The 43,111-nt window shown below is 68.5% G+C and carries 39 protein-coding genes and 1 pseudogene (1 of these 40 running past the window's edge); 26 read left to right on the top strand and 14 right to left on the bottom strand.

Going from position 1 to position 43,111, the window contains the following annotated elements; genetic code table 11:
* Window positions 1-693, bottom strand: a 693-nt coding sequence (locus tag ON19_RS39150; protein WP_174377726.1) for a DUF6542 domain-containing protein, incomplete at its 3' end; no start/stop codon positions are given.
* A 58-nt stretch (window positions 694-751) separates the two neighbouring features.
* Window positions 752-1,896: pseudogene (locus tag ON19_RS24510) on the bottom strand (DNA recombination protein RmuC).
* Between the two features lie 315 nt (window positions 1,897-2,211).
* On the opposite strand from ON19_RS24510, the gene ON19_RS24505 reads away from it, so the two are divergent.
* Window positions 2,212-3,387, top strand: coding sequence for an exonuclease SbcCD subunit D (locus ON19_RS24505; RefSeq protein WP_043697517.1), 1,176 nt, complete (start codon window positions 2,212-2,214; stop codon window positions 3,385-3,387).
* 34 nt (window positions 3,388-3,421) lie between these two features.
* Window positions 3,422-6,610: an AAA family ATPase gene (locus ON19_RS24500; RefSeq protein ID WP_043697514.1), complete on the top strand. Its 3,189-nt coding sequence runs from the start codon at window positions 3,422-3,424 to the stop codon at window positions 6,608-6,610.
* Between the two features lie 525 nt (window positions 6,611-7,135).
* Here ON19_RS24500 and ON19_RS24495 read toward each other — a convergent pair.
* From ON19_RS24495 to ON19_RS24480, 4 genes are all read right to left on the bottom strand, one after another.
* A complete protein-coding gene (locus ON19_RS24495; RefSeq protein WP_043697511.1) occupies window positions 7,136-7,678 on the bottom strand; it encodes a methylated-DNA--[protein]-cysteine S-methyltransferase in 543 nt (180 codons plus the stop codon).
* Window positions 7,675-9,306: a DNA-3-methyladenine glycosylase 2 family protein gene (locus ON19_RS24490; RefSeq protein ID WP_051169257.1), complete on the bottom strand. Its 1,632-nt coding sequence runs from the start codon at window positions 9,304-9,306 to the stop codon at window positions 7,675-7,677. The genes ON19_RS24495 and ON19_RS24490 overlap by 4 nt, the downstream gene beginning before the upstream one ends.
* Before the next feature lie 161 nt (window positions 9,307-9,467).
* Window positions 9,468-9,671, bottom strand: coding sequence for a YbdD/YjiX family protein (locus ON19_RS24485; RefSeq protein ID WP_051169264.1), 204 nt, complete (start codon window positions 9,669-9,671; stop codon window positions 9,468-9,470).
* 53 nt (window positions 9,672-9,724) lie between these two features.
* Window positions 9,725-11,983 carry a carbon starvation CstA family protein gene (locus ON19_RS24480; protein ID WP_043697504.1) on the bottom strand — a complete coding sequence of 753 codons (2,259 nt, stop codon included), beginning with the start codon at window positions 11,981-11,983 and terminating at the stop codon, window positions 9,725-9,727.
* 204 nt (window positions 11,984-12,187) lie between these two features.
* Here ON19_RS24480 and ON19_RS24475 point away from each other — a divergent pair, with 204 nt between their 5' ends.
* The 3 genes from ON19_RS24475 (at window position 12,188) to ON19_RS24465 (ending at window position 15,338) form a co-directional block, all read left to right on the top strand.
* A complete protein-coding gene (locus ON19_RS24475) occupies window positions 12,188-13,501 on the top strand; it encodes an ABC transporter substrate-binding protein (protein WP_043697502.1) in 1,314 nt (437 codons plus the stop codon).
* A gap of 56 nt (window positions 13,502-13,557) precedes the next feature.
* The gene (locus ON19_RS24470; protein WP_043697596.1) at window positions 13,558-14,433 is read left to right on the top strand and encodes a carbohydrate ABC transporter permease; all 876 of its coding nucleotides are present in this window, start codon (window positions 13,558-13,560) and stop codon (window positions 14,431-14,433) included.
* A 110-nt stretch (window positions 14,434-14,543) separates the two neighbouring features.
* Complete coding sequence (locus ON19_RS24465) at window positions 14,544-15,338, top strand: carbohydrate ABC transporter permease (protein WP_051169263.1); 795 nt, start codon at window positions 14,544-14,546, stop codon at window positions 15,336-15,338.
* On the opposite strand, the gene ON19_RS24460 is transcribed toward ON19_RS24465, so the two are convergent.
* Together ON19_RS24460 and ON19_RS24455 are read right to left on the bottom strand one after the other, a co-directional pair.
* A complete protein-coding gene (locus tag ON19_RS24460) occupies window positions 15,335-15,757 on the bottom strand; it encodes a VOC family protein (protein ID WP_043697498.1) in 423 nt (140 codons plus the stop codon). The genes ON19_RS24465 and ON19_RS24460 overlap by 4 nt on opposite strands.
* A gap of 10 nt (window positions 15,758-15,767) precedes the next feature.
* On the bottom strand, window positions 15,768-16,604 hold the full coding sequence (locus ON19_RS24455; RefSeq protein ID WP_043697494.1) for an AraC family transcriptional regulator: 837 nt from the start codon (window positions 16,602-16,604) through the stop codon (window positions 15,768-15,770).
* A 402-nt stretch (window positions 16,605-17,006) separates the two neighbouring features.
* Here ON19_RS24455 and ON19_RS24450 point away from each other — a divergent pair, with 402 nt between their 5' ends.
* Together ON19_RS24450 and ychF are read left to right on the top strand one after the other, a co-directional pair.
* A complete protein-coding gene (locus ON19_RS24450; protein ID WP_043697491.1) occupies window positions 17,007-17,930 on the top strand; it encodes a quinone oxidoreductase family protein in 924 nt (307 codons plus the stop codon).
* 108 nt (window positions 17,931-18,038) lie between these two features.
* Window positions 18,039-19,139: a redox-regulated ATPase YchF gene (ychF, locus tag ON19_RS24445; protein WP_043697488.1), complete on the top strand. Its 1,101-nt coding sequence runs from the start codon at window positions 18,039-18,041 to the stop codon at window positions 19,137-19,139.
* Window positions 19,140-19,197: 58 nt separating this feature from the next.
* Here the strand turns inward: ychF and ON19_RS24440 are convergent, their stop codons facing one another.
* The gene (locus tag ON19_RS24440) at window positions 19,198-20,103 is read right to left on the bottom strand and encodes a sterol desaturase family protein (protein WP_227954625.1); all 906 of its coding nucleotides are present in this window, start codon (window positions 20,101-20,103) and stop codon (window positions 19,198-19,200) included.
* Between the two features lie 617 nt (window positions 20,104-20,720).
* On the opposite strand from ON19_RS24440, the gene ON19_RS44750 reads away from it, so the two are divergent.
* Both ON19_RS44750 and ON19_RS24435 read left to right on the top strand, forming a co-directional pair.
* A complete protein-coding gene (locus ON19_RS44750) occupies window positions 20,721-20,933 on the top strand; it encodes an HNH endonuclease (protein WP_083899604.1) in 213 nt (70 codons plus the stop codon).
* 55 nt (window positions 20,934-20,988) lie between these two features.
* Entirely contained in the window at window positions 20,989-21,645 is a 657-nt protein-coding gene (locus ON19_RS24435) for an HAD family hydrolase (RefSeq protein ID WP_043697485.1), read from the top strand.
* Here ON19_RS24435 and ON19_RS24430 read toward each other — a convergent pair.
* Entirely contained in the window at window positions 21,642-22,913 is a 1,272-nt protein-coding gene (locus ON19_RS24430; protein ID WP_043697482.1) for an NsdA family TPR-like regulatory protein, read from the bottom strand. The two genes, ON19_RS24435 and ON19_RS24430, sit on opposite strands and share 4 nt — an antisense overlap.
* A 278-nt stretch (window positions 22,914-23,191) precedes the next feature.
* On the opposite strand from ON19_RS24430, the gene ON19_RS24425 reads away from it, so the two are divergent.
* Window positions 23,192-23,359, top strand: coding sequence for a hypothetical protein (locus ON19_RS24425; protein WP_157229827.1), 168 nt, complete (start codon window positions 23,192-23,194; stop codon window positions 23,357-23,359).
* Window positions 23,360-23,439: 80 nt separating this feature from the next.
* Entirely contained in the window at window positions 23,440-23,694 is a 255-nt protein-coding gene (locus ON19_RS24420; RefSeq protein ID WP_169334216.1) for a hypothetical protein, read from the top strand.
* A gap of 150 nt (window positions 23,695-23,844) precedes the next feature.
* Here ON19_RS24420 and ON19_RS24415 read toward each other — a convergent pair whose 3' ends face one another.
* Window positions 23,845-24,999, bottom strand: a complete 1,155-nt coding sequence (locus ON19_RS24415) for a transcription termination factor Rho, short form (RefSeq protein ID WP_051169255.1) — start codon at window positions 24,997-24,999, stop codon at window positions 23,845-23,847.
* Between the two features lie 452 nt (window positions 25,000-25,451).
* Between ON19_RS24415 and ON19_RS24410 the strand changes: the two genes are divergently transcribed.
* From ON19_RS24410 to ON19_RS24355, 12 genes are all read left to right on the top strand, one after another.
* The gene (locus ON19_RS24410; RefSeq protein ID WP_043697476.1) at window positions 25,452-26,978 is read left to right on the top strand and encodes an FAD-dependent monooxygenase; all 1,527 of its coding nucleotides are present in this window, start codon (window positions 25,452-25,454) and stop codon (window positions 26,976-26,978) included.
* A gap of 273 nt (window positions 26,979-27,251) precedes the next feature.
* Complete coding sequence (locus ON19_RS43950) at window positions 27,252-28,280, top strand: transglycosylase SLT domain-containing protein (protein ID WP_086006704.1); 1,029 nt, start codon at window positions 27,252-27,254, stop codon at window positions 28,278-28,280.
* Between the two features lie 244 nt (window positions 28,281-28,524).
* Window positions 28,525-30,168, top strand: a complete 1,644-nt coding sequence (locus ON19_RS43145) for a hypothetical protein (RefSeq protein WP_051169253.1) — start codon at window positions 28,525-28,527, stop codon at window positions 30,166-30,168.
* Between the two features lie 156 nt (window positions 30,169-30,324).
* On the top strand, window positions 30,325-31,719 hold the full coding sequence (locus ON19_RS24395) for a sigma 54-interacting transcriptional regulator (RefSeq protein ID WP_043697473.1): 1,395 nt from the start codon (window positions 30,325-30,327) through the stop codon (window positions 31,717-31,719).
* A gap of 25 nt (window positions 31,720-31,744) precedes the next feature.
* Window positions 31,745-33,694, top strand: coding sequence for a VWA domain-containing protein (locus ON19_RS24390; RefSeq protein ID WP_043697470.1), 1,950 nt, complete (start codon window positions 31,745-31,747; stop codon window positions 33,692-33,694).
* Window positions 33,695-33,795: 101 nt separating this feature from the next.
* The gene (locus ON19_RS24385; protein WP_043697573.1) at window positions 33,796-34,137 is read left to right on the top strand and encodes a hypothetical protein; all 342 of its coding nucleotides are present in this window, start codon (window positions 33,796-33,798) and stop codon (window positions 34,135-34,137) included.
* 468 nt (window positions 34,138-34,605) lie between these two features.
* Complete coding sequence (locus tag ON19_RS24380) at window positions 34,606-34,959, top strand: roadblock/LC7 domain-containing protein (protein ID WP_220135733.1); 354 nt, start codon at window positions 34,606-34,608, stop codon at window positions 34,957-34,959.
* A complete protein-coding gene (locus ON19_RS24375) occupies window positions 34,949-35,779 on the top strand; it encodes a hypothetical protein (RefSeq protein WP_043697463.1) in 831 nt (276 codons plus the stop codon). Before ON19_RS24380 ends, ON19_RS24375 begins: the two co-directional genes overlap by 11 nt.
* A complete protein-coding gene (locus ON19_RS24370; protein WP_227954626.1) occupies window positions 35,776-36,252 on the top strand; it encodes a roadblock/LC7 domain-containing protein in 477 nt (158 codons plus the stop codon). The genes ON19_RS24375 and ON19_RS24370 overlap by 4 nt, the downstream gene beginning before the upstream one ends.
* An 11-nt stretch (window positions 36,253-36,263) precedes the next feature.
* Window positions 36,264-36,635 carry a hypothetical protein gene (locus ON19_RS24365; RefSeq protein WP_043697460.1) on the top strand — a complete coding sequence of 124 codons (372 nt, stop codon included), beginning with the start codon at window positions 36,264-36,266 and terminating at the stop codon, window positions 36,633-36,635.
* Between the two features lie 84 nt (window positions 36,636-36,719).
* Window positions 36,720-37,304: an NADPH-dependent FMN reductase gene (locus ON19_RS24360; protein WP_043697457.1), complete on the top strand. Its 585-nt coding sequence runs from the start codon at window positions 36,720-36,722 to the stop codon at window positions 37,302-37,304.
* Window positions 37,305-37,567: 263 nt separating this feature from the next.
* The gene (locus ON19_RS24355) at window positions 37,568-37,789 is read left to right on the top strand and encodes a hypothetical protein (protein WP_043697454.1); all 222 of its coding nucleotides are present in this window, start codon (window positions 37,568-37,570) and stop codon (window positions 37,787-37,789) included.
* 118 nt (window positions 37,790-37,907) lie between these two features.
* Here the strand turns inward: ON19_RS24355 and ON19_RS24350 are convergent, their stop codons facing one another.
* A complete protein-coding gene (locus ON19_RS24350) occupies window positions 37,908-38,843 on the bottom strand; it encodes a DMT family transporter (RefSeq protein ID WP_157229826.1) in 936 nt (311 codons plus the stop codon).
* A 66-nt stretch (window positions 38,844-38,909) separates the two neighbouring features.
* Between ON19_RS24350 and ON19_RS24345 the strand changes: the two genes are divergently transcribed.
* Entirely contained in the window at window positions 38,910-39,725 is an 816-nt protein-coding gene (locus ON19_RS24345; RefSeq protein WP_043697451.1) for an AraC family transcriptional regulator, read from the top strand.
* Window positions 39,726-39,740: 15 nt separating this feature from the next.
* On the opposite strand, the gene ON19_RS24340 is transcribed toward ON19_RS24345, so the two are convergent.
* On the bottom strand, window positions 39,741-40,223 hold the full coding sequence (locus ON19_RS24340) for a MarR family winged helix-turn-helix transcriptional regulator (RefSeq protein ID WP_043697448.1): 483 nt from the start codon (window positions 40,221-40,223) through the stop codon (window positions 39,741-39,743).
* A gap of 71 nt (window positions 40,224-40,294) precedes the next feature.
* On the opposite strand from ON19_RS24340, the gene ON19_RS24335 reads away from it, so the two are divergent.
* Window positions 40,295-41,752 carry an MFS transporter gene (locus ON19_RS24335; protein WP_227954627.1) on the top strand — a complete coding sequence of 486 codons (1,458 nt, stop codon included), beginning with the start codon at window positions 40,295-40,297 and terminating at the stop codon, window positions 41,750-41,752.
* Window positions 41,753-41,766: 14 nt separating this feature from the next.
* Here ON19_RS24335 and ON19_RS24330 read toward each other — a convergent pair whose 3' ends face one another.
* Window positions 41,767-42,738, bottom strand: coding sequence for a helix-turn-helix transcriptional regulator (locus ON19_RS24330; RefSeq protein WP_043697445.1), 972 nt, complete (start codon window positions 42,736-42,738; stop codon window positions 41,767-41,769).
* 89 nt (window positions 42,739-42,827) lie between these two features.
* Between ON19_RS24330 and ON19_RS24325 the strand changes: the two genes are divergently transcribed.
* Window positions 42,828-43,111: the start of a TIGR03086 family metal-binding protein gene (locus tag ON19_RS24325; RefSeq protein ID WP_043697442.1), read on the top strand. Its footprint extends 355 nt past the window's final position; 284 of the gene's 639 nt are visible here — the first part of the coding sequence; its start codon is at window positions 42,828-42,830; its stop codon lies beyond the right edge, outside the window.

The following is a 43,111-nucleotide window of genomic DNA, read 5'->3' as shown; positions in this document are numbered from 1 at the left end:
TTCGCGCGGACGAGACGGTGCGACACGGGGCGCGGCGTCGGCGACCTGCGCCGCCGGTCGGCGGGCCGGCCGAGGCGCGGGCTCGTCCGCCTCCTCCAGCGTGGGCTCGTCGGGCTGCTTCTTCGGGCGGCGGGCTTTGCGGCGCGCCGAGTCCGCGAGGCCGCCGGACGAACGGGCGGGCCCGCCCTTCTTCGCCTGGGACCGCTTGCCCCAGCTCTCGCCCCGGCGAGACGAGGGCGGCCGGGCCGACTCCTCTTCGCGGCGGTGCAGGTAGATCCGGGCGCCGCCGATCAGCAGGACGGCGACCGTGGCGAGCATCATCGTCGGGAACCGGTTCACCAGCGGGATCGCCAGGTTCAGCAGGATGTCCTTCAGCGAGGTCGAGCCACGGCCGGTGAGCTGCTGATAGGCCAGCGGCACGGCGATGAAGAGCAGCAGGGGCGGCAGCACCATCGTGCTGAACAAGCCGCGGTAGCGCACGGCGGCGACGGCCGCCACGCACCCGAGGACATACAGCGCGGCGAACGTGCCGGTCAGTTCGGCGCTGCCGCCGCTGGCATCGATCAGAAACCCCAGAAACGTGCACGCAACCGCCATCAGGATCGCCGCGCCGACCGGGATCCCCGGCACCGACGGCAGGATCGAGCGTTGCGGCGCGGGCACCCGGGATCGCGCACGTTCGGAAGCAGCCACGATATGCACACTAGTTGCCGCCGCGCTCGGCGGCGTGGCGGCACGGCCATCGGGCTGGTTACTCACCCGCGTCGGCGAAGCCCACCGCGCGGGGCAGGGAATCCACCCGCCCGATCGTAGGCACGTCCTGCTCGGCTATTTCCAGGTCGTGCAGTTTGCGCGCGGTGACCATCACCCGCGACTCCACGGAGGCCACGGTGTAGTTGAATGCCTCCACGGCTTTACCGAGTTGCGCGCCGAGCCGGTCCAGATGCTTGCCGGTGTGCCGAGCCGGTGATACAGCTCACGCCCGAGACGCTGCACCGTCGCCATGTCCTTGGACAGCGCCTCCTGCCGCCAGCCGAAGGCGATGGTGCGCAGCAACGCGATGAGAGTCGTCGGCGTAGCGAGGATCACGTTGCGGCCGAACGCGTACTCCAGCAGCTCCGAATCGGTGGTCAGGGCCGCGTCCAGGAACGGATCGCCGGGCACGAACAGCACCACGAATTCCGGCGCGGGCTCGAAGGCGGCCCAGTACGCCTTGTCCGACAGCTGGTCGACGTGCGCGCGCAGATGTTTGGCATGCCTGGTGAGCAGCTCGGCGCGCACATCGGGGTCGTCGGTGCCGCAGGCGTCCAGGTAGGCGGCGAACGGCACCTTCGCGTCCACCACGATGTGCCGATCGCCCGCGAGCCGCACCACCAGGTCCGGCCGCACCGTCCGGTCGTCCTCGCCGCGACCCGTTCGGTGCACCTGCGTCCGGAAGTCACAGTGCCTGGTCATCCCGGCGAGCTCGACCACCCGCTCCAGCTGGATCTCGCCCCACCGCCCCCGTACCTGGGGCGCGCGCAGTGCCGCGACCAGCTGGCCGGTCTGCCCGGTGAGCTGATGGGAGGTGCGCTGCATGCTCGCGACCTGTTCTCGCAGACTCGAATACGCGCTGATCCGCTGCCGCTCGACCTGCTGGATGTGCTCGTTCAGCGCGCCGACCGCCGCGCGCAGCGGCTCCACCATCGCGCCGACGGCGTGCGAATGCCTGCGCGCGGCATCCTCGTTGGCGGCGCTGAGCGACTGGCGTAGTAATCGCTCGTTGTCCGCCGCGACCGCGAGTCGTGCCTCGGCCGCCGTGGCGCGGTGACCGGCGCGCGCGGCATGGCCCAACCAGCCGAGGCCGAGACCGGCGGCGAACACCAGCAGCAGTGCGACGAGCATCGGTGCGGTCATAGCGCCGATAGTGCCGTACGTCACCGACAAGAAGCCGACAGCGGGCAATTGTTCGGCATCGCGTCGGCCACCGGCGCTGCCAGCGCGTTCCGTAACATCCGCACACCATTCGAGATTCCGGCATCCGGAATCGCCTGCGTAGCGCGGGACTGGAGGCAAAGGGATATGCGGTGATTCGCATGTCGGCGAATCCAGCCCGACGACCCGGACACGTTCGCTCGTTCCGGTGGACACGCCGTAGCCCGGCTGGGCAGATCCGACACAGCGGGTGGGGCGATTGAACTCTGTCGGTGGGTTGCCCTACGGTTTCGCGGCATGCGGATGCTGCACACCTCGGACTGGCACATCGGGCGCACGTTCCACGGGGTCGATCTGCTTGCCGACCAGACTCGTTCACTGACCGCGATCGCGGAGCTGGTGGCCGAGGAGTCGGTCGACGTGGTGGTGCTGCCCGGAGACGTGTACGACCGGTCGATTCCGAGCGCCGACGCGATCGCGGTGTGCAACCGGGGATTCGAGGCCATTCGTGCCGCGGGCGCCGAGATCGTGGCCACCTCCGGCAACCACGATTCGCCTGCCCGGTTGGGCGCGGGTGCGAGCTTCGCCGCGGCGGGCGGGTTGCATCTGCGCACCACTGTCGCCGACGCCGATCGCCCTATCCTGCTGGAGGACGAGCACGGGCCGGTGGCGTTCTACGGAATCCCGTACTTGGAGCCGGAGATCACCCGCGCCGAACTCGAAGTGCCGCAGGCACGCTCGCACGCCGAGATCCTGGACGCGGCCATGGCGCGCGTGCGTGCCGACATCGCACGGCGGCCGGGTGCGCGGACGGTCGTACTCGCCCACGCCTTCGTCGTCGGCGGGGAGGCCACCGGATCGGAGCGCTCGATCTCGGTCGGCGGCGTGGAGACGGTTCCGCTGTCCGCCTTCGACGGCATCGACTACGTGGCCCTCGGCCACCTGCACTCGCCGCAGACGCTGGCCGAGCCGGTGCGCTACTCCGGCTCGCCGCTGCCGTACTCGTTCGGCGAGAACGCGCATCGCAAAGCGGTCTGGATCGTCGACCTGGACGCCTCCGGCCTGAGCGCGGTGCGACGCCGCGACCTGCCGACCGTCCGCGGGCTGAGCAAGCTCACCGGCACCCTGGACGAGCTGCTCAGCGGCACCGAGCACACCGCGGCCGAACAGCACTACGTGTCCGCCGTGCTCACCGATGTCGCCCGCCCGGTCGACGCGATGCGCAAGCTGCGCGAACGGTTCCCCTACGCCGTGCACGTCGAATGGGCGCGGCCCGAGGGTAACCCGGAACTGCGCTACCGTGAGCGGGTGCACGGCCGCCGCGACATCGAAGTAGCCCGGAGCTTCCTCACCGACGTCCGCGGCCTACCCAGCGCGAGCGAGATGACCTGGCTGGAGCGGGCGCTTGCCGCCGCCGTCGCCGAGCCCGAACAGGTGGCCACGGTGGGCGCCACCGAGGAACTGACCGCATGAGCGCACTGCCGAGGCCGGGCGTAGGCGCGGTGGCATGAGGCTGCACAAGCTGGAGATGATCGCGTTCGGCCCGTTCGCCGAGCCCACGGTCGTCGACTTCGACGCGCTCGGCGCCGACGGGTTGTTCCTGCTGCACGGCCAGACCGGCGCCGGCAAGACCACGGTGCTGGACGCGATCGCGTTCGCGCTCTACGGCAGGGTCCCCGGCGCACGCGGGGAGAGCAAGCGGCTGCATTCCGATCACGCACCGGAGCAAACGCCACCGCAGGTGACGCTGGAGGCGACGCTGGGTGGACGGCGGCTGCGTCTCACGCGCAGCCCTGAGTTCCAGCGTCTCAAACGAGACGGCACCGGCCTGCGCACCATCAACCCCAAGGCCACGCTGACCTGGCTGGACGGCCGCGGGGAGAACCTCTCCCGGATCCCCGATATCGGCGAGGAGGTGCTGCGTCTGCTCGGCATGAGCGCCGACCAGTTCTTCCAGGTGGTGCTGCTACCGCAAGGCGATTTCGCCCGATTCCTGCGGGCTGACAACGAAGACCGGGAGAAGCTGCTCGAAAAGCTCTTCGACACCGGACGTTTCGGCACCGCCGAGCACTGGCTCGCCGAGCACCGCCGCGCCGCCGAAGCGGAGTTGGACGCTCGTACGGACGGCATCAAGCGGCTGATCACCCAGGTGGGTATGGCGGCGGGGGTGGCGGATTCGGCCGGTCTGGCGGAGTGCGTGGGTTGGTCGCAGGATCTGCTGTCCGGCGCCCGGGCCGACCTGGCTACCGCCGTCGCGGAACTCGAACGCTGCCAGCGGGACTCCGCCCGAGCCCGCGAGCAGGCCGAACAGCAGCGCCGGCTGCGCGAGCTGCGCCGCCGCATGGCCGCCGCGCGCGCCCAACTGGACGACTACGCCGCCGGCGCCGAGCTTCGGGCCGCTCGACAGGCCGAACTCGACCTCGCGCGCCGGGCCGAGCCGGTGGCCGCCGCCATCGATGAAGCGCGTTCGGCGGTGCGCACCCAGCGACAGCGCGACGGCGAAGAGCGCGGCGCGGCACAGCGACTGGCGGCCCGGCTCCTGGAACCGGCGAGTGTGGAACTCGGCGGCACCGAGCTGATCGATCCCGACGGCGCGCAGGTGCGCGACGACGCCGACATCGACGCGGCGATCCAGCGCTGGAGCGGGCAGATCGGCGCACTGGACGAAGTGCTGGCCGTCGCCGCCGGGGCCACCCGGCTCGACGGTGAACTCGGCGCGCTGCGCGCCGAGGACGCGACGCTCGCCCGGCGCGTCACCGAACTCGCCGCGCGGCGCGACGAGCTGCCCGCCGCGCTCATCGCGGCCGAGGCCAGGCTGCGCGAAGCCACCGAAGCGGTCGCGGCGTTGCCCGGCATCACCAGCGAAACCGAGCGGTTGCAGGCCGCCGCGACGGCCGCCGTCGAATTGGCCGCCCGCCGTACCGACCTCGACCACGCCCGAATCGAGTTCGACGCCGCCCGCGGGGCACACCTCGACGCCAAAGAACTCGTGCTGGAGCTGCGCGAGCGCAGGCTGTCCGGCATGGCCGCCGAACTGGCCGGTGGACTGGTCGACGGAAGTCCGTGCGCGGTCTGCGGTTCCGCGGAGCATCCGGCGCCCGCCCGGCCCACCGACACCGCGGTGTCCAAGGACGAGGAGGAGGCCGCCGTGGCGGCCGAGCGCGCGGCGGAGGACACCCGCGACCGCGCGCTGGCCCGCATCACCGGGCTGGAGCGGGAGATCGAGGCGCTCCTCGCCCGCGGCGGCGACACCGACCGCGTCGAACTCGCCGCAGCCCTGCGCGCCGCGACCGACCGCTACGAGGACACCTCCGAACTGGCCGCCGGCGCCGAGGGTCTGCGAACCGAACTGACCCGTTTGCGCGATGACGAGGCGCGCCTGCACGACGAGCTGCGCGCCTGCGAAGCGCGTCGCAGCGCGGTCGCCGCCACCATCGTGTCCGCGCAGTCGCGCCTTACCGAGCTCACCGAACGGCTGCGCGCCGCGGCGGGCGCCGACGAGACCGTCGACCGACGCCGCGCCCGGCTCACTGCCCTCGTCGCCGAGGCGGCCGCCCTGCGCGATGCCCGCGCGGAAGCGGCGGCGGCGCGGGAACAGGTGTCGCTGATCGCGGATCGGGTCGAAAACTTGGCTCGCGCCGCGGGTTTCGTGCTGGAAGGGGAGTTCGGTGCGGCGCTGCCCGCGGGCCCCTCGTCGGCGGACCTCCCCGGTGCAGGGTCGGCCGTGCCCGAGGAATCCGGCGTGGTCGACCCTGCTTCGGGCTCCGCTGGTGCGGACGAACCGGTGCACCGCGACGCCGACGGCGGCGCCCGTGACAATGTCGCACTCCTGACCGCCTACGCGAAGGTCGTCGCCGTCGCGGCTCGCGGCCCGCAGCGGCAAGCGGAGATCGAAGCGGAACTCGTGGCGGCCGACCGCGCCCGTGCCGCGGCGGAAGCCGTCCTGGCGGAACCGGAGATCCGTGCGGCGTCGGAGCAGGAGCCCGGCGACCTGGCCGAACTCGACGCGCTCGTGGCGGCCGCGCAGAACCAACTCAACGCCGCGGTGGCCGCGCACGCCGAGGCGAGCAGGCGGGCGAGCCAGCTCGAGGACCTCGGCGGTCAGCTCTGGGCCGCCGTGGACCGGATCGCCCCGGCCCGGCAGGCGTTCGAGGAACTGGACGGCCTCGCCGACGTGGTCGCCGGGCGCGGTGCGAACAACCGCCGCATGTCGCTGCACTCCTACGTTCTGGCCGCTCGTTTGGAAGAGGTCGCCCAGGCCGGGTCACTTCGGTTGCGCAGGATGTCCGGAGGTCGCTACGAATTCGTCCACTCCGACAAGGCCGGTCCGCGCGGTCGCCGAGGCGGGCTCGGCCTCGACATCCGTGACGACTACACCGGAGCCGTCCGCCCCGCCAAGACTCTCTCCGGCGGTGAGACCTTCATGGCCTCACTGTCGCTGGCGCTGGGCCTGGCCGACACCGTCGCCGCCGAATCGGGCGGCCTGGTGCTGGACACCCTGTTCATCGACGAGGGCTTCGGCGGCTTGGACGCCGACACCTTGGACGCCGTGATGGGCGTGCTCGACGAACTCCGCGCGGGCGGCCGGGTGGTCGGCGTCGTCAGCCACGTGGACGAGATGCGCCAGCGCATCCCCAGCCGTCTGCACGTCCTCCGCGGCCGCGCGGGCTCCCATTTGCAAGCGACCCTCGCCTGACAGCCTCGCGGCGGCGCCGCACCCGCTTCGCCGGATTGTCATGCCGCCGTTCGCCCAACAGCGGGATCGGCTGTATGTGCGCCGACCAGGTCACCTCCACTTGCACCGGGCCGCGCCGAGACGCCCGAACCACCTCGTGATTCGGCTCCAACGCCGCGACGACCGCCGAGCCGATGGTGCCACTCGCTCCGATGACTATCACCTTCAACGCGATCTCCTCGAGCCATCACGGGCGGGCCGACACGACCTCCAGCCAACGCACGGTCACGATGATTCCCCAGGAGAACGATGCGCTGGACTCCGCGCACGTCGGCAATGCGGCCGAACCGCGACGGCGGGCCCTGACAGTCCGTCTCGGCCCAGTCGATTACCTATCCAATCGCTCAGGTCACCGCCAGATGCACCCGCCGCTAATGGCGACTTTGCCCCGGACCCAGCGGCGCTTGCTGGGCTCCGAGCGCACACCTTTTGCGCCAGGCAAGGCTGGAGGGGGGCAAGCCTATGCGCCGAATCGCTTCCGGCGGCTCACCCTTCGTGGTCGAGCAGCCACCGCTTGATCGGCAATCCCCAGCGGAAGCCGCCGAGCGCACCGCCGATGCGCAGGATTCGGTGGCAGGGCACGAAGAGCGCGGCTGCGTTGCGGGCGCACGCGTTGGCCGCGGCGCGGGTGGCGTCGGGGCGGCCGGAGCGGGCGGCGAATTCGGTGTAGGTGAGCGGGCTGCCCGCGGGGACCGCGCGAAGCACTTCCCACGCGTGCAGCAGGAACTCACCGGACTGCTGGCGAACGGGGATCGGGTCGATCGCCGTGAGGTCGCCTTGGTGGTAGGCGGCGACGGCGCTGGTCACCTCGCCCAGCGCATCTCGCTGCCGCAGCCCGGCAGGGCGGAGGCTGGGGTGGATCAGGCCGCGCAGGTTTTCCGCGTCGGATGTCCAACCGGAAGCCAGGACCGCGCCGTCGGAGTCGACGAGGGTGGTGAACGGTCCGAGCGGGGTATCCGTGACGGCGAAATCCGCTGTGGTGGTGGGGACGCCGCGGACCGGGGTGCGGACGGCGATGCTGGCGTTCATGATTCGACACGGCCTTTCGTGGTGGCGAGCGCGGGAACTTCGGCAGGCGTGGCGCGGCTGGTCAGCGCCGCTTTCCACAAGTGCATCGACAGGTACGACCGCCACGGCGCCCAGCGCGCGGTGTCCGTCAGATCGATGCCGAGGAGGGTCGCGCCACGGCGGACGACCAGATCGGTGCCGAGCAGGACATCCGGGTCGGCGAGCAGCCGCATGGTTACGTAGTCGGCCGTCCACGGTCCGACACCGTCGAGTGCGAGCAGGTCGCGGCGCAGATCGGCAGCGGTGCGCCCCTGGTGTAGCAGCAGCTCACCGGAGGCGAGTGCCGCGGCGGCCCCGACGATGGAACGGATCCGCCGCGCCGGTCCGGTCAAGACCTCGGCGCCCCGTTCGGCGATCGTCTCCGGCGCCGGGAACAGCAGCGGGATCGGCCCGTCCACCCGCTCGCCGAGCGCCTCGACCAGCCGGGCGGTGTGCGTGGCCGCGGCGGACACCGAGATCTGCTGCCCGATCATGGTGCGCAGCAAGAGTTCGGCTCCGTCCAGGGACCCCGGGACGCGTATACCCGGCGTGAACGACGGGCGCCCCGCGTCGAGCGTGTTCACGTCGGTGAGCGCCTCGCTCTCGGGCGGAGAGCCCGCCCCCGCGTCCGGCAGGCCTTCGGCGGCGCGGTCCGGCAATCGTTCCCCGGGACCTCCGCGCGCAGCGGCTCCCACACCGAGCGCTTCATCGATCCCGACTGGATCGGCGTCCAGATCCAGCAGGTGCCGCAGTCGCGTCACCGTCGGCGCGAGATCGCGCATGTCGTGCAGAGACAATTCCGCCCGCACGTGATCGCGCTGGAAGCTCAGCCGCGTGGTGGCGTGCCCATGGGGCGTGCGCAGGTTCCTTGTGTAGGTGCGGTTCTCCCAAAGCTCCATACCCGGCACGACGTGCGCGGACAGGAACCACTCCAGCCAGGCCCGGTCGAGCGGCTCTCGATAGGGCAGGCGCAGTGTGAGCGATCCGCTGCCGGCGGGCGCCGGGCGCGCAGGGGCCGCGGTCTTCGCGCGCTGCGCCTCGAGCCGCATGGTGGTGGGGCTGACCGCGAACACCTCGCGCACCGTGTCGTTGAACTGGCGGATGGAGGCGAATCCCGCCGCGAACGCGATATCGGACATGGGCATCGCGGTGGTCTGGATCAGCAGCCGCGCGGTGTGGGCCCGGTGCGCCCTGGCCAGCGCCAGCGGCCCTGCACCCAGTTCGGTGGTCAGCACCCGGGTGAGCTGGCGCTGGGAATAGCCGAGCGTGGCGGCCAGCCCGGGCACCCCGGCCCGTTCGACCACGCCGTCACCGATCAGCCGCATCGCGCGGGCGGCCAGGTCCGCCCTCGTGTTCCACAGCGGCGAGCCGGGCGCCGCGTCGGGCAGGCAGCGGCGGCAGGCCCGGTAGCCCGCCTGCTGTGCCGCGGCGGCGGTCGGCAGGAACGACACGTTGGCCCGCTTCGGAGTGATCGCCGGACACGAAGGGCGGCAATAGATTCCGGTGGTGCGCACCGCGGTGAAGAATTGCCCGTCGAATCGCGAGTCCCGGGTCGACACCGCGCGGTAGCAACGTTCGAAATCCAATGCCGTGATCGTCACGCACACCACAATGGCAGCTGCGGCGAACCCGTGCTAGCGGGAATCGGCCACGATCGCGGGCGGTGGTCACCACCTCGCACAACTGCCATGACATCGCACAACTGCCGCCCCACCACAGGTGTGGAAACTGCCAAAACGACGTGTGGCGGCGCGCGCCGAAATCGTCCCGCTCAGCAGCAGCGGTTGGCCGGATTGCGATCCGCCTCGGCATGCCGCTGCCGCCAGTACTCCCGCTCGGTCGGAACGGCGCGGTCCGGATGCCTGCGGCGCAGGTGTTCGATGTAGCGCTGGTAGTCCTGCCCGCCGAGGATGGAGTTGAACCACCAGACGCCCGCGCGAAAGCCGTCGCGGCAGACGCGGGCGGCCGTGCGCAGCCGGGCGCCGACCGGTCGCGCGGACCGGTCGGCACCCTGGGTCGCGGAATCGCTCATTGCGCGTGAACGTGTGCCGCGCCCGGAGCGCGCACCTTTCCGGTCGCGATCAACTCGTCCCACTGCTTCTGGACTTCCTTCTCCGCGGCCGTGGCGACGAATCCGCTGGGCGCGAAGATCTTCGACGGCTCCTCCGGCGTCTCGGTGGTCGTCGTCTCCCCGGAGCGCCAGGCCCGGTAGGCCACCACCGCGCCGACGACCGCCACGATCAGCACCAGCACCGCGAACACGATCGACAACGTGCCCTGGATGAAGGTGTTGCGCACGATCGCGTCCATGTCGTCCTGGGTCTTCGCCGTCAGGCAGAGCTTCCCGGCGTCCTGCGCGGTCTGGCAGATGCTGTGCTGCTTCCAGTATCCGAGCTTCGGGTCGGCGGAGAAGATCTTCTGCCACGACGCCGTCATGGTCACCACGAGGTCCCAGGCCAGCGGAATGCCCGGAATCCAGGCCCATTTCGCGAGGCCCTTCTTCACCACGATCACCAGCACCACGGTCAGCGCGATGGCCGCGAGCAACTGGTTGGCGATGCCGAACAGCGGGAACAGCGTGTTGATGCCGCCCAGCGGATCGGTGACGCCCATCAGCAGGATCGAACCCCAGGCGGCGACCACGATGGCGGAGCACAGCCAGGCGCCCACCCGCCAGGACGGATCACGGAACTTCTTCGCGGGCCCGCCGAAGTTGCCCAGCGCGTCGGAGAGCATGAACCGCGCCACGCGGGTGCCCGCGTCGATCGTGGTGAGGATGAACAGCGCCTCGAACATGATCGCGAAGTGGTACCAGAACGACTTCATGCTCGCGCCGCCGAGGAACTGGTGGAACACCTCTGAGATGCCGACCGCCAGCGTCGGCGCGCCGCCCGTGCGGGAGATGATCGTCGACTCGCCGACATCGCTCGCCGCCTGGCTCAGCTCCGCCGGCGTCACCGCGGGCCCGCTGAGTCCGAGGCTGTTGGTGTAGGCAGCGGCCTTCTCCGCGGTACCGCCGGTGAGACCGACCGGCGCGTTCATCGCGAAGTACAGGTGCTGGTCGATGATCGAAGCGGTGATGATGGCCATGACCGCGACGAACGACTCCATCAGCATGCCGCCGTAGCCGATCATCCTGGCGTGCGATTCCTTCTCCAGCAGCTTCGGCGTGGTGCCGGAGGAGACCAGCGCGTGGAAACCGCTCAGCGCGCCGCAGGCGATGGTGATGAACAGGAACGGGAACAGCGAGCCCGCGAAGGCGGGCCCGGTGCCGCTGGACGCGAACGACGAGACCGCGGGCGCCTGCAGCACCGGCAGCGTGACCAGGATGCCGACCGCGAGCAGCACGATGGTGCCGACCTTCATGAACGTCGACAGGTAGTCGCGCGGCGCCAGCAGCAGCCACACCGGAAGCACCGAGGCGAAGAAGCCGTAGGCGATCAGCAGCCAGGAGATGGTCACCGGCGAGAGCGTGAACCAGTCCGCGCCCCAGTCGGTTTCCGACACCCAGCCGCCGCTCACGATGGCAAGCAGCAGCAGGGCGAACCCGATGGCGGAGACCTCCCCGACCTTGCCCGGCCGCAGGAACCGCAGGTACACACCCATGAACAGCGCGATCGGAATGGTCATGCCGATCGAGAAGACGCCCCACGGGCTGTGCGCGAGCGCGTTGACGACCACCAGGGCGAGCACCGCCAGGAGGATCATCATGATCACCAGGACGCCGACGATGGCCGACCAGCCGCCGATCACGCCCAGCTCGTCGCGGGCCATCTGCCCGAGGCTGCGACCGCGCCGCTTCATCGAAACCCACAGCACCAGGTAGTCCTGCACGGCGCCGGCCGCGACCACGCCGACCACGATCCAGATGGTCCCCGGCAGGTAGCCCATCTGCGCGGCCAGCACCGGTCCGACCAGCGGACCCGCGCCCGCGATGGCGGCGAAATGGTGCCCGTAGAGCACCCGCCGGTCCATCGGCATGTAGTCCTTGCCGTTCTCCAGGATCTCGGCGGGCGTGGCCAGGTCGTCGCGCGGTTTGGTGATCTTGCGTTCGATGAACCTGGCGTAGAACCGATACGCGATGACGTAGGTGCACACCGCCGCGATCACGATCCACACCGCGTTCACCGATTCGCCGCGCGAGATGGCGAGCACCGCCCAAGCTATGGCGCCGAGCGCGCCGATCCCGGCGAAGATCAATTTCTTGGCCGGAGTGATCGGGGACTTGTCGACCACGCCGACGGGCGGCAGATCGGGATCGGTCCGCAGATATTCGATTGTCGCCATCGGCCTACTCTCCTGTGAAACGCGCAGGATCTTGCTGAAACACGTGACAACGTATCCGATCGGAGTTCGCCGTCGTGCCGATTCCGGACGCCAGGCGGGCACCGTGAAATATTGTTCATGTGTCGGCCGTCACCATGTGATTGCCGAACGTATGCTGCCATGCGGTTCGAGAAGCTCCACATCCGCCCTGGGAGGAGGGCTGCGTTGCGTGCGAATCCCGTCGCCCGGGTCCGTCGCCGGACGCTGCTCGGGTCGGCGCTGGCCGCCGGGCTGCTGGCCGGCGGCGGATGCGGGTCCGATGACGACGCGTTGACCTTCTTCTTCCAGGCCAGACCGGAAGAGGCGCGGGTCCGGCTGAAGATCATCGATGAGTTCCGGAAACGGCACCCGGACATCAGGATTCGCACCATCATGTCGGGGCCGGACCCACTACAGCAGATGCTCACCTACTGCGCGGGCGGCAAGTGCCCGGACGTGCTGATGGCCTGGGAGCTGCTGTATTCCGGGCTGGCCGAGCGCGGTGTACTGCTGGACCTGAACACGCTGCTGCGTCGCGATCCGCAATACGCGGCCCAGCTCCGCGCCGACAGCTATCCGGCGCTGTACGACACCTTCGGCTACGCGGGCGGGCAGTACGCGTTGCCCGAACAGTGGTCCGGGATATTCCTGTACTACAACCGGAAACTGTTCGAAGAGGCTGGGATCATCCCGCCCGTGCGCTGGCGCGATGCCTGGTCGTTCGATGAGTTCCTGGCTGCCGCTACCGCGTTGACCAGGCACGACTCGTCCGGCCGGACCCGGTGGGGCTTCGCCGACGCCTGGGTGCCGTACTTCTCGGCGGCCTGCTTCGGCATGAACAACGGGGCCGAGTGGTTCTCGCCGTCGGTGAATCCGACCAGGACCAACCTCGGCGATCCGCGGTTCGCCGAAGGGTTCCAGTTCTACGCCGACCTCGCCGTACGTCATCGCGTGGCGCCGAAAGCCGCCGACACGCTCTCGGTTTCGGCGCCCGATCTGTTCCGGCGGGGCCGGGCGGCGATGGCACTGGGCGGGCACTGGCTGTATTCCGAATTCGCCGGACACGACGATCTCCCCATCGACGTCACGGTGCTGCCGGTCGGCCCGCGCGGTGGTCCCGGCGCCGTCACCGACGTCGGCAGTACCGGGCTGGCCATCGCCGCGGACAGTCCGCGCATCGAACAGGCATGGAAGTTCGTGAAGTTCGCGACCGGGCCGGTAGGGCAGGCGATCATCGCCGCGTCCGGGCTGTTCGTTCCGGTGCTGAAATCGGCCATGAGTTCGCCGGGTTTCGCCGCCGCCCACCGTGAGGTCCGCAATCTCGATGTGTTCACCGACGGCCCGGCCAGTTCCCGGCCGCTGCCGGTGACCCCGGCGTGGGGCAAAGTGTCGGCCTTGCTCGAGCGCGGCTCCAACCGAGTGCTGCGCGGCGCCGCCACCGCCGCGTCCTTGGACGGGCGTTTCGCCGCCGACGTCGACGCGCTGCTGGACACGCCATGAGCCGGGCACGGCCGTCGCAAACCGCGGGCAAAGACCTCGGCGGCGTTTCGTCTCGTCTGGCCCGGCGTCGGGAGAGTGCCGGTTGGGCATTCGTCGCGCCCAACGTGGCGGCCGTGGCGATTTTCTTGTTGTTTCCGCTGGGCTTTTCGCTCTATCTGAGTTTTCATTCGTGGGACTTGTTCAGCCCCATGCGTTTTGTCGGTCTGGACAACTATCGGCGGCTATTCGGATCCGATCCGTTGTTTCTCATCGCCGTGCGAAACACGGCCGTTTTCACGGTGCTGACCTTGGTGCCCACCGTGACGATCGGACTCGCCGTCGCCGCCGCGCTGAATCGAAAGCTGGCCGGTATCGGGATCTTTCGGACGATCGCGTTCCTGCCGCTGGTCGCGTCGGCGGTCGCGATGGCGGTGGTGTGGCGGTTCCTGTTCACCGACGACGGGTTGCTGAACGTCGCGCTCGGCTGGATCGGCATCGACGCGGTGCCCTGGCTGACCGACCCCGATTGGGCGCTGGTCTCGCTCAGCATCGTCACCGTGTGGAAGAGCGTGCCCTTCGCGACGGTCATCCTGCTCGCCGCGATGCAGGGGGTGCCGGAAACGCTCTACGAGGCCGCGAAGATCGACGGGGCAGGGGCGCTGCGGCGGTTCTTCGCGATCACCGTGCCGTTGATCCGGGGACCGTTGTCCTTCGTCTTCATCATCACGGTCATCAACTCGGTGCAGGCATTCGACCAGGCCTACGCGCTGACCGGCGGCAACGGCGGGCCGGAGACCGGCACCTATCTGCTGGGGATCATGTTGTTCCAGAACGCGTTCGGCTTCTACGAGGTGGGCTACGCCTCCGCGCTGGCCTGGGTGATCTTCGCGATGCTGTTCGTGCTGACGCTGGTGCAACTGCGGATGGCCCGGCGGTCGGAGGTGGAACAGTGAACACCTACGAGGTGGTGCGACGCGCGCTGCCGGTCCGGCGTGATCGCGCGATCGTCGCGTCCAGCCGGGCCGACCGTGCGATCGTGCGGCGGGTGGTGCGCGGGACCGCGATGTACGCCGTGCTGGCCGGCATCGCGTGGTGCGCGCTGCTGCCGATCCTGTGGGCGGTGTCCGGCTCGCTGAAGCGGGACGGGGAGATCGCCGACGCCGCGTTTCTCCCGCAGCGGCCGCAGTGGTCGAACTACGGCAAGGTCTTCGATCTGCTGCCGATGGGGCGGATGCTGCTCAACACCACGGTCTACGCGGTGTGCGTCACGGCGGGCCAGGTCTTCTTCTGCTCACTGGCCGGTTACGCGTTCGCGCGCTTGCGTTTTCGCGGGCGCGACATGTTGTTCCTCGCCTATCTCGCGACGCTGATGGTGCCGCTGACCGTCACGGTGATCCCGCAGTTCCTGCTGATGCGGGCGTTCGGCTGGGTGGACACGCCGTGGGCGATGATCGTGCCCGGACTGTTCGGCAGCGCGTTCGGCACGTACCTGATGCGGCAATTCTTCCGCACGCTGCCCGAGGAACTGGAGGAGGCCGCCATCCTCGACGGCTGCTCCACCTGGCAGGTCTACTGGCGGGTGCTGCTGCCGCACACCCGTCCGGCGTTGATGGTGCTCGCCGTGCTCACCTGGATCACGGTGTGGAACGACTTCCTCTGGCCCTTGGTGATGATCCAGCGGGAGGGCGTCGCCACCGCGACACTGGGTCTGGTCCGGCTGCAAGGCCAGTACCACACCCAGTGGCCGATCCTCATGGCCGCCGCGGTCGTCATCCTGCTTCCGCTGCTGGTGATCTACGCGATCGCCCAGCGCGCGTTCATCCGCGGCATCGCGATGTCGGGGCTGGGCGGTCGTTAGTCGGTCGAACCCCAGTAGGTGCCGAAGCTCCACAGGTTGCCCTCGGGGTCGCGGACGGTGAAGCCGCGCGAGCCGTAGTCCTCGTCGCGCAGGTCACGAACCACTTCCGCACCGGCGGCGGTCGCTCGGTCGAACAAGGCGTCCGGCTCCTCGCAGACCAGGTAGACCGAGTCGGTGCCGGTCGGGCGGGTGCCGAACGGTCCGTCGTCCTTGCCCGCCGAGCCGAACATGATGCCGCCGCCCAGCGGCCAGCGCAGTTCCGCGTGCTCGACGATCGACGGATCGTCCTCGCGGGCGTAGAGCGCGGCCTCCCGGAAGCCGAACGCCTCGACGAGGAAGGTGGCCATGGCGCGGGCATCGCGGAAGGTCAGGGTGGGCCAGACGGCGGTGCGGGTGCTGATTTCTGTCGGATTCGTCATGCGTCGATCGTCATCCGGCGAACTCGTCGGCGGCTTGGACGGATGGAACCTCCTCGGCCAGCCAGCCGGTCGGGCTGGTTCCGGCGAGGTCGGCGAAGTCGCGATCCAGATGGGCTTGGTCGTAGTACCCGCACGCGGCGGCCACCTGGGCGATCGTGATGTACGAAGGCGTCTGCGCGAGCATGCGGCGCGCCCGCTCGAAACGGGTGATCCGGGCGGCGAGCTTCGGGCTCAGACCGAACTCACGACTGAATCGGCGCGTCAGATGCTGCCTGCTCCACCCGATCTCCTCGGCCAGCGGGCCGATCGAGAGGCCGCCGCCCGAACCGACCACGCTGCGCCAAGCCCAGGTGAGTTCGGGACCGACCGAGCGATCCGGCTGGGCGAGCGCCGAAAGCACCCGATCACAGGTGGCGAAACGGTCCGGCCAGGTCGGCGCGGACTGCAACCGCTCCCACAACTCCCGGCCTGCGGGGCCGACGACATCGGAGAATTCGACCGACGTGTCCCACAGCGCCGCCGCGGGGATGCCGAACAAGGTGCGGCAACCGAGTGGCGTCAGCGCCACGGCCACGCCCTCTTGGCGACCGTCGTGCGCGATCAGCGCCGTGCTCGCTTGCAGGCCGCTCAGCACGCACCGGTAGTTCTGCGGAGCCTGTCGCGGATCGGTCTGCTCCACGACGTCGATCGTGGGGCCGATCGCGACGATGAACGTCATGTGCCGCGAGGGCAGCCCGCGATGGATCCCCGCCGCGAACCCGTACATGCGATACCCGATGTAGCGGTCGATGAACGCCGCGAGCGCGGGTGCCGGACGCGCCGTCACCACCTCCGTGGTCGGCTCCATACGCGTCACGCTACGCCGGGAGACCGACATGTGGCCCGCCGCCAGGTCGATCAGTTCGCCACGTTGACGTGCTTGTGAATCGCGATTCGTCGGTGGCCAGGTCGAGCAGGCAGCCGGCCAGGTCGTCGGCCGTGATGCGGATGCCGAACAGTACGTGCGGTGCGGCCGCACCGGCACCGGATGAATCCGCTCGCGGATCGGCACGGATCCCGGTTCGTAGTCTCGGGCAGTGCGCGGATGGTGCTTCGAGCGGACGATCGGTCGTGACGGCGAACGCTTGCCGAGGAATCTCTCCACCGGTGCCAGGAGACGGTGAGTTGTACCACTACAGCGTGTAGTTGACTGGGGTCGCCGGCCTGGATCCGGTTACCGTTGCGCCTCCTAACGATTTCTGGAGGTGTGATGCGGCGGGTGCAGTACGAGCGCGGCGGTGGTCCCGAGGTGCTCGAGCTCGTCTCGGTCGAGGTCCCGACGCCCGGGCCGGGTGAACTCCTGGTCCGCGTCGAGGCGGTCGGGGTGACCCTGCCGGTGGTGCGGAAGGTGCGTGAGCAGCGCGAACCGATCGCTTTGGGCGGGGAGGTCGCCGGCGAGGTGGTCGCGGTAGGCGAGGGCGTGGACCGGTACGCGCCGGGCTACCGCGTGACCGGCCTGGTGTTCGGCCACGGCTACGCCGACTACGCCCTGCTCTCGGCGGCGATGGCCTCGCCGATCCCCGACGGAGCGTCGGCGGTCGACGCCGTCGCGCTGGTGCGCAGCGGCTTGGTGGCGCTCGGGGCGCTCGACGCCGCGTCTCCCGCGGAGGGCGAGTCCGCCCTGATCACCGCCGCCGCGAGCGGCGTGGGCCACCTCGCGCTCCAGCTGGCGCGGGTGCGCGGCGCCGCACGGGTGGTCGGCGCGGTGTCGGATCTCGCCAAGGCCGAGTTCGTACAAAAACTCGGAGCCGACGAGGTGGTCGAATACGGTCGGCAGTCGTGGGGCGCTCCCGCCGACTACGTGCTCGACGCGGTGGGCGGCGACCTGCTCTCTCCCGCGCTCGCGGCCCTCGCCCCCGGCGGCAGGCTGGTCGCCTACAGCTCCGGCGGGGGCACCATCCAGGCATACGACCTGCTCGTCGGCGCGAAATCGGTGATCGGCTTCCAGATGGCCCGCATCGCCCAAGGACAACCCGACCTCTACGAGCACTGGCGCCAAGAGCTGTGGCAATACTTCGCCTCCGGCCAGCTCCGCCCCGCCGTACACGCCGAATTCCCGCTCGACGAAGCCGCCGCCGCCCACACCGTCATCGAAGCCCGCGCCAATCTCGGCAAAGTAGTCCTCATCCCCTGATGGGGTACCGCGAGTGGCACATGGTCGCGGCAAAGTCCGAGAAGACCCCTCAACCATGTGCCACTCGCGGGACAGGTGAGTCGGTACGCCGCGTAGACTCTGTTCCTCGTGAGTCTCACCCTCGGAATCGTCGGCCTGCCCAACGTCGGAAAGTCGACGCTGTTCAACGCGTTGACCAAGAACGACGTGCTCGCCGCGAACTACCCGTTCGCGACCATCGAGCCCAACGTCGGCGTGGTTCCGCTGCCCGACCCGCGGCTGAACAAGCTGGCCGAGATCTTCTCCTCCGAGCGGATCGTGCCCGCCACCGTGTCGTTCGTCGACATCGCGGGCATCGTGAAGGGCGCTTCCGAGGGCGCGGGCCTGGGCAACAAGTTCCTCGCCAACATTCGCGAGGCCGATGCCATCTGCCAGGTGGTGCGGGTGTTCGCCGATGACGACGTGGTGCACGTCGACGGTCGCGTCGACCCCAGCGCCGACATCGAGGTGATCGAGACCGAACTCATCCTCGCCGACCTGCAGACCCTGGAGAAGGCGGTCGTGCGGTTGGAGAAGGAAGCCAAGGTCAAGAAGGACCGCAAGCCGGTCGCCGACGCCGCCAAGGCCGCGCAGGAGATCCTCGACAGCGGCACCACCCTGTTCGCCGCGGCCGACAAGGTCGACACCGAGCTGCTCAAAGAACTTTCGCTGCTCACCACCAAGCCCTTCCTCTACGTCTTCAACGCCGACGAGTCGGTGCTCACCGACGAAGCGAAGGTCGCCGAGCTGAAAGCGTCCGTCGCTCCAGCCGATGCGGTCTTCCTCGACGCCAAGGTGGAAGCCGAACTCCTCGAACTCGACGAGGAATCCGCCATGGAACTCCTCGAATCCATCGGCCAAACCGAACCCGGCCTGCACGCCCTCGCCCGCGCCGGCTTCCACACCCTGGGCCTGCAGACCTACCTCACCGCAGGCCCGAAAGAGGCCCGCGCCTGGACCATCCACCAGGGCGACACCGCCCCCAAGGCCGCAGGCGTCATCCACACCGACTTCGAACGCGGCTTCATCAAGGCCGAAGTCGTCGCCTATAAAGACCTGCTCGAAGCAGGCTCCATGGCCGCCGCCAAAGCCGCGGGCAAGGTCCGCATGGAAGGCAAGGACTACGTCATGGCCGACGGCGACGTCGTCGAGTTCCGTAGCGGAGTAGCGTCTCCGTCGAAGAACAAGTAGCGCCTGCTCGGGGCGCATTTCAGCAGCTCGAGGCGTGGCGACGCGCCGAGCCGCCGGCTTAGCTGATCGCTTGGGTCGGCTGTGGCTGCCAACCGGGACCCCGGAACAGGATGCCGAGCTTGTCCGAGAATTTCGCCGCGTTCTTGACGTCCTGCCAGATCGCGACTATCTCGCGGGCGTTGATCTTTGCGATGTTGTAGGTGTCGACGTTCTTGGTGAGGCCGTAGATCGCCCGCTCGCCCTCCGGCTCGAAGGAGCCGAAGATGCGGTCCCAGATGATGAGCACGCCACCGTAGTTGCGGTCGAGGTATTCGGTGTTGGAGCCGTGGTGCACGCGGTGGTGGCTCGGCGTGTTGAACACGAATTCGATAGGCGCCCAGAGCTTGACGATGACCTCGGTGTGGATGCCGAACTGGTACAGCAGGTTGATCGCGTAGGAGGCGGCGATGATCTTGCCATCGATTCCCGTCAGTGCCAGTGGTACAAGGAACGGCAGGGACGTGACAACCAGCCAAGGCGTACGCAGTGCCGTGGTGAGGTTGAAGCTCTCGCTCGAGTGGTGCACGAAGTGGACCGACCAGAACACCCGGATTTCGTGGTGCGCGCGGTGAAACCAGTAGTAGGCAAAGTCGACCCCGACAAGTGCGACGGCCCACGCACCCCAACCCTCGAGGTGCCACGGCACCAGCGAAGAAACAGACGCGAAGATCGCGAGTTCCGCCAGCGCCCATGGAAGGTTGAGGAGTTGGTACCCCAGGCCGGCGGCGATGGAGGTAGCCGAGTCACGGTAGTCGTACGGCTTGTCGTGACGCCTGAGGTACACGAACTCCGCCGCAACGGCGACGATGAAGACCGGAATTGCCAGCCAGATCAGCATGGTCGAGACATCCATGCCGGACATCGCATACGCAAGTCGGGGAATGACGATGGCTACGGCAGCCGTGCTCAGTCCCGCGAGGAGCACTCCGTAAGCCAAGATGATCGTGGTCCGGCCGCGGGTCCGGAACTTCTCCCGCCACGCCTGGGTGGTCGATTGCATGCCACTCATATGTAAACCATCGTCCGGAGCGGAGCTGCACACCAGGGACCCAAGGTGTAACTAATCGCTACCTTGTCGCCAGCCGGACCGAATCAGCGGGGTCTGGTCACGCCGTCGCCTGCTGCCGCTCAGTTTTCTCGAGGAAACTTGGAGAAGGAGGAGGAACAACATGCCGTCCTTTCGGCAAGTGGATCCGCTATTCGAGGTTGATTCGGGCCGTCTCGAGATCGGAGGGCTTCGCTCGCGCAGTGCAGGTAACAGACGCACCTCGCAGAGCATGTCGATGACTGCGCGCCGCGAGGCCAGATCGGCCTCCCTCGAATGCCGCGGTCGGTGACTCGGGAGCGATCGGATCCCTCCGAAGCGGGGACCTGACCGCCTGCGTCCAGCCGCAGAAGGTTGGAACCGAGGGCTGCCTCGCCGATGCCTGGCCTTGCCCCGGATCACCGATACCACCGCCATCCAGTGGGGCCACCAATGCGCGCCAACTGGCGGCCCCACCGCGTCGGCACACGACCGACTCTCGACCGGGTTAGTGGTGGATCACCTCACCGAGCAGCGGAGGGTTATGCGAGAACCCTGAACGCGGCAAGCCGGCACCGGATCACACCGACCGAGGGCACCCAGTTCTCGAGGTCGATCATGTTTCCGACATCGCCACTGGCGGCCGGGATCATCCAGTGCACATGATTGCGCTGTGCCCGGATTGCCATGCGGTGAAGACTGCGAGGGCAGTCGCGCCACCAACTCCGTGAGCGGCTCCTTGCCGCGGCACGAGAGGCCGGAAAGGCGACCGGGTACGGTTGGCTGGTGATTTCCGCGGTTGTCTTTGATGTCGGGGAGACCCTGGTCGACGAGACTCGAGAGTACGGAACGTGGGCGGACTGGCTCGGAGTTCCCCGGCATACCTTCGCGGCAGCGTTCGGGGCGGTCATCGCCACTGGCCTCGATTACCGTGAGACATTCCAGATCTTTCGTCCTGGGTTCGACCTCGACAAGGAACGGCAAGCAAGGGCTGATGCCGGGCGGGCGGAGTGGTTCGGTGAAGACGACCTCTATCCCGATGTTCGTCCGGCGTTGACGAAGCTTCGCGAGATGGGTGTCTGGGTCGGAGTCGTCGGGAATCAAACTGCCCGTGCGGGAACGCTGCTTCGAGGTTTGGATCTGCCCACCGACTTCGTCGCTACCTCTGACGACTGGGGTGTGCAGAAACCTTCTCTCGAGTTCTTCGGCAAAGTTATCGAGGTAGCGGGGCGACCCGCTGACGAGATCGTCTACGTCGGGGATCGCATCGACAACGACGTCGCACCTGCGAAGCAAGCCGGTATGCGCACTGCCTATGTGCGGAGGGGTCCCTGGGGGTGGATCCACCGCAACAAGAAAGAGGTCGCTGAACTTTCGGACTGGCAGATCAGCGACCTCAATGAACTGGCAGGCATCGTCGCCGCCGAGAACGACGCGAGTTAGCCGACCAGCGAATTGACGGTTGTATGCCAGTCGTACAGCCGTTCATCGAGGCTTCGCACCGAGGGCAAGGAGTCCCACTGTGTGAGCGTTTGCCGTACTGCCTTGATCCGATGGAGCGCAGTCGCATACCAGTGGCGCCCGAGTAGCTCGAGGGCTTCCCCGAGATACCGGCACGCCTGCTCGGGATTCTTTTCCAGCACCGCTGCGGCGGCTGCATCAGCGAGATAGATCGACCGCTGCTTTGCAGCTTCCTCGGGCAGGTCGCTGAGCACCTGCTCCAAAGTTTCCCCCGCTTCGCGGCCCCTGCCGGCGAGAATGAGTGTGTTTCCTTTGAAGCCGGCAAGGCGGACTGGAGAAAACCAGTCGAACCACTCAGGTGATGGGTGCGAGTCGCTGTCGTGCTCGTTGTAGATCTTCTCAGCGTGATGGATAAGGTCGAGGGCCCGCCGGGTGTCACCGAACCGCGTTTCGACTTCCGCCTCTACTGCGTCCAGCCAAGCCATTGTCTCGGCGTTGGCGTTGCCTCTGCCCGCGAAAGCGCGTGCGGCTCGCAATCGTTCACGGGCCTCTCCAGCGCGAGAAGCGTCTTCCGAAAACGCCGGCGCGAAGGCCATGTGCGCAAGCGCCGCAGCGCCGAGCAGATAGTCCCCGGCTTCGTGCGCGGCCTGAAGCGCGAGCACGAGGCTCGGCTGTGCCAGCTCGGGCTGTTGGAGGTCGAAGAATCCCAAACGACCCGCTAGCAAACTCGATTCCGACACAGCGCGTGCCAAGATCGTCTTGGCGGCACCGGGGACCTGCGGCAAGAGTTCGCTGCCGAACTGCGCATGATCGGCAACCAACCGGTGCAGCCGAGCGGCCGGGGTCGACCAGTACAGGTGCCGATGGGACGCTGTGATCGCAGCGAAGTCCTTTGCCACGGAAGCCGGAAGTGGTGTTGCGGCTGTGCCGAACGCCTTGCGTGGAGGCCGTGAGTGTGCGCTGGTAGGCACCTGCCCCGCGCGGGGGTAAGCGGCATCCTCGGCCCAAGGTGGTGAGAAGCCCAGCTCCGTGACCGGTCGCTGGAAAAGCGCTTCGAGTGCGGCTGCGTGCTCGGGATGAGGCCACGGCGGATTGGCCGACTCCCATCGACGGACGGTCCGGCCGGCGACCTCGATGCGCAGTCCGATCTGGCGGGCAGCCTCCGTGACCGCTTCGGCGAGTGCCGTTTGAGATCGAAGGCCCAGTGCCTGCCTGGCCGCGCGAAGCGAAGCGTTCCCTGACGATGGCATGCGGCCAGAGTAGTCCACGGACGGGCCGCTCTCGCAAGGCCATTAGGCGGAAAGGTCCCATCGATGTCCTATTTCATGGCCTTTTAGCGGACACATGTTTTTGGGATCGTCATGGTGTTCCACCGGCCCGGTCTCGCGGCAGTGCCGCGGTCACCCGCGCCGTGGCCTATCTGAAGCCGAGGGAGGGAGCACGGATGATGAAGCAGAGAAGCGGTTCGCCGCAACACGCCCGGGCGCGAATCACGGTCAGCATGTGCGGTGCGGCGTACGCGCGGGGCATGACAGGTCCGATCGAACAGGCCATGTGCCTGCTCTGTCAGCGGATGGTGCCGGTGATCGATGGCCGGATCGGCGAGCATCGGACCGATGGGCCGGGAACGTGTACTCGGACCGGTGTCGAGGTCATCGATGACCGGCCCGCCGGACCGTCCGGAGGTGTGCGATGACGCCCTCTGGCCGTCCTCGTGCCATCGGGTACTTGCGGACGGATATCGCAGGACCGCATCAGAAATGGTTGGAGACGATGATGCGGAGTCTGGCCAAGCGCCTCGGATACGACCTGTGCAAAACCATTGCGCTTTCGGTGCGGACGGATGACCCGATCGGCCTGCTGCTCGACCAGGTAGAGCGGACCCAGGCGGAGGCAGTCTTCGTTCCTGGACGGGCGCATCTCGCCGGGCATATCGAGCAAGTGATGCGTTGCGCCGACGTCATCTTCGATGCCGAGGACGTGGAGGCCCGATGGCCGCTTGCCGAAGCAATCGACAAGTGGCGTCTCTAGGTACCGTGCTCACCGCCGTCCGCCTGAACATGAGTCCCCGTATGGCGCTGCGACTTATCGACCCTGGGCCTGCGGAGCACCTCACCGTATGTCCGAAAGAAGCCCGCGGCCAGGGGCGAGGTATTCGACGCTGGTAAGTCCAGCACCGGCTCACCCTGCGGTGCGGATCTGTGTCAGGAATTCGTGGTTGGTTTCGGTTTGTCCGAGGCCGGTCAGCAGTAGTTCGATTGCTTGCCGCGGGTCGCGGCCCGCGAGGGTCTTTCGCAGGGACTGAATGGCGGTGAGTTCATCGGGGGAGAGGAGCAGTTCCTCTTTGCGTGTGCTCGACCGGTCGATGTCGATCGCGGGGAAAAGGCGGCGGTCGGCGAGGTGCCGATCGAGTTTCAATTCGGCGTTTCCGGTTCCCTTGTATTCCTCGAAGATCACGGTGTCGGCGAGCGATCCGGTTTCGACCAGGGCGCTGGCGATGATGGTCAGTGAGCCGCCGTTCTCGATGTTGCGCGCGGCGCCGAGGAATTTCTTCGGTGGCGCGAGCGCCCCGGCGTCGACGCCACCGGAGAGGATGCGGCCGGACCCGGCGGCCGCCAGGTTGTAGGCGCGGGCGAGCCGGGTCAGCGAGTCCAGCAGCACGACCACGTCGCGGCCCGTTTCTACGAGGCGTTTGGCGTGTTCGATGGCCAATTCGGCGAGCGCGATGTGTTCGTGGGCCGGCTGGTCGAAGGTCGCGGCGGCGACCTCGGCCGGCACCGTGCGGGACAGGTCGGTCACCTCTTCCGGGCGTTCCCCGACCAGTACCAGCATCAGCTGGCATTCGGGATGATTCTTGGCGATGCCGTGTGCGATGGACTGCAGCACGGACGTTTTGCCCGCCTTGGGTGGTGCGACCACCAAAGCGCGCTGGCCTTTACCGATCGGCATGACCAGATCGGTGACGCGCGTGGTCAGCTCATGCGGCTCGGTCTCCAGCCGCAAGCGGTCCTGGGGGTAGATGGGAACCAAGTCGGAAAAGTGCGGTCGCGACTTGGTATTGCCAGGGGGCAGGCCGTTGATGCTGTCGACTCGGATCAGCGGCGCGAGTTTGGCGCTATCACGTTTGGGTCCGACTGTGCCGGTGAGGGTATCGCCACGGCGGAGTCCGTGCTCGCGGATCAAACGCGGCGGCACATGAGCGTCGCGCGGTCCGGGCCGATAGCCGTCGACGTGCAGTGAGGCGTGGTTGGGGGTGATGTCGAGGATGCCGGTGACCGACGTCGTCCGGTTCTCTTCAGTTGCATTGTCTTGTGTTCGAATAGTGTTGTCCTGCATAGTCTCTTCTCCTGAAGTTTGTTGTGGATGCGGCGGGCCGCCGGGAATGCCGCCTGCTGGGAATGACGCTCGCTGCACGCGCCGACGTGTGGCTGGAATCCATCCAGTCCGGAGCACGGTGCCGGGTGCACGGCATGCGAGACCGCCGTGGCGAATGTGGACTCTTGTGGGAGGGAGTTTTCACCTACATCCACAAGATGGAGACCGCACCTACAGTAGCGGCATTGGGAACAACACGCAATAGCGCCCGTTTGTTCCACGTCGCCGACCGGCTGGCTCCCCGGCGGATCAACCTCTGCACACCGGCATCGCGGCTACTCGTGCAGGCTGATGGAGCAGATGCTCCTCTTTCCGTTCTCAATCTATAGCGCACTGGGGGGCTTGCGGCAAGGCCGGGGTTGTGCCGCAGAATCGCTGACCGTCGCAAGAATCAGTGGAAATGGGAGTAACGAGTGACGGATACCGATGTGATCATCGTGGGCGCGGGCCCGACGGGTCTGATGCTGGCCGGTGAACTGCGTCTGGCCGGCGTGCGTCCGCTGGTGCTGGAGCGGCATCCGCAGCCCCGCGACACCCCGAAGGCCAGCGGTCTCGGCGGGCGGATCCTGGACTTGCTGCGCTACCGAGGCCTGCTGGACCGATTCGAGGCGGCCAGCAGCGACCCCAACCTGGCTCCCCGATTTCCGTTCGGCAATATCTATTTGGACTTCACACACCTGGCGGATCCCCCGATGCGGGCGTTGCCGATCCCACAGCTGGAAATCGAGCGACTGCTCGACGAACACGCCCGTGAACTCGGCGCCGACATCCGTCGCGGACACGACGTGGTCGGTGTGAGCCAGGACGACGCCACGGTGACCGTAGACGTGCGTGGGCCGGACGGGCCGTACCAGGTGACCGCCCGATATCTGGTCGGTTGCGACGGCGGCCGCAGCCGGGTCCGCGACATGGCCGGAATCGCGTTCTCCGGCACCACGTACCCAGAGGTCAACAGACTCGGCCAGGTCGCCGTGCACGATTCGGTGACTGTGCTCGACAACGGCGACATCGACGTCCCCGGATTGGGCAGGATCCAAACGGGCTTTACGCGAACAGACCGCGGTGTGTTCGCGTTCGCGGTCAACGCCGGAGTCATGTTCCTGCAGACCACCGAGGACGAGCCCGACGAATACGACGACGACGAGCCGCTGACCTCCGCCGAGCTCGCGGACAGTGCTCGCCGCGTGCTCGGCGCGGAGCTTCCCTTGGGAGAACCGACTCGGCTGACGCGCTACACCTTCAAGGACCGGCAGGCCGAACGTTACCGCGAGGGCCGGATCCTGCTGGCCGGCGATGCGGCCCACCTGTTCCCCGCTACCGGCACCGCGCTCAATGTCGGCATGCTCGACACGGTCAACCTTGCCTGGAAGCTGGGTGCCGACATCCACGGCTGGGCGCCGACCGGCCTGCTGGACACCTACCACGACGAGCGCCACTTCGCCGGGGCGCGGGCACGGTTGCAGACCCGAGCTCAGGTGGCACTGCGGCGCGGACAAGACCCGGCTGCCGAAGCGCTTCGGCAGGTCTTCCAGGAACTGCTCCTCGATCAGCCGGCATTGCGCCGGATGGGCGCCCTGGTGGGCCACACCGACATTCGCTATCCGATGCCGGGCTCCGACCACGCTTCGGCCGGTACGTTCGCGCCCGACCTCACCCTGCACACCGATCAGGGCATCACCAGCGTCGCGGAACTCATGCGGACCGGGCGGCCTGTCCTGCTCGACCTCGCTGACCGTGCAGACCTCCGCGAGATCGCTCGAGACTGGCAGCATCGGATCGATATCCGCACCGCCAAAACCGACGACCGACCGGCCGACGCTCTGCTGATCCGCCCGGACGCCCACATCGCCTGGGCCGCACCCGTCGACGGATCCGCGGACACCGACGTGCTCGCGCTGCGAGAAGCGCTGTCTTCCTGGTTCGGCGCACCCTCGAAATGACGGCGCCGATCGTCGTTCGGCCGTCCTGAGCGGCCGACCGGATACCGCCACGAGAACGCGCCAGCTGCAGCTATCGTCCAACCGGGGCGATAGCTGCGGTTTCGCCGAGCGCTGCCGATTACTCCCAGTATCGGGGATGGGCGATTCTCCGCTGCGCGATACTCGGGGGTGTCACAGTGGCAGGCCGCGTAGGGGCCTGATGAGGGTTGTCAGGCGTGAGGTGATGATGGCAGTGTTCGCAAGTCGGCAGCCGACCCGGGTTCGGGTGCCGCGATGAGTCCTGAACGCTGGATAGTGAAGCTCGACCCGCCCGTCGGCGTGCGCTCCGGTTTCATCGGTCTCCTCGAGGCGGCGCGGGAGGCGATTCAGACCTCCGCGGATCTGCTGGCGACGGGCTCGCCTTCGCAGGCGCCGGATCTGTTGAAACTACTGCGCGATGAGAAGCTCGTCACCGGTGACGAGAACAAGTCCGTCATGGCCGATGCTTACTCCGACCGCGCGCAAGAGTTTCGCGACATCAAGGATGAGATCCACAAGCAGGACAGCAGCGTCGACCTGTCCGCCTACGGCACCTACGACACCTCCAGCGGCGCTTTCGCGGCGGTCAAGCAGCACGTCAAGGATCTGCAGTTCGCCCTGAGCGAGGCCCCGAAACCGAGCCCCGACAAGGAATTCATCGACCGCGACGTCGAAAGGCGCCTGGCGAACACGGTGCTGAAGACGATCGACAACGTGAACGACGAGATCGAGAAAGCCAACGACAAAGTCCAGACCCACGCGAACAACATCAAGGGCTCCGCCCCGACGTACACGCCGACGTCCGCGGGCAGCAACTACGTGCCGAGCAACTATATGCAGCGCAGCTATTCGCCCGGCCCGAGCTTCGTGCCTGCCGCGACAACCGCCGACTACGCCCGCTACCAGGGCAACGTCTCGGTCGACGCCGCCATCGAGGGCGCGCTCGACGCACTCGGCATCACCGATCCGGTGGCCCGCGAGTACTGGAAGCGCGGCTACCAGGTGCTGATCGAACGGGAATCGGGCGGAAACCCCAACGCCGTCAACAACTGGGACAGCAACGCCGCCGCGGGGAAGGCATCCAGGGGGCTTACTCAGACCATTCCGGGCACCTTCCAGGGCTATCACGTGGCCGGAACCTCCAACAACATTCACGATCCGGTGGCCAATGTCGCCGCAAGCATGAACTATGTCATGGAACGATACGGCGTATCCCGAGACGGCCACGACCTGCAAGCGAAGGTGCAGCAGGCAGATCCGAACCGTTCGCCGAGAGGCTACTGAGCGCCGGGCCGCGCGGGCCGGTCCGCGTTGTCGCCCGAGCTCTGTCCTGGGCGGTTCGTTCCGCTGCCCGGTGGCGGACTCCGGCTGGGCTCGTTTGCTCGTCGGGTCGAACGGATTTCGATGACGGGTTATCTTTTCGGTCTGGGCCGGCCCGGTCGTCCGGTTCGGCGGAAGTGCTCGACGGCCGAGGAAGCTCTGGCGCGCTGCGTCTGGAACACTCGATCGTCGGAAAGGTTCTTTGCTGATGTTCCGTCGTTTCACGACCCAGGCGCCCCCCGGGGCGCCGCCGGTGGATGACCTGGTGGCAGGCGCGCTGCCGGACCGGGTGCAGATCGCGCATGAACGGTTGGCCCACCAGGACGACCCGGCACTACTGGAAGCACTGTCGGAGCGGGAGCTCGCCGCCTCCCGCGAGTTGGCCGAGCTGGTGCGCGACTACGAACGCCACGAGAAACGGGCGCGCATCCAGGCGGCCGCCGACGCCGCGGAGCGGGTGCGGCGCACGGCCGCCGAGCTGGCCGAACGCGAGGCCGCCGACCTGCTTCGGGCCGCGCAGGCGATCGGTGAGCAGCGCCACAGCAGTAGCCCGCACGCGAAAGTCGCTCGCCTGCACCAGCGCAAGCCGCGGGTGCTGGGGCTGCTCGCCGGTGTGGTCGCGTTCTCGATGCTGTTCTCCGCGGTCACGGTGCAGCAGAACATCGCGCCGACCGGCGGCGCGGCCAATCCGATGTTCTGGCTGTCCTACGGCCTGGAAGCCCTGATCAGTGCGGTGCTCGTCGCGCTGATGCTGTCCACCGGGGATACCGCCGAGTGGGGTGTGATCGATCGGCTGTGGCAGGTCTACACCGTCGAGGGCGTCTTGCTGACGGCGAGCATCGCGCTGAACACTTTCCCGTACTTCCGGGTAGGCGACCTGGCCGGGATCGGGATCCACGCGATCGCACCGATCATGATCGGCGTGGCGCTCGTCACCCACCGGCTCGTCGCGGAGCGATACGGGCGCGCGATCGAGCAGGCGACCGCCGCCGTACCGGACCACGAAGATCTCCAGGAGCGATTGGCGGCGCTCACTCAGGTCGGTGGAGCCGGAAACCAGATCCTGCCGAGCATTCTCATGGAGCCGCCGACGGTCGCTCGCCACGACCCTGCCACCACACAGCAGCCTGCATCGAACGCAGAGGGCGCCGCCGTCTCGGCGCAGCCCGCCGACGCGCCGCCGCACGAACGGAGCGCAGCGGTGCAGCCTGCCCCCGAAACCGCCGCGCCCGCCGTCGATCCCGCGCCCGAACTCACGGAGCTGTGGCTGGCCACGACGCCGTTTCCGGCGATCGAACGGCCCGTCGCCGTTGCCGAGAACGGTGCCCAAGCGCCTGCCGAGGCCAGTCCGGACGAGGCTGTTCTGGATGCACGATTGGCGGCGGCGGTGCGCCAGACGCTCGACCGAATTCGGTTCAGCAGGCAGCCGGAGTCGCCCGAGCAGCCGGAGTTGCCCGAGCAGCCGGGGGAGCGCCCCGCCGCTGCCGTGCCCGAACCGAGCCCCGCCGGATTCGCGGAGACGGCCGACGAGCAGGGTGCGCGCGGGGAGGCCGCCGAAGCGCACCCTCGCGTGGCGGAGGCGGTTACCGTGCGCGCGGCCGAGGAGCACGCCGTGCGCTCGGAGACTGCCGAGACGCACTCCGAGCCGGATACCCGGGCGCTGGAGCCGATCAGTACGGGCGTGGCCCAGCACTACGTGCCCAGCTCGGACGACAACGATCGGCCTGCGCGGATGGAGAAGGTCATACCGGTCGTGGCCGCGGACATGTCACCGATCCCGCACGAGCCCGACGACACGACCGTCACGGCAGCGCCGCGCGCGGCCGGCGAACGTCAGCTCACGATTCGATAGGTAGCCCGGTGTTGTCTCGTGGAGTGTGGCGATCTCAGCCCTGAACCTGCAAGACTCCACGTACGCCCGTCCGGGTCGCGCATCGTGCTAGCGGGCTAGCTGGGGCAAGTCCATTCCCGGTCGACCCGATGACGGAATGGACGTAGCGTCGAATCCGTGAAAGTTCCCGCACACCTGCCCACCACCGCGGGCGAGCTGCGTTCGGCCGACTACCTGCCGCGTGGCGTGAAGACCGAGATCCGCGAGAACCTGCTCGCCCTGCTGGCTTCCGGCGCCGACCCGTGGCCTGGCATCGTCGGGTTCGAACGGACGGTCGTGCCGCAATTGGAGCGCGCGCTGCTCGCCGGGCACGACGTCGTCCTGCTCGGCGAGCGCGGCCAGGGAAAGACCCGGCTGCTGCGTTCCCTGGTCGGCCTGCTGGACGAGTGGACACCCGTGATCGCGGGCGCCGAACTGGGCGAACACCCGCTCGATCCGATCAGCCCGGTCGGGCGGCGGCTGGCGGACGAACTGGGCGACGATCTGCCCGTCGCGTGGCGGCATCGCTCGCAGCGGTACGCGGAGAAGCTCGCCACCCCGGACACCTCGGTCGGTGACCTGATCGGTGACGTCGACCCGGTCAAGGTGGCCGAGGGGCGCAGTCTCGGCGATCCCGAGACCATCCACTTCGGGCTCGTGCCCCGGGCGCATCGTGGCATCGTGGCGATCAACGAGCTGCCCGACCTCGCCGAACGCATCCAGGTCGCGCTGCTGAACGTCATGGAGGAACGCGACATCCAGGTCCGCGGCTACATGCTGCGCCTGCCCTTGGACGTTCTGCTCGTCGCCACCGCCAACCCGGAGGACTACACCAACCGCGGCCGCATCATCACGCCGCTGAAGGACCGGTTCGGCGCGGAGATCCGCACCCACTACCCGCTCAGCGTCGAGGCCGAGGTGGCTCTGGTCCGTCAGGAGGCCGAGCTGGTGGCCGAGGTGGGCGATCCGCTGATCGAGGTGCTCGCTCGTTTCGTGCGGCAGCTGCGCGAGTCGTCCGCGATCGATCAGCGGTCCGGCGTCTCCGCGCGGTTCGCCGTCGCCGCCGCCGAAACGGTGGCCGCGGCGGCGTTGCGCAGGTCGGCCGTCACCGGCGAGCGTCCCGCGGTCGCGCGTCCGGTCGACCTCGAATCCGTGCCCGCGGTGCTGCGCGGCAAGCTGGAGTTCGAGTCCGGCGAAGAGGGCCGGGAACAGGAACATCTCACCCACCTGCTGCGCCGCTCGTTCTCCGAGACGGCGCGGGCCTTGCTCGGCGGTCTGAACCTGCGGCCGCTGGCCGAGGCGGTCGGCGACGGGCACCTGGTCACCACCGGTGAACGCGTGCCCGGCGAGGACGTGCTCTCGGCGCTGCCCGAGCTGCCGATCCTGCACGAGGTCGCCGGACGGCTCGGCGTCGACGCGGCCGATCCGCCGCCCCGGATCGCCTCGGCCGTCGAATTCGCGTTGGAGGCGCTCTACCTGGCCCGTCAGATCGCGAAGGACTCCGACGACGGCACGGCGGTGTACGGACGATGACCGCCGTGGTTCCCGGCGAGGCGTCGTGACGACGCCCGACCGCTACTCCTACGGCCCCTACCACGACGGGCCCGATCCTTTGGCGCCTCCGCTCGACCTGCGGGAGGCCCTGGACCGGATCGGTCGCGACGTGATGGAGGGCAGCTCGCCGCGCAACGCCCTGCAAGAGCTGTTGCGCCGTGGCACCCGCACCATGCCGGGGCTGGAGGAGCTGACGCGCAAGCTGTGGCAGCGCCGCGCGGAGATCTCCCGGCGCCACCGGCTCGACGGCACGTTGCAGCAGGTCCGGGAACTGTTGGAACAGGCACTGGACGCCGAGCGCGGCGCGCTGTTCCCCGACCCCTCCGACGACGCCAGGTTCGCCGAGGCGCAGCTGGACGCGCTGCCGTCGAGCACGGCCGCCGCCGTCACCGAACTCGCCGAGTACCCCTGGCGGTCGGAAACCGGCCGCGAGAACTATCAGAAGATCCGCGACCTGCTCGGCCGCGAGTTGCTGGAATCGCGCTTCCAAGGCATGAAACAGGCCTTGCAGAACACCACGCCGCAGGACGTCGAGCGGGTCGGTCGGATGATGTCGGACCTGAACGACCTGCTCGCCGCTCACGCGCGCGGCGAGGACACCGAACAGCGGTTCGCCGAGTTCATGGCCGAGCACGGCGAGTTCTTCCCGGAGAACCCGCGCGACACCGAGGAATTGATCGACGCGCTCGCCGCCCGCGCGGCCGCCGCGCAGCGGATGATGAATTCGATGTCCGAGCAGCAGCGCGCGGAGTTGTCCGAGCTGATCGGCCAGGCGTTCGGCGATCCCGGGATCGCCCAGCAGGTTGCCGCGCTGGACGCGCATCTACGCGCGCTGCGCCCGGACGAGGACTGGGATTCCGGGCGGCCCTTCCGCGGCGAGGACCCGCTGGGACTCGGCGCGGGCGCGCAGGCTCTGCAGGATCTCGCCGAACTCGACGCACTCGCCGAGCAACTCGGCCAGACCTACGCCGGTGCGCGGCTGGAGGATATCGACCTGGAGGCGTTGGCGCGCCACCTCGGCGCGGAGGCCGGCGTGGACGCGGCGCGGCTGGCCGAGCTGGAGCGCGAATTGCGCAGGCAAGGCATCTTCGAGCGGGCGCAGGACGGCTCATTGCGATTGACGCCCAAGGCTTTGCGGCGGCTCGGCGAGGTGGCGCTGCGCGATGTCGTCGGGCGGTTGCGGTCCCGGCGTGGTGAACGGGACACGGCCCGGGCCGGTGCGGCAGGCGAGCCGACAGGCGGGTCAAGGGCATGGCGATTCGGCGACACCGAGCCGTGGGACGTGTCGCGCACCGTGCGCAATGCCGTGCTGCGATCGGCGTCGACGGGCAGCCGCCAGGTGACGCTGGAGGTGTCCGATGTCGAGATCATGGAGACCGAGCAGCGGTCCAGGGCCGCCGTCGCGCTGTGCGTGGATACGTCCTGGTCGATGGTGCAGGACGGGAGGTGGGTGCCGATGAAGCGCACCGCCCTCGCGCTGCACCACCTGATCGGCACCCGGTTCCGCTCCGACGCGCTGAGCGTGATCACCTTCGGCAGGCACGCCACGACCGTCGACATCGGCGAACTGACCGCGCTGGAAGGGGTGTGGGAGCAGGGCACCAATCTGCACCACGCGCTGCTGTTGGCGGCGGCGCATTTGCGCAGGCATCCGGACGCGGTGCCGGTGGTGCTCGTGGTCACCGATGGCGAGCCTACGGCGCATCTGGAGCCGGATGGCGAGGCCTATTTCAACTGGCCGCCGGAGCCGCGCACGCTGGCCGTGACCATGGCGCAGGTCGACGCCTTGGCCAAGCTGGGCGCGTCGGTGACGGTGTTCATGCTCGGCGACGACCCGCGCTTGGCCGCGTTCGTCGATCTGATGGCCCGTCGCAGCGGCGGCCGCGTGGTGGCGCCGGACCTGGACGGTCTCGGCGCCGCCGTGGTGAGCGACTACCTGCGCGGCAGGCGCTGAATTTCGCACTCGCCGGGCAGCGGCGTCGGCGACGGACGGTGTGTCCGTCGCATGAAACGGATGCGCCGGACGGGGACGGCGATCGGCTCTACACTGAGCGGGTGGTTCTTCGCCGGCTCGTCGCAGTGTCCTTGTTCGCCTTGGTGACTCCGCTCGGCGTGGCCGCCTGCACGACGGAAGGTCCTGGTACGAAGACCGATTGCACCGTGAGCGGTTGCACGGTGACCTTCGCCCGCGGTGTGGACGCCAGAGCGAGCATCGTGGGTATCGAAGCGAAACTCATTGCCGTGAACGGCAACCTGGTCACCCTGTCGGTGGGTGGTCAGGAAGTCACCGTCCCGGTCGGGGAGACCCAGACCGCCGACGGGAGCACCGTCACGGTGCAGGAGGTCACCGACGACAAGGTCGTGGTCAAGATCTCCACCGGCATCACCGGCGGCTGACCTCTCGTCGTCCAGCGGCGCGGCCGAGTCCGCGTCCGTATCCGCATGTCGCCGATCCTGTAATTGCTGCGAGGTCACTGTCGGCCGCGCGGGCCCCTCATGTAGAGCCGTGGCGCGCAGCGGGAAACTTCCCGCGCCCGTGTGGTTCCGGCGGCGCGTGGCCGTGCGTGAATAGTCGCAGTCGTGTCGCGTAAGTGGCACCGGAGCAGACGAGTGGCCGTATCGAGGACTTTTTGTGGCCGGATCCGGTGCGTTGCCAGGGAAAAACCGACGGGTATTGAATACCAAAAGGTATTGAATACCGAAGGGTATTATTCCGCGCTGCCAGGAAGAATCATTTTTACCGGAAATTTCTCCCCGATTTGCTGTACAGCCCGCGGCGCCCGTGTGTAGCGTCTGGAAACCGTAAACCCCTCCCATGACAAGTGGTGGCGCGTGATCGGTATCGACGGCTCTCTGAAACGCATCATGGATATTCCGGGTGCGCGCAGTGTGACGCTGGTGGACGGCGCGAGCGGTCTGGCGATCGCCGCGGACGGCAGGCACGACCTCGTGGACGAGCACGAAGACGCCGCGGCCACAACGGATGTGGTGCGCGCGGTGCTCGCCTGTCCGGCGTTGTCCACCGACGGCGACGACGTCACCGAGATCATCGTCTGCGGGACCCGCGGATATCACCTGCTGAACCTGGTGAACGGCGATTTCGACGGCCGGCTTTTCGTGCACGTGCTGTTCGACGAGGACACCGGGAATCTGGCGATGGCGCGATACCAGCTCCGCGGAATTCTCGACGAAATGGCCGAGGACGGCGATGAGCCCTGAACTCGCGGTCGAATTGCGGCGGCTGGAACAGGAAGGACGTACAGGGGTGCTGCACGCGGGCGACGGTGCGTTTCATCTCGCCGAAGGAGCGATCGTTTCCGCCGACTGCAGGCGCACCACCGGGCTGGACCGGCTGGTCGTCGAGGCAGGGGTGGCGACCGCCGAGGACTGGCGGCGCGCCGGGTCGGGCGATCCCGGTCGTGTGCTGGGGCGGCCACGGCTGCAAACGCTCGCGATGCTGTCGGTTTTCGATGCCGCCTACTTCTTGCTGGCCACGCCCGCCGTTCCGGAATTCCGGCCCGCGCCACCGCACTGGCTCGCCCCCGTCTGCCACATCACGCCCCGGGCGCTCGTCCAGGAGTGCGCGCGGCGCGGCGATCCGGAATCCGGGCCGTGGCCCGCGGATCTGGTCGATCGCGTCCCGGTCGTCCCGGTTCGCCGGGTGCGGCGACGGCGCGTGATGCTCACCGGGGGCCAGGCCGAGGTGCTGGCCGCCGCCGACGCCCAACGCAGCGTCGCGGGGATCGGCCGTGAACTCGGCCGCACCACCTATGGATGTCTGGTCGCGGTGCGGGATCTGACCGCCGCGGGGCTGATCGAGCCGCCCGTCGCGATGTCGGCTCCCACGGCGGTCGAGCCGGCGGTGCTCGCGCCGGTGACCGCCGAGCCCGTAGCGGTCGCGCGGGCCCTCGCGGAGCCGGGACGGCTTCCGCGACGCCGTGGGCGGCACTCGGCGCCGGTCCCCGTCGCCGATCGTTCGGAGCCGCCGGACCGCGACCTGCTCGTCCGCCTGCAAGCGGCTTTGAAGGAGCTCGCGTGACCGCGCGGAAGAAACGGCTCGGCGATTTGATGGGAAGGTTGACCAAGGTGGCGATGTCCGGACCCGAACCGAACGCGGCGGTGCTCACGGAACTGAAGGCACTGCGCGATCGGGTCCCGCGGCTGACCGGCGCGCTGGTGGCGTCCAACGACGGGCTGCTGGTCGCCCACGATCTGCCTCCGGAGATCGAGCCCAACGGGATGGCCGCGATGGCCGCCTCGCAGCTGTCGCTCTCGCACCGGCTGGCCGGCACCGCGCACGGCGGCGGGTTCAGCGAGGTCGTGGTGCACGGCACCGGCGGGCACGTGGTGATCTACGCGGCGGGCTGGACCTCACTGACCGTCTTGGCCGCCCCCGAGGTGAACATCGGCAGGCTGCATCTGGAATCCCGCCCGGCAGCCCGCGCGATCGCCGACTTGCTGACGCCGGTAGCGACCGACGCGGGAAGCGAACAAGCAACGAAAACCCACTGAAAGGAACAGATATGTCCAATATGGATCTGGCACTCAAAGACATGATGGTGATCGACGGCGCCATCGGCGCCGCCGTGGTCGATTACAACAGCGGCATGGCGCTGGGCATGCTCGGCAGTTCCAAGTCCCTGGATCTCCAGGTCGCGGGCGCGGGCAACACCGAGGTGGTGCGCGCCAAGATGCGCACCATGGACCAACTCGGTCTCAAGGAGGAGATCGAGGACATCCTCATCACGCTGTCCGGCCAGTACCACATCATCCGGCCGATGACCGGCCGCAAGTCCAAAGGCTTGTTCCTCTACCTGGCGCTGGACCGGGGCCGGGCGAACCTGGCGATGGCCAGGCACCGTCTGAAGGGCATCGAGGAGGAACTGGAGGTCTGACCGGCGATCCGTGCCGACTTGACCTAAACCTTTGTTCAGGCTTGAGGCTGTTCCCGTATCGAAACGTATCGAAGGGAACGCGCCATGCCTGACAATCCGATCCAGCTCGCCGTCATCATCGGCAGTACTCGTACGGGCCGCTTCGGCCCGACCGTCGCGAAATGGTTCGCCGAACACGCCGACCGGCACGATGACGTCAGCGTCGACGTCGTCGATCTGGCCGAAACTCCGCTGCCGGACCGTCTTTCCCACCATCCCGAACCCGAGGCGGCGCGGGCGCTGGCAGCGGTCGGCCCGCGGCTGGCCGCGGCGGACGCCTTCGTCGTCGTGACACCCGAGTACAACCACAGCTATCCGGCGTCGGTCAAGAACGCCATCGACTGGCATTACACCGAATGGCGGGCCAAGCCGGTGGGATTCGTCTCCTACGGCGGCATCTCCGGCGGCTTGCGTGCCGTGGAGCACCTCAGGCACGTCTTCGCCGAACTGCACGCGGTCACCGTGCGCGACACGGTGAGCTTCCACGACGCAGGCAGGCGATTCGATGCCGCGGGACAGCCGACGGATCCGGAAATGCCGGTCGCCGCCGCCGATCAACTGCTCGGACAGCTGGTCTGGTGGGGCCGGGCGCTGCGGTCGGCCCGCGCCGAACATCCCTATACCGCGTGACGCTTGCGGCGTTCGGCTCGTCTCGACGGGGCGCGCTCAGAGGGTCGGGCGATAGCAGCGCCAGAAGCCGAAGTCGGCGATCGGAAGCACCTGCGCGTCGGCGAAGCTCGCGTCGTGGGCGTAGCGGCGCAGGATGTCGGGGCAGATGACGGTGGCGGCCGCGCCGGGATGGGCGCGGCCGTCGGGCAGGCAGATCAGTACGCAATTCCTCGGCCCGGTAGAAGGATCCGGCGTACGCTGTGCGGCGACGAAAGGACTCCACGATGCGAAAAATGCTCGCGGCGTTGGTGATCGCCGGTTCGTTCATGGCAGGGGGAACGGCGATCGCGCAGGCGAATCCGCCGTCGCAGCCACCCACTCCGCTGTGCCTGGTGGTCGGCGGAGCCATCTGGGTGGTGCGCAACAGCATCGACCCCTACGGCCTGTCGCAGGAGCCGCTCGCGGTCGCCTTGCGTAATGCGCACCGGCAGGTCTGCGGCGGCTAGCCGAACTACGTCAGGCGCTGTCACCGCTTCTTCCCCCACCTGCGCAATCCAGGGCTGACGATCAGCGCAGGCAGGAGCAGAACGAGCCCGATCAGGGTCAGGTAGACGACGAGCTCGCTCACGCTCTGCACGACTGTGGGGAGGGCGACGGAGGCAAATCGTCGGCATCCGGTTCGATCGGAGGCACGACGGCCGCACGCGGCTTGCCGTCGCGGGTGTTGAGCCATGCTCCGGCGAACATCAGTGCGGCGCCGAGCGCTTGGACGGGCGCGATGGATTCGCCGAGCAGCACCCACGCACAGGCGAGGCCGAAGGCGGGAACCAGGAACATGGCGGAGGCGGCGGTCGCCGGGCCGACCTCGCCGACCGCGCGATAGTAGAGGACGTACGCGAGCGCGGTCGGCAGGACACCGAGATACGCCTGGTTGAGCCAGAACCCGGCACCGAGTTCGGACCATGCCACGCCGGACAGGTGCGGCAGCGCGACCACGCCCAGTGCCGAAGCGCCGATGGCCGTGGCATATACGGTGACGGCAGGGGCCGCGAGGCGGGCCAGGACCGGGGCGCCGAGCATGGTGTAGCACGCCCAGCACGCGGCCGCGGCGAGGAAGAGAAGGTCACCGAGCAGCCGGTGGCCACCGCCGGACGGAATGCCGAGAAAGAAGACGGCCCCGCCGCAGACCGCCACGGCGATCCCGGCGGCGCGCGCGAGCGGCAGCCGGGTGCGGGTCAGCACGGCCGTGACGGCGACGGTGATGACCGGCGCCGCCATCGGCACGATCACACTGCCGTCCGCGGCGGGCGCCATGGCCAGGCCGAGGAAGAAAAGGAAGTTGTAGCCGAAGACGCCGACCAGCCCGAGCGCCGCCACACGCCCGAAGTCCCGTACCGCGATCCTGGGCATACGCAGGGCCACGAGCAGAACGACGGCGCCGAGGAAGAAGCGGAGGAATCCCGCCACCTCGTGCGGGATCTCCCGGATCGCGAGTTTCGAGCACGCGAATGCGCTGCCCCATAACGCCATGACCACAACCAGCAACAATCGGATTCGCACGGATCCGATCCTGCTGACCCACCGCCCCGCGGTCTTGAACGCTGGTGCGCGGCGCACAATGGGACGGTGGCCGACGGTGAGTGGGTGCGGTACCGGCGAATGCCGAACCGCCCGGTGGAACTGATGCACGCGCACTTCGAGCGGCACGTCTATCACTCGCACAGCCACGAGACCTACTCGTTCGGCTTCACCGAGTTCGGTGCGCAGAGCTTCGATTGCCGCGGCGCCGCGCGGACCAGCGCGGCGGGCATGGTGATGGCCTTCAACCCGGACGAGCCGCACAACGGCCACAGCACCACCGAGCAGGGCTTCACCTACTCGATCGTGCACATCGGCACCGAGCTGGTCACCGACCTGCTGTCCGATCAGGCGGGCCGTCCGACCGGGCTGCCGCTGTTCGCCGACCCGGTGCTGCGCGATCCGGTGCTCACCTCGGCGCTACGCCGCCTCTGCGCGGGCCTGACCGGCCCGGCCACCGCACTCGCCGCCGACGAGGCGCTGGCCGCTTCGGTCGCGGCGCTGGTGCAGCGCGGGGCGCGCCGACCCCGGGTTCGCTCGACGGCCCGGCCGGACGCGGCCGTCGCCCGTCGCGTGCGCGCCGTCCTCGACGACCGCTATCTCGACCCGCTCTCCATGGACGACCTGGTCGAGGCGAGCGGCGCGAGCCGGTTCGCGCTGTACCGCGCGTTCCGGGCGAATTACGGCCTCGCGCCGAGCGATTACCAGCGTCTTCTGCGTTTGCGCGCGGCCAGGGGGCTGATCGCGGCGGGCCGTCCGGTCGCCGAAGCGGCCACCGCCGCCGGTTTCGCCGACCAAGCCCATCTCACCCGGTGGTTCCGGCGTTGCTACGGCATCACCCCTGGCGTGTACGCCGCGGCGTGACCGTTCGATCCGGCCTCACGCCAGCCCCTGCGGGCGGGGCCATGGGTTGTCCTCTCGGTCTTCGACCGACTGGTTGAAGCGCGCGATGAGCCTGCTGAACTGATCGACGTCGGCGTCGCTCCATTCGGCTACCACCGCACCGATACCCTGGCGGCTCTGCCGGCGGTCGGAGGCCAGGAAGTCCAATCCCTTGGCGCTGGCGCGGATCTTGCGGGCGATGCCGCCGTCGGGGTCGGGTACCCGGTCGACCAACCCCTGTTTGAGCATGGCGCCGACCTGACGGTTGATCGTGGAAATGTCCAAGCGGAACGCTTCGGAAAGCTCGCGCAGGCTCAGCGGGTGGTCCAGTTCCAGCCTGGTCAGGATCAGATATGCCGAGCGGTCGAGCCGGAAGCCGGGACGGCGTAGCAGGGCGGCCGGGAAGTGCCTGGACAGCAGCGAGAGTTCGAAGGCGAGGCGGGTCAGCGCTGCGCTGTCGCCTGGGCCGAAATCGGACATGCCCCACTATGTCGCGCGCATCACGCCGAGATCAAATTGTGCACCATACACATGGTATGTACCGTGCATATGTGACTGTAGCTGCCGACGCGTCCTCGACCGTCTCCGGTCCCGGCGATCGGCGCGGTCCCGCGCCGGCGCTGCTCATCGCGACGCTCGGCATGGTCGGTGTCGTCGTCTCGCTGATGCAGACGCTCGTCATTCCGATCATTCCGTCGCTGCCCGCCCTGTTGCACACCTCGGCGTCCAATGCCTCCTGGGTCGTCACGGCCACACTGCTGGCGGGCGCGGTGGCGACCCCGATCAGCGGCCGTCTCGGCGACATGTTCGGCAAGCGCCGCATCTTGTTCGCGAATCTGCTTCTGCTGGTGGCCGGTTCGGTGGTCTGCGCGTCGTTCTCCACGCTGCTGCCCGAGATCGTGGGACGCTCCCTGCAAGGTGCGGCGGTCGGGGCCATTCCACTGGGCATCAGCATCATGCGGGACGAATTGCCCGCCGAGCGGGTGGGTTCCGCGATGGCGATCATGAGCGCCACGCTCGGCGTCGGCGGCGCGATCGGCCTGCCGGTCGCGGCGGCCATCGCGCAGAACGCGGACTGGCATGTGCTGTTCTGGACGTCGGCCGGGCTCGGCGTCGTCTGTGCCGCACTGGTCTTCGCGTTCGTGCCGGAGTCGCCGGTACGCACGCCCGCCCGGTTCGATTTCGGCGGCGCGATCGGGCTGTCGGTCGCGCTGCTCGCGCTGCTGGTGGCGATCACCAAGGGCGCGGACTGGGGCTGGGCCGGCGCGCCGATCCTGAGCCTGTTCGCTGTCTCGGTCGTGGTGTTCCTGGGCTGGGGCGCTTTCGAATTGCGCCGGCGCTCGCCGCTGGTGGACCTGCGGGTATCGGCGCGCCCGAGGGTGCTGTTCACCAACGCCGCCTCGATCGCCGTCGGTTTCTCGCTCTACGGCATGTCGCTGACCTTCCCGCAGTTGCTGATGGCGCCGGAGCAGACCGGATACGGCTTCGGGCTGTCCATGGTCAGCGCGGGATTGGCGCTGGCGCCGACCGGTTTCGTGATGATGCTGCTCTCCCCGGTGTCGGCGCGGCTGTCGGCGAGCCGGGGACCGAAGGTCACCCTCGCGCTCGGGTCGTCGGTGATCGCCGCAGGCTACCTGTGCGCGGTGGTCCTGATGAACAGCGTCTGGGAGATCGTGCTCGCCTCGGTGATCGTCGCGGGCGGCGTCGGTCTGGCGTACGCGGCGATGCCCGCGCTGATCATGGGCGCGGTGCCGATCACCGAGACCGCGGCGGCCAACGGCTTGAACTCGCTGATGCGCTCGATCGGCACCTCGACCTCGGCGGCGGTGATGAGCGTGGTGCTGGCGCACATGACCATCCAGTTCGGCCCGCACCTGCTGCCCTCGCGCGACGGGTTCCACACCACCTTCCTCATCGCGATGGCGGCGGCGCTGGCCGCCATCGCGATGACCGCGCTGATCCCGATGCGGAAGACGGCCGACGCGGCGACCACCACCGGGCATTCCTGACGTCGTCCTCGAAATCAGGCGTCCGCGACGGCAGCGGTGTACCGGCGGCCGAGGGTGCGGATATGGGCGACGAGTTCCGGTGGGCCGTCGACGCGGAAGTCCATCATCAGCATGGACAGGTAGATGGCGATCGTCTCCAGTGCGTCCGCGCCCGTGTAGAGGACGCAGGTGTCCGCGTCCACTGCCTCGACCACCCCGACGGCGGGGTTGATCCGGGCGACGACGGTCTCGGCGGGCGCGAGCACGGTGACCCGAGCCTGCACCTTCCACCCCGTGGTGGCGATGTGGCGCATGACGAAAGCGACCAGATCGTCGTCGGGGAGTGCGCGGGCGGCGAAACGGCGGGAACCCGGCTCGGCGCGGAGGACTCCGGCCAGCGCGATCGCGCGCCAGGTGTGGTCTGCCAAGCTGTAGGCGACCAGATACCAGCGGCGCTGCCAGTTGATCAGCCGGTACGGCTCGATCTCGACGGAGGATCCGGTTCCGGCTTCCGCGATCCGGACCGTCGCACCGTCGCGGATGGCGCCGGCCAGGGTGGTGAGCACCGCGGCGGGAACCGGCGCGTCCGGCTCGCGCGATCCGGTGGTGGCCGGGCCGATCGCCGTCGCTTCGCGCAGCGCGGACACTTTGCGCTGCAAGCGTTTCGGCAGGATCTGATCCAGCTTGCCCAGGGCTTTCGTGACGTGCTCGGCGATGTCCGCGATGCCGGTGGAGCCGTCCTCGGCGAGCCCGACCGCGACCGCGACGGCCACCGCCTCGTCGTCATCGAGCAGCAGGGGCGGCATGGTCGTGCCGCGGCCGAGTCGATAGCCGCCGATCGCGCCGCGTGCGGCGTGCACCGGGTAGCCGAGCTCGCGTAGACGCTGGATGTCATGGCGCAGCGTGCGATCGGTGACGCCGAGGCGCTCGGCGAGTTCGCGCCCGGTGTGCGCGCGGTCCTGGAGCAGCGCCAGCAACCGCAACAGACGGGTCGTGGTCGACGCCACTTTTTCCTCCTCGGCCTATTAGGAACAAAACTAGCCTAATTGCCACATAGGCTGATGTCAGCAGCAAGAACGAAGCGAAAGGCTCCGACATGAACGCCACCTCCACCGCCCTGCAGATCGTCTGGCGCGATGTGCTCACCGACTCCTACCGCGCGCTGGAGACCGTGGTCGCTGGCGTCGGCGCGGACCAGTGGCACCTGCCCACCCCGTGCTCGGAATGGGATGTGACGCAGGTCGTTCAGCACGCCGCGGGTGATCAGCTGGCCTTCGCCGAGTTCCTCGGTATCGGCGCCGGGCCGGCGTACAACCCGTTCGCCCCCTCCGGCGCGATCGACGGGATCGCATCGGAACTGGTGCGCGAGGCGGTCGAGCA

Source organism: Nocardia abscessus NBRC 100374 (assembly GCF_000308455.1).
Taxonomy (GTDB): Bacteria; Actinomycetota; Actinomycetes; order Mycobacteriales; family Mycobacteriaceae; genus Nocardia; species Nocardia abscessus.
The sequence above is the reverse complement of the archived record's forward strand: the minus strand, read 5'-3'. Positions and strand labels throughout refer to the sequence as shown.

Excerpts from the sequence above, each read along its gene's own strand:
- ON19_RS24380 (WP_220135733.1), top strand. The coding sequence starts at position 34,606 with ATGGATATTCCGGGTGCGCGCAGTGTGACGCTGGTGGACGGCGCGAGC.
- ON19_RS24460 (WP_043697498.1), bottom strand. The coding sequence starts at position 15,757 with ATGACGAATCCGACAGAAATCAGCACCCGCACCGCCGTCTGGCCCACC.
- ON19_RS24505 (WP_043697517.1), top strand. The coding sequence starts at position 2,212 with ATGCGGATGCTGCACACCTCGGACTGGCACATCGGGCGCACGTTCCAC.
- ON19_RS24450 (WP_043697491.1), top strand. The coding sequence starts at position 17,007 with ATGCGGCGGGTGCAGTACGAGCGCGGCGGTGGTCCCGAGGTGCTCGAG.
- ON19_RS24375 (WP_043697463.1), top strand. The coding sequence starts at position 34,949 with ATGAGCCCTGAACTCGCGGTCGAATTGCGGCGGCTGGAACAGGAAGGA.
- ON19_RS24425 (WP_157229827.1), top strand. The coding sequence starts at position 23,192 with ATGACAGGTCCGATCGAACAGGCCATGTGCCTGCTCTGTCAGCGGATG.
- ON19_RS24415 (WP_051169255.1), bottom strand. The coding sequence starts at position 24,999 with ATGCAGGACAACACTATTCGAACACAAGACAATGCAACTGAAGAGAAC.
- ON19_RS24355 (WP_043697454.1), top strand. The coding sequence starts at position 37,568 with ATGCGAAAAATGCTCGCGGCGTTGGTGATCGCCGGTTCGTTCATGGCA.
- ON19_RS24465 (WP_051169263.1), top strand. The coding sequence starts at position 14,544 with ATGTACGCCGTGCTGGCCGGCATCGCGTGGTGCGCGCTGCTGCCGATC.
- ON19_RS43145 (WP_051169253.1), top strand. The coding sequence starts at position 28,525 with ATGTTCCGTCGTTTCACGACCCAGGCGCCCCCCGGGGCGCCGCCGGTG.
- ON19_RS24360 (WP_043697457.1), top strand. The coding sequence starts at position 36,720 with ATGCCTGACAATCCGATCCAGCTCGCCGTCATCATCGGCAGTACTCGT.
- ON19_RS24495 (WP_043697511.1), bottom strand. The coding sequence starts at position 7,678 with ATGAACGCCAGCATCGCCGTCCGCACCCCGGTCCGCGGCGTCCCCACC.
- ON19_RS24455 (WP_043697494.1), bottom strand. The coding sequence starts at position 16,604 with ATGGAGCCGACCACGGAGGTGGTGACGGCGCGTCCGGCACCCGCGCTC.
- ON19_RS43950 (WP_086006704.1), top strand. The coding sequence starts at position 27,252 with ATGAGTCCTGAACGCTGGATAGTGAAGCTCGACCCGCCCGTCGGCGTG.
- ON19_RS24500 (WP_043697514.1), top strand. The coding sequence starts at position 3,422 with ATGAGGCTGCACAAGCTGGAGATGATCGCGTTCGGCCCGTTCGCCGAG.
- ON19_RS24430 (WP_043697482.1), bottom strand. The coding sequence starts at position 22,913 with ATGCCATCGTCAGGGAACGCTTCGCTTCGCGCGGCCAGGCAGGCACTG.
- ON19_RS24420 (WP_169334216.1), top strand. The coding sequence starts at position 23,440 with ATGCGGAGTCTGGCCAAGCGCCTCGGATACGACCTGTGCAAAACCATT.
- ON19_RS24340 (WP_043697448.1), bottom strand. The coding sequence starts at position 40,223 with ATGTCCGATTTCGGCCCAGGCGACAGCGCAGCGCTGACCCGCCTCGCC.
- ON19_RS24480 (WP_043697504.1), bottom strand. The coding sequence starts at position 11,983 with ATGGCGACAATCGAATATCTGCGGACCGATCCCGATCTGCCGCCCGTC.
- ON19_RS24365 (WP_043697460.1), top strand. The coding sequence starts at position 36,264 with ATGTCCAATATGGATCTGGCACTCAAAGACATGATGGTGATCGACGGC.